The organism is Hydrogenispora ethanolica (assembly GCF_004340685.1).
Classification (GTDB): Bacteria; Bacillota; UBA4882; order UBA8346; family UBA8346; genus Hydrogenispora; species Hydrogenispora ethanolica.
The window spans coordinates 1-57,671 of sequence record NZ_SLUN01000023.1; the positions used below are offsets into that span (position 1 = coordinate 1).

The window sequence follows — 57,671 nt, forward strand, 5'->3', positions numbered from 1 at the left end:
ACAGCGCTACTTTGCTGAGTTTTGCTATCGTTTTAACCGTAGGTTTTGTGAAGAACGGATCTTTGATAAATTGCTCAGAGCTTGCGTTTCTCATGTCCCGATTACCTATGCGGATCTAACTTTATAATCATTACTCAAGCCATTCCCGTCCCAGCCGGAAGCTATTCCCGGCACCCACTCGCTAAAATGGGATATTTCCGCTTCAAGTGTCCCGGCTATTTTATCGAACCTTTGATTTTCGGCTAATTCCAGCCGTTTCTCCTCTCGGTTGATATAATAAAAGCTTTACGTTTTCTACAGAATTGCCTTGGTGTAAAGAAGCAGGATTAATTTTGAGGCTAATCCGAAGATTCTTATTACTTTGAAATTTCAAACCATATGGGCTGAAATTATAGGGTTTCGAAATCGGATAAAAACCGAAAGGAACTTTTATGTCGCTCAGATCAGGGTCTCCCCAACTCACCGATAGTTCTTTATCGGTGGCTCCGGCGGGGATTGACAAGTCCATATCCGCAAATTTAAAAGTGGTAAGACTCTCTTTACTGGCTCTGAAAGTAAGTCCTTCAGCAAATGTTTTGGTAGTCCATAGAGCTGTTAGTAGGACCGACTGACAAGTAGCACAAACCCTTTTCTAGACATATTCGTTCCCTCCCTCACCGATAGTCTATTTACGAATAAATCTAGATTCGATTTAATATGGAAAATTCCCCCATTTTTTTATTGCGTTATGTATCAGTTTTTACAAATAATTACAATAACTAAATCTAGCTGGAAACGCCACTGCACTCATGCGGCAACCAGGACCAAAAGCATGAGCTTTCTTTACCAAAAACTTGCATGTCGTTTCAAAAAGTTTGTTCTCAGTCAGTCAAGCCCTTTCTTCATTTCCCCGACCGATTCGTTCACTTCCCGCGATTCTTTCTCGAATTCCTCCCAACGCTCCCCCGAATGCTCCGGACTTTCATTCCGTTACCGAAGATGCCCTTTCTCTTTCGAAAAGTATTCATTTGTCAATCAAAATTGCATGCACAGTTACTGTGCATGTTCTCTTTGCAACTGCGTATACTTGCCCGGTAACCGTGCATGCTTGCACAGTTGCCGGACCAGCTCGCGCAGTGACTGTACAAGTCTACTCAGTTGCTGAGCATGGCTGCGCAGATGCCGGGCATACCTGCACAGCATCTGCGCATGCTCACCCGGTTACCGGATCAGATCGCGCGGTTCCTGAGGTAGGTCGTACAGTTGCCGCGCGTGCTCTCCCAGTTGCTAAATATGCTCTTTTGAGCGCCGGTAATCCTCATCCTTCCTTCCACACCCCCTTCACCCATTCCGTCTCATCCGTCCATACAGCCAAAAAGAGGCTCTGCGGCCTCTTTATGATGGATAGCGGTAAAAAGTTGAATTTTAACCCCTTCATTTTTCCATCATGTCCGGCTATCGGGCCATGATGGATATGAAGAATTGAATTCAATTATATATGTTGCAGCAAGTTTTTGTACATTCAAAATCATTGCAACATATTTCCTTGATTCATAGGTTGAAATAAATACCGTGATTTTCCCTTTTCCAGCCATGCTTCACGGATGGAAAAGCTTTCTCCAATTTTCATTTCAACCTATATATCTCTTCCGTGAATGAAAAGAGATAAGCCCGGCACTCATAGGGTCTTAGCGAGAATCGCGCCATCGGCCCGTCAGTAACGGTATAGTTTCCGATCAACAACTGACCGGCCGAATACCGGATATGCTCCGGCAGCTCAAACAGGGGGGTTTGAGCGGTAAAGTTGCATACCACCAAGAGTCCCTGTTTATCCAGGGCCCTGATGTAGGCGTAAATCTCCTCGCTGTCCGCCAAGATCAGATCGTAGCTTCCGTAGAGGATAACCTCATTTTCTTTCCGCGTTTTGATTAACCGTCGGTAATAATGAAGGATGGATTCCCGATCCGTCATTTGCGCACTGACATTGATCCGCCGGTAGTTCGGATTGACTTTGATCCAGGGCGTCCCCCCGCTAAAACCGGCGTTCGCGCTGTCATCCCATTGCATGGGGGTGCGGGCGTTATCTCTGGAAAAATGGCGCTGATAGCGCAGAAACTCCTGGCAGTCCCGCCCTTTTTGCACCACCTCTTCCTGATAGGCATGGAGCACGCCGATGTCGCGATAGTCGGCGATGGTTTCGAAAGCCATGTTGGTCATGCCGATCTCTTCGCCTTGATAGATGTACGGGGTGCCCCGCTGCAGATATAAACAGGTAGCCAGCATTTTGGCTGATTTTTCCCAGTATTCTTGATCATTCCCGAACCTGGACACCACCCGCGGCTGATCGTGATTGTTCCAGTAAAGACTGTTCCAGCCGTCATCTCCCAAATCCTTTTGCCAGGTGGAGAGGATCCGCTTCAGCTCGGTCAGGCGAAACGGTTTTTGGGCCAGCCGCTCCCGGTCCTTGTCCAGATCCATATGTTCAAAATGAAAGAGCATGTTCAATTCCGCCCGGTTTTCCGCGACATAATCCCGGGCAATCGCCGGGGTGACTCCGCCGGTTTCGCCGACCGTCATGATATCGTACTTGGATAAGACGTTTTGATGCAACTCCCTCAGATACTCGTGGACCCGCGGGCCATTTAAGGCCAGGGAGCAATCGGCATAAAGCTTTCCCGGAGCAACGGGGCCATCGGGAAAGCGGGGATCCTTCGAAATCAGATTGATGACATCCATGCGGAAGCCGTCGACGCCTTTATCCAGCCACCAGCGGACAATATCCTGGACTTCCCGCCTCACCGCCGGGTTATCCCAGTTCAAGTCGGGCTGCTTCTTCGAGAAGCAATGCAAATAATACATAGCCGTGGCCGGATCATACTGCCAGGCCGAGCCGCCAAAGGCCGACCCCCAGTTGTTGGGCTCTTGGCCGTTCTTCCCCTCTTTCCAGATGTAAAAATCCCGATAAGGGTTATCCCTGGATTTCCGGCTTTCGACAAACCAAGCGTGCTCATCGGAGGAATGGTTGACCACCAGGTCCAACAGTATCTTGAGTCCTCTTCGGTGCGCCTGCGCCAATAACTCGTCGAAATCGGCCATCGTCCCGAATTCAGCCATGATCGCCCGGTAGTCGCTGATGTCATAGCCATTATCATCGTTCGGCGATTGAAAGATCGGACAGAGCCATAGCACATCGACGCCCAACCATTGGAGATAATCCAATTTCGCCGCGATCCCCCGCAGATCGCCGCTGCCGTCTCCATTGCCGTCTTTAAAACTGCGGGGATAAATCTGATATACCACACTCTCTTTCCACCAGGTTTTCTTCATCGCCGCTCCTCTCCTTGACCAATGGTTCGCGTTACAATATCCCATTTCCGCAATGACCGGACGGTGCAGGGACCCTTGGAAAAAAGCTTCACCCGGGTGGCCCGCCGGCCCGGATAGATCCGGGCCGTCATAACCTTGACGCCTTCCCCAATAAATACTTCCACCGAACATCGATCTACAAAAATGCGCAGTTCCAGCCGGTTATCGGCCAGATCCGCCGCGCTCCGGCGTTCCCCTTTCGGACCGCGGCCCGAACGATCGCGGTTCAGCCGGAACATTTTTTGAGCCCTGTCATAGGCCAGAACCGTCTCCTCCGTTTCGTTCGCGCGGAGCTTCAAGCCGAATTCCACGGCCGTCCCGGCCTCAAAGGTGACTTGAAGCTCATAGCTATCGCCCCCGGTTTCAAGCTCGATCTCCCCGTCCAGCCCGACATCGTGCCATGCCGACGGGTTGCGGCGGTACTTCTCAATCTCCCGAATCGGCTTAAAGCATAACCGGCCATCCTTCAGGATCATTTCCCGGGGTAAGGTCATGGCGCCGGCCCAATGGTGCCCCCATGTCCGGGTCGGCTCGGCGCTTTCCCACATATCCATCCAGGCGACGACCAGCCTTCGGCCTTTATCGTCCAGCGTGGTTTGGGGGGCGTAAAAATCAAAACCGTCATCCAGCGCCTGAAAATCGTCGGTTTCAAAGACGCCTTTCGCCAGATCGGCCTTGCCGGTCAGCGCCACCGCGGAGTGCAGGTTATGGAGAGCATCCCCCCCGACATGCTGCGCGGAAACCAGCAAGACGTCCCGTCCCCCCAGCCGGAAGAGGTCCGGGCATTCCCAGTTGCTGCCGAGGCGGCCCTCCCCTTTCGCCAAGACATTGACAAACTCCCAATTCAACAAGTCCGGGGACCGGTAAAGCAAGACCTGGCCGTCCCGGCGGCAGTCATTGGAACCGATGACCAGGTAATAATGGGCGCCGCTTTGAAACACCTTGGGGTCGCGAAAATCTTGCTTGCTGGCATTGGGGGGGATTTGAGCGATGTCGATGACCGGATTGACGGGCAACTTCGCAAAAACGAAACCTTCATCCGAGCAGGCGACGTTTTGAGTCTGCCGGTACTCGTCCGGACCGGATCCGGTCAAAACATGTCCGGTATAAAGCAGATAGAGCCGGCCGTCCTTCTCAATGGCGCTCCCGGAAAAACAACCGTCTTGATCGTACGCTCGGTCCGGCGCCAGCGCCACCGGCAGATAGCTCCAGGTAACCAAATCTTCGCTGACCGCGTGGCCCCAATGCATCGGCCCCCAAACCGGCCCGTAAGGATAATGCTGATAGAAAAGGTGATACCTGCCCCGATACTGGATAAAACCGTTGGGATCATTGATCCAGCCGTACTCTCCCATGAAATGATATTGCAAGCGGTATTGATCATTCAGCCGATGCTTATTTTGGCGGATATAGCGGTTGGCGGCTTCAGTTTTAGCGCCGATAGGAATTCACGCCCCTCATGAAATTGAAATAAAAAGCTGCTGAACCTTCTGCTCGGAAAATGGATAGGCATCGCTCGGATGATTACTTTATCGAGCCTTCCATAATTCCTTTGATGATGTGTTTCTGCAGAAACAGGTAGACAATGATGATCGGAATGATCGTCATCAGCAATCCGGCCATTAAGTAACCGTACTCCACCGTATACGTGCCGAAGAAATAGAAGGTCGACAATTGCAACGTCCTTTGATCGGGAACCAGCAAAACCAGGCTGGGCAAGAGAAAGTCGTTCCAGATCCATAGCAGATCCAAAATGACAATGGTTATGGTGGTCGATTTCAACAGCGGGAATACGATTTTAAAAAAGATCTGAAGTTTGGAGCACCCGTCGATCATCGCCGATTCTTCCAGCTCCAAAGGAATACTCTTGATAAATCCGTGGTAAATAAAGACCGCCAGCGACGAGCCAAAGCCGATATACATGTAGATCAAAGCCCATTTGCTGTTGAGCATTCCAAGAGATCCGTAAATCTTTACCAACGGTATCATAATCGCCTGGAACGGGATGATCATTGCCGCGATCATCAGCAAAAAAATGAACCGGTTGATCCTCCAGTTGTTCCGGACAAAAAAGTGGGCGGTCATCGCCGAAAAAAGCGGGATCAAAATAACACTGCCAGCCGTGATGATCAGCGTATTGAAAAAGGCATACAGGTAACGCATTTTTTCAAAGGAGTGACGGAAATTATCAATGTTAAAATTCGCCGGCCAGGAAACCGGGTTGGCCAAAAATTCCGGGGTCGTTTTGAATGCGTTCACTATCACCAAAAAAAACGGGATCAAATAGCCGGTTAAGACCAAGCTCATAACGATTCCCTTGACAATGTGCAGAACTCTTTTCCCGGTCGGCCGTTGATTTCTAAACCCTAGCAAACTTGAGGGCTCCGCTTTCCAAGCCGCCGTTTTCATGCCTCTACCTCCAGCTTTTTGCCAAAATAAACCTGGGCCAGCGATATCCCGGCAATTATCAGAAAGAGAAAGAATGCTTCCGCTTGCCCGGTGCCGTATTGTTGCGACAGAAATGCCTTGCGGTAAACATGCATCGCGATGAGTCGTGTGCTGTCAAAGGGTTCGCCCTGGGTCAACGCCAGGTTGATGTCGTAGACCATAAATCCTCTGGACAAAGATAAGAAAATGCAGATAATAAAGGAGGGGATCATCAGCGGCAGCACAATGCTTTTCAACCTCATCCAACCATTCGCCCCGTCGATGCTTGCCGCCTCCAGCAGCTCCTTGGGCAGATTCATAAAACCGGCGATATAGATCACCATCATATATCCGGAAGACTGCCAGACCACTCCGATGATCATCGTCCATAAGGCTCGGTCGGGATCTCCCAGCCATGAGGTTGACAAAAAGGGAATTCCCAGTTTCTCCCCGACAAACACCAATCCGGTGGTAAATATGACATATCGCCAGATAAATCCCAAAATGATTCCCCCAATCAGATTGGGGGCGAAAAAGCCGGCGCGAAAAAAGCTCTGGCCTTTCATGCCGCTGGTCAACCAAAAGGCCAATAAAAAAGCGATTCCATTCACTAAAATCACTGAAAAAAACACATATTTCGCGGTCAGCCTGAAGGAGGTCCAAAACTCCGCGTCGGCGAGGGCGGCGCGATAATTGCCCAAGCCGACGAAGGAATGACTTGAGGCGAGTCCGTCCCAATTGGTGAAAGTCAAGTAGATGCCATATAAAAACGGCAGGATGACCACGGCCAGAAAAATAAAAGTGGTGGGTCCGGCAAAAATTAGAAAGTTTTTGAAATTGGCGAGAAGACGGTTTTCTTTCGTCATGTCAGCACCCCTCTTGAAGAGTTGCGATATTACCCTAACGGCATTTCCAGCAAATAAATAGCGGATCGGGATAACCCGACCCGTTATTCATCGCGATTCACACCATGTCGCCGATTAACCCTCAATTATCGTAGACTTTTCCAATAATCTTCGATTCCTTTTAGTAAAGAGGTCCGGTCCGATTTGCCGGCCAAATATTTTTGCATCAGCGCGCCGACCTTGGCCCAATGGTCCGGCGGCATTACTGTCATAAACGGCATCGTCTTCTGATTCGCCAGATATTGCTTGATTGACCGGGCCAACGGGTCGGGAGGAGTCAAGGTGATGTTCTTAAAGGCGGGGATAATATTGCACTGATTGACCAAGGCATCTTGACCGGATTTATTATATACCAGCCAATTCAGGAAATTTTTTGCCGCGGTTTGTTGCTCCTTTGAGTTTTGCGTGACATCCAGGGCCACGAATTTGGTGGGACCGGCCACTATCTGAGTATTGCCGTAGTCGGCCGCATTGTTGCTGCTCGGCACCGGAATAAAGCCATAGGCGCCATTTGCCGTGTCAAAGCTCTTAATCTGCGGCCAGGCCCAGTTGCCCATGAACCAGAAACCGACCTGGCCCCCGCCCAAATATTGCGGACCCCTTTCGTAAGTGGCAGCCAACGGATCGGCCTTTGCCTGGTTGTATTTTTTCATCAAATCAAAGGTATCCAACAGCCCGTTGAAAATCTTATTGTTAACCAAAATCCACTTTGCCTTTTTTAAGGTTTTCCAAGAATTGTTCGACTGCCGCCGGGCGATTCGACTGTTCCCGATAGGCAATACATAAGAAATGCGCCGCCAGCGACCAATCCATCGGCGAAATAATCAGCGGCGCCACGCCGGAAGCTTCCACTTTTTTAAAGGCATTTTCCAGGCCCTGAATTGTTTTTATGGCAGCAGGATCAAATTTTCCGCCAAAAGCTTTATCCAATACGACCTTATTGTAAATTAACCCATAGCCCTCAACGGTAAACGGAAAAGCGATAACCTTTTTGTTGATGGTGCAATCGTCTAAAGTGTTCGCCGCCGCGTCCTTGACCCATTTTTCCCGGGATAGATTGGCGAGTTTATCCTTCAAATTGGGAAGATCGCCCCCATCCAGCATCAGCAGGGTCGGAGCGGAACCCGCGGCATACAGAGCGGACACTCTTTCAAAAGGGGACTGCCCGACCGGGCACGGGACAATTTCCAGGTTTACACCAGGATTCTCTTTCCCAAATCGTTTTGCGGCATCTTCCAGTTGAGACTGGATCTCTCCCTTGGAGTTAATGAAAGTAATTTTAACCGTTTTGGATTCTTTGGCCATACCGACAGCGGCGAACAGCGGCACTGTCAGCATCGCCAAAATCAACAAACCCGCCCACTTCATCTTGCTTTTCATTTCATTTCATCACTCCTTCAATTAATTATTGTATCAATCATGTTTCTTTTCTGTTAATTTCATTATACAATCGGCAGTCCTGTATGTCAACCGTTTGACATTAATTCCAAATCCACTTTTTGCAATTCCCGGAAATCGTCCGACGCCGGGATTAATTCACAGTATATCCAATTCACAATACTTTCCGGATTCGCTATCAAAATACGTTATCCGGTATTCATGAGTCTGCAGATCGGCCGTTAGCAACGTCTCATACTTCTCTTTCCGCCAAGAAATCTCCAGCGAATGTTCGTCTCCCGTATCCAAAAGCTGAAAAATGCCGTCAAAAGCGGGATAGGAGTTCCTGAACCTCATCAAGGCGAATAGCTTTTGCAAAACCGGTCTTTTTAAATTCGCGGCAATCTCCTCTTTGGTATAATAATGGCGGTTGATATTCCGGCCGATCTTGGTCTCCTCCAGCAGCTTAATATCGTTTTCCCCGGCCAGCAAGCCGACATAGTAGACCTGAGGTATTCCCGGCGCGAAAAATTGAATGGCCCGGGCCAACAGGTAAGCGTCGTCATTATTGCCCAATGCCGAATAATAGGTGCAGTTTATCTGGTACACGTCCAGATTGTTATAAGCGATGGTATTATATATTTTTTTGACATTGGCGCCCCGTGAAAAAAGGTACTCCTGGGTTTGGGCTATTTCTTCGTCGCTTAACAGGCCGGCCACGTCAACCACTCCGATCCCGTCATGGGTGTCCAGCGTGGTAAATTGTTTTCGGGGACAGATTTGGAGCCAGTGAATCAGCCTTTGATTTGAACCGCTGTATAGCGAATATAACAGCAGCATCGGCAGGGCGAAATCATATACCCAGTAGCCTTTTTCCGCCAGTTTCAGCTGCATCGAGTAATGCTCATGGATCTCAGGAAGGATTGCCACGCCATAAGGACTCAGAACCGACCGGGTAAAATCCAAGAGCTCCCAAACCTCCGGTTCAACAAAGAAACAACTGGTACCCGGCTTCTTGACGGCATAGGCGAAGGCATCCAACCGGATAATCGCCGCTCCTTTCCTGGACAATCCCCGCAAATTCTCGGCGACGAATTGCCGGGTGGTCTCCGTGCTGAGATTCAAGTCAATCTGTTCTTCAGCAAAGGTACACCATATTTTTTCCCTGGTGCCGTCCGCGAATTTCGCTTCGACGTAGGGAGCGCGCGGTTTCCGCTTGTAAATCCGCTCGATATCACCCGGACCGGGTTCCCCGCCCGGCCAAAAGTCCCGGTAACGAATGAAAAGATCCGCGTATGCCGAATTATCCCCGCGCTTTAAAAAATCCTGATAGTACTTTGAATTCCGGGAGATATGATTGACCATGAAGTCAAACATCAAATAGCAATCTTTGCTCAATTCCGCGATGTCCCGCCAGGTTCCGAAATCTTCGTCCACTGTGTCATAGGCCAGAGGGGCAAAGCCCCGGTCGGCGGAAGACGGGAAGAATGGCAAAATATGAACCCCGCCGATAATCCCTTGAAAGTCCCTTCGTAATATCTCCCGCAACTCCGGCAGATTTCTCCCCAGGCTATCGGCATATGTAATCAGCATAATCTCGTTTCTTATCGGCATTGAACGACTCCTGTCCATTTTGATTGATTTAATCAAATTATATATTTTCTCTCAAAATATATCAACCGGTTGACATTATCTTTATAAAAAAATTCCTTTTCAGCTTGGCTCAAAAGGAATTGCCGCTTTCGTATCAAAACGCCGCCCGCATTAGGTGGTGTTTCTCTCCACCAGACGGACTGGGAAGATGTTCTCCATGAGAACTTCTTTCCCGTTTATCTGTTTGATAAGCAATTCGACCGCCCGTTTGCTCATCTCCGCCATCGGCTGCCGGATGGTGGTCAGCTGGGGTACAATCAAAGAGGCCAGTTGAATGTCGTCATAACCGATAATTTTGATATCCTCCGGAATTCTCTTGTTTAATCGGCTGCAAGCTTGAATCACCTGCACCGCCGTGATATCGCTGGTAAATACGCCGTCAATATCCGGATATTCTTTAAACATGTTATAAATCAAGCGCTCATTTTGCGGAATATCAAACACATCGACCTCGGTTTGAACGGTGATGTGCTCCACCCGGTTGGCGACCACTTCAATGATGAACGCTTCATATCTTTTGTTGGACAGCATGTTCAAGCTCAAATTGCCGGAGATGTGGGCTATTTTCCGGCAGCCTTTTTGAATCAACAGATTGGCGGCCAATCTGCCGCCTTCGAAATTATCCGATGAAACAAACGGGATCGAATTGGTAATCTGCCGGTCAAAGGTGACGATGGGCAGATTTAGGTTGAGATACTCATCGATCTCCAAGGTATGGCTGCCCATGAGAATCCCATCGACTTTATGCCGTTTTAACATCTCGACGTATTCTTTTTCTTTCTTCCGATTCAAGTGAGAATTGCAGAGCAATATCTTATAACCGCATTCATAGGCATAATATTCAATATGGCTCGCCAACTCTCCAAAAAAGGAGTGCGCCACTGTCGGTATGATCAAGCCGATGATATTTGACTTCTGGCGGTACAAAGAACGGGCGATCTCATTGGGTTGGTACTGCAATTCTTTCATCGCTTCGGCTACTTTATTGCGGGTCTTTTCACTAATATAGCCCCGGTTGTTTAAAACCCGGGAAACGGTGGTCACAGTTACTCCCGCCATTTTCGCGACATCCTTTATAGTGGCCATGTCTTCCCTCTTTGATAGAATTGGCAATCCATCGCTTAACGGGCACAATCCAGTTGGTCCGTTTATTTTGTCTCTATTATAGCCTTGTTATCATGGTTTGTAAATTATTTAGCCATTTGGAGTATGAAACCGTTCCAGCCCCAATCCTCGGAATTTATCATATTTTACGATGTTCCCCGGCCGAAGCGCCAGCGAGACTCCTTTCGTCGCCCGGCCGCCTCATAAAAAAAGAGGCCGTGCGGCCTCTTTTCGGATAGGATTCGTATGTTAATTTTATTTCAGATATTCGCCGTTGACCAGGTTCAAGATCTTGCCGGTCTCTAGGAACTTCTTGACCAGCACCGCGGCGGTGCTGCGGCAGTCGTGGAACGCCTCCTTCGAATAAAACGCGGCGTGCGGGGTCAGGAGAATCTGCTCCATCCCCACCAGCTCCGGGTCCTGCGGCGGTTCGGTCGCCAAAACGTCCAGGCCGGCTCCGGCCACCTTGCCGCTCTTCACTGCGTCCTTCAAGGCCGTCTGGTCGATGGTGCCGCCCCGGGCGGTGTTGACGATGAAGACTCCCGGTTTCATCTGAGCGAACTGTTCGGCGCCGATCATTCCCCGGGTCTCCTGATTCAGCGGGCAGTGCAAGCTGATGACATCCGCCTGGCTCAGGAGCTCCGGCAGAGTCTCGACCCGCTCGATCCCCAGCGCCTTCTCCACGCCCATCGAAAGGTACGGATCGTAAAACAAGACTTTGAAGCCGAAGGCCTTGGCGCGCAACGCCGCGGCCGTCCCGATCCGGCCCAATCCGATAATGCCGAAGACCTGCTTCCGGAAACGGCGCAGCGTCTGTTCGCCGCTCTTCCAGTCCCAGACCCCGTCCCGGATCTGTTTGACATAGGGAAAGAGGTTGCGCAGTTGTGCCAGGGCCAGCGCGATGGCATGGTCGGCCACTTCCTCGGTGCCGTAATCGGTCACGTTGCAGACCGCGATGCCCATCTCCCCGGCGGCCTGGATGTCGACATTGTCAAATCCCACGCCGTTGCGGACGATGATCCGGCATTTTTTCAACCGGCCCAGCGCGGCCCGGCTCAGTTTCACCTGGTGCCAGATGATCACCGCGTCCAGCTCGTCGAAGGCGGCCGGCAGTTCCGATTCGTGGGCCACTTCCATGCGGATCACTTCGGCCACGCCGTCCAGCACCTGGGCTTCGACCTTGACTTCGGCAGCGTTGGAATTCACCGAATCCAGCACTCCCACCTTGAATAACGTACTCATTGACTGTTCCTCCATCTCATTGTTGTATATCGATATCCCTTGCAGAATATTGAATCCATTCATCGGACGCGTTTCATCCGCGGCGTCACCGCAATCCGCCCGGGGCGGGGACGCTCAGAACCGTTTGGGAACGATCGCTTCCCGGGTCCGCCGGATGTTCTTGACCACCTGGTCGAAGTTGCGCAACGAAATTCCGATAAATAAAGTGTCGATGATTGACAGCTGGGCCACGCGCGACGAGAGCCCCTCGATCCGGTAATGGGTCTCGTTGGAACAGGTCGCCAGCTTGATGTCGAGCACCCGGTCCAGCGGCGTGCGGGCGTAATGGGTAATGCCGATGGTGGTCGCCCCGCTGTCCTTGGCCCACCCAACCGCCTCCACAATGTCCTTGCTGCTGCCGGAGTGGGAGATGCCGATGACCACGTCTCCCGGCCCCAGCAAGCTGGCGGCCATCGCCTGCATGTGGGTGTCCTGGAAAGCGGTGACCGGGATCCCGGTCTTCATCAGCTTGTGAGCGGCATCGGCCGCCACCGACCACGAACCGGCCACCCCGTATATTTGAATTTGTTTGGCCCCGGCCAGCGCCTCGACGGCGCGTTCCAGTTCCCGGACGGAAAGCACATTCAGGGTGGAGTCCATCGCCTGTTTATTGTAGGCGAAGATCTTCTTGGCGATGGTCTCCATATCGTCCTCGGCCTGAACCTCCTCGTTCAAGATCTGCATCGGCTGCACGATGTCCAGGGCCAAGGTGATCTTCAGCTCCTGAAACCCCCTGAAGCCGAGCTTCTTGCACATCCGGACGATCGTGGCCTCGCTGACCCCGATCTGTTCGGCGAGCTCGGTGATGGGAAGGTTGATCGCCTCCTGAAAATGAGTCAGCAAATGCTCGGCGACGCGCTGCTCCGAATCGCGCAGCGCGGAGCGGCCTTCCCTGATTCTTTCCAAACCGGAAACTGCCATGGGAACCACCTCATTCTGTTAATCCATTAAAAATCCGCCGTTGACGTCGATAATCTCGCCGGTTATGAAGCCCGCCCCCTCGGAGAGCAGGAACATCACCGCCGCCGCCACTTCCTCGGGCTTGCCGAGGCGTTTCAGCGGGATGGCGGCCACGATCTGCCCGCGGCGCTCCTCGGACCACTGGGCGCTCATCTCGGTGGCGATGGCGTGGGGCGCGACCCCGTTGACGGTGATGCCGTACTCCGCCAGCTCCCGGGCGAAGGTCTTGGTCAGGCAATCCAGCGCCGCCTTGGATGGGCCGTAGCCCGGCGCCGAAGTAATGTCGCCCAGCTTGCCGGCGATCGATGAAATATTAACGATCCTGCCTCCGCCCTGCTCCTTCAAGCAATCAGCCACTTCCCGGCAGAACAGGAAGGCGCCCCGGGTATTGACCGCGAAGACCTCGTCCCAGTCCGAAACCTTGATCTCCGCCCCGGCGCGCCGCCGGATGATCCCGGCGTTGTTGACCAGGCAGTCGATGCACCCGTATTCCCGGCGCGCCGCCGCCACGGCGGCGGCGACTTGGGCCTCGTCCGCCACATTGCACGGGATGAAGCGGATCGCCGCTCCCCGCCCGGCCAGTTCCTGCTCGACCAGCGCTCCCCGGACCGTGTCGGCGTCGCACAAGGCCACGCTGTATCCTTCCCGGACCATGGCCTCGACCACGGCCCGGCCGATCCCGGTCACGCCGCCCGTTACCAAAGCTACTTTATTCCCCATTCGCTCCCTCGACTCCTCTCCCAGTTGAGAGAATTGCATAATTTGTGAAATAATCTTTTGTCCACAATATATCGTTAGGTATATCCGGGTCTTGCACTATAATATTGTGGCCACAGGGCTTGTTAAGGTAATGATGCAATTCTCTGAGCTCCAAAAGTTCAAATCTTTATAACGTGGCTCCTCCGTCGATCACCACCACGCTGCCATTCATATAGGAAGCCTCGTCGCAACAGGCAAACAGAATGGCCTGGGCGATCTCCTCGTCCTTGCCCAGGCGGCCCATGGGCTGCCTGGCGATGAAGGCGGCCCGCGCCGCCTCGGGATCCGCCTGGGCCTGCATCCGTTCTTCCAAGGCCGGCGTATAGGTGGTGCCGGGACAGACGCAGTTGACCCGGATATTCTCCTTGATGTAATCGGCGGCCATCGCCTTGGTCAGCGAGACCAACGCGCCCTTGGAGGCGGAGTAAGCGCTGCGGTCGACGATCCCTTTCAATGCCGCCACCGAGGCGTTATTGACGATGACTCCACCGCCCGTCTTCCTCATCTCCTGGACCACGTACTTGGATACCAGGAACGGCCCTTTAACATTGATGCGCATGGTCCGGTCGAAATCCTCCTCGGCCATGTCATCGACCCGGCCCGGCAGGATAATCCCGGCGTTGTTGACCAGAATGTCGATGCGGCCGAAGGCCTGGACCGCATCATTCACCATCTTGGCGGCGGCGGCCGCGTCGGCCACATCCGCCGGGACGGCCAGACCGGTCCCGCCCGCATTGCGCACCAGGTCCACGGTTTTGGCGGCCCTTTCGGGAAAAAGGTCATTCACGGCGACCCGCGCCCCGGCCTTGGCGAACTGGATGGCGGTCGCCTGCCCGATCCCCGACCCCGCGCCGGTAATCAATACAACCTTGTTGGAAAAACGCATGGCAATCCCTCTCTCTTGGAAAATCGCTGTCAGTCATCCATCCTGTGCCAGCGGTATAAAACCGCGCCGGGCTCCGAATTCCTGGCACTGCGAACGCCCGACGCCTGAAAACCCGATAACCCGGCTCACCCCTTGCCGAAGATCATATTGGGAATGAACAGCGCCAAGTCCGGGAAGAAGATAATCGCTAAAATAACCGCCACGGTAGCGATCAACAGCAACCGGGACTCCTTGAAAAACTCGCCGATCGAGCATTCAAAGATAGAGCAGACGATGTACATGACCACCCCGACCGGCGGAGTCAACAACCCGATGGTCAGCGTCATCACCATCACGATCCCGAAATGGACCGGGTCAATGCCCACTTGCTTGGCGACCGGCAGCAGAATGGAAGTCAGGAGCAAAATGAGCACCGTCGAATCCATAAACATCCCGGCCACCAGCAGAAAGGCGATGATAATCAGCATGATGACCCAGGGAGTGCTGGAGATGCCCAGCATGAATTGGGCCAACTGCTGCGGCAGCTGTTCCCAGGTGATCCCGTAGGCGAAGATCGCCGACAACGCGATCAGCAGCATGATCATGCCGATATCGAGCACCGTGTCCTGCAGGGTCTTGAGAAAACGCTCCCAGGTGAATTCCTTGTAAACCAAGGCGCCGATGACGATCGCATAGACCACCGCGAAGGCGCCGGCCTCCGACGGCGTGAAAAACCCCAGGCGCAAGCCGACAATGAGCAGGATCGGAAAGAGAAACGCCCAGATACAATCGATAAACGTCGTGGCGATCTCCTTCGGCGAGGCCGGCTTGGCCCGTTCAGGCTGATAGCCCTTGATCCGCCCGGTGATCGCGATCGAGCCCATCATAAAGATCGCCATCAACAATCCGGGGAGGATCCCCGCGGCGAAAAGCCGTCCGATCGAGACCTCGCCGATACTGCCGTACAGCACCAGCCCGATGCCGGGCGGGATCATCGTGACGATCAGCGAGGCGAAACCGATGATGCCGGCGGAGAAGCCTTTGGAATAGCCTTTCTCCGTCATGCCGGGCCCCAATACCCGGGCCTGCATCGAGGCGTCGGCGATCGCCGAGCCGGTGATGCCGCCGATCAGCGTGGCGAGAACCACATTGACCTGGGCCAGTCCGGCGCGGAGGTGGCCGGCCAGCACCGAAGCCAGCTTCATCAGCCGCTGGGTGATGCCCGTCTCGTTGAGCAGGTTGCCGGCGAAGACAAACAACGGGATCGCCAGCAAGGTAAAGCTTTGGGTCTGCGTCAGCACCAATTGGACCGGTATGGTAAACGGCAGCGACGACTGCTGCAGGAAGAATACGGATCCCGAAATGCCGATGGCGAAGGCGACCGGCATCCCCAGCATCATAAAGAGAAAAAACAGGCTTATGACCAATACCATGTATGCAATCCTCCTTACTATATATGTCGCACTAAATATTCCGAACAAAAACTTGGCGACATATTTTCCTTGCTGGATAAGATGAAATAAATTCCACTCTTTACCCTTTTCCAGCCATGCTTTAAGGCTGGAAAAGCTGGTTCGGATTATTTATTTCATCTTATATATCAATAACAGGTTACCGCCCTATCCGGCGGTCGGGGACAATGAGACTTTGAAGGCGGAACGCTGAGCCGTCCGCAACTTGCCGGACCGCGGCTAGAGAAATTCTTTGGCGGATCCCGGGCTTTGCAGGCGTTGATAGCCCCGCTTCAATTGTTCCCTGACTTTCAGGATCGTCGTAACCAGCATCAACAGCGACCCCACCGGCACGCTCAAGGTAACCCAGGTATAGCTGAAAGTCGGCATCCCTTGGAACGTCCGCAGCCGGGTCGTATAGGAGAGCCAAAATCCGAAACCGATCAACGCCGCCAAAAACAGCATGATGACCAACTGGTTGAAAAGCTTGATGTAAAACTGCGCTTTCTGCGGTAACCGGGTGACCACCAGATCGATGCTGACCAGTTTGTCCCGGCGGATGGCCACATCGCCACTGAGAAAGACGCACCAGGCAAAGAGGAAGGTCGCCATATCCACCGCCCAAACGATGGGATGATGGAGCGTCCTGGCGATGGCCGAGCCAAACACCAGCGCCGTAAGGGCCGCCAAGGCAACCTTGGCGATGAAGACCTCCGCCTTGCCGATAAACTCATAGAATTCTTTCACGGTATAACACCCCTGCTCTCTACGATCTTTCATGAATTGCGGCCGGTCGGAAAACCGGTCCGCCGATTCCGGCCCGCACATTCCGGCGGACGGATGGTTTTCCAGCCCTGTCACTCACGGCAGGGCTGGAAACGCTTTTGAAATATCCCGGCGCCGCGCCCCGGCATGTCCGGAGCGAAACGCGCGTCCGGAACGGCTCAGTTCTTCTTGCCCATTTCTTTATAAACCTGATCGCGCACCTTGGTGAGGTTCAGCGCCTTGTAGGCGGCCTCGCCCGCTTTCTTGAAGGCCGCCACGTCGACATCCTCGACGATGGTCATGCCGCGTTTGGCGAGGTCCTTCTTGATCTCGACGACTTCTTTCTCCATCACCCGGGAGGTCTCCAAGCCCGCCTTGGAGCATTCCTGGACCAGGATCTTCTGGTAACTGGCGGGGAGGCTGTCAAAGAAGCGTTTGCCGACGACTTCGAAGTTGATCAACAAGATGTGCTTGGTCTCGCTCATGTATTTGGCGGCCTCGTAGAGCTTGGCCCCGGTCACATTGCGGTAGACCAGGTCCGCGCCGTCGACGGCGCCCTGTTGCATTCCGACGTAGACTTCGCCGAAGGGCATCGCCACCGGAGCGGCGCCCAGCGAACGGATGGATTCCTGCCAGATCGGCGCGCCCGGGGTCCGGATGCGGAGGCCTTTCAAGTCGCCAGGGGTGCGGATCGGCTTGTTGGTCACCATGTGCCGCAGGCCCTGGACCCAGTTGAAGGAGAGAATCTTGATCCCGTGTTTGTCTGCTAGTTCTTTCTCCCATTTCTTGATCGAGGGCAGGTTGTTGAGCTTCATGACAGCTTCGATGCTGTCCACAAAATAGGGGGCGTTCATTACCGCGATCTCCGGAACGTACATGCCGAGACGGGCCGAGTCGGTATTCTGACCCACATTGGCGCCCATCTTCAGCTGTTCGATGATATCCTCTTCCACGCCGAGCTGGGCGCTGTGGAACACCTGGATCTCCAGGCCGCCCTTGGTCCGCTGGTTCACCCGCTTGGCCCAGTTCAAAAAGCCTTGGTGGAACGGTTCGGACTCCGCCAGCACGTGGTTGAACTTCAAGACATACTTTTTGGGCGCGGCGAAACTGCTAAAGGCCGCCGTGAATACAAACACCGCCGCCAACGCCATTAAGCCCATTCTTCGGAAATTTTTCATCAATTCTACCTCCCGTTATGATTTGGTTTTTGGGTCCTGCGCTTCAACTCGAAACCGGATCGTCGAAAACTCCTGGTCTGACTGCAGTTAATCATGTCTGACCTTTTTCCCCGCAGCCGGTCCCATTGGCCGTTTTCACCCCTTTCCGCCTGGATTTGAAAAACTGCCCGTTCTTGAAAGAATGGGTATCGCAAAGATAAGGGCAGTGGATTGCAACAAGTTTCTGGTGAAATTATTCTTTTGAAATAGAATCCATTTCAAAACGTAAATAAACTTACCTGCTATGAAAATTATTTTCTCGTTTAAATCCTGTAATATCATATACTATAACATTAAAGGATCTCCTTCCTTCTTTTTGAAAAAATTTTTTTCAAAATTATCATTCTGTTTCAAACCGCCTTATTTCCGGCATCATGATTTTCCAATGCAATATTCAACCGAAATCGATAACAAAAACAAAACCCCTTCGTTCGCAAACGAAAGGGTTTTGTTCCGCCAAGCTGCTTTTTTCAAGAGTCCGGTCCGCCAGGCATTGCACAATCAGTGGTCATGGCTTCCGGGGAACGGTCTTGAAAAAATTTTTCTCAGTCAAACCGTCAGAAAAAACGTTTCAACGGCTCACGGGATCCGGTGACCGGCTCGCCAAAAGAGGCGCGCGAATTATTTTTCCGTTTTGATCATTCTAAATCCATTTCCAACATTGCCGTACGAGAATGAAATTGTTGTGGTTATCTCATTTCTCCCATCCGCTCCGGCGGGTGGGACTTTTTTTATTTGGAGGATGTTGGCGGGAACTTCATCCCGGCGCTCCCAAAGGCGATAAAGTCCTGCCATTGTGAACCCGGCCCGCCACCGGGCAGCGGTTTGCTCTTGCACACGGAGGAAGCAAATTTACCGGACGGCCCCACCTTCGCGCTGCTTTCTCGTGCGGCGCTTACCCGTCAAACTCCATTCGCAACCGGTCGGCTTCATCATACCAATACCTGGCGCTGAATGGCGGCGCGTCCGCCGGCCTCCCCAACGCCTTCGCAAGGAGCAACGGCAGATCGGCGACCATCGTCCGCGCCTCGGGCAAGCGGTCCGCCGGCCACCATTCGAGCGCGCCTTCGCCGCTCGCCACGACTGTGCGAGTTTCGCTCCGGGCCGTGAAGACGAACATCAGGATCCCGCGGGCCGCTCCGGCGTCAATATGGACGATCCCCCGCATCCGGAGATCGGTTACGGTAAGCCCGGTCTCCTCGCGGATCTCCCGCCGCGCCGCGCCGAATACGTCCTCACCGGCCTCCACGTGGCCGCCGACTCCGTTATACAGGTTCGGCCAGATCTTCTTGTCCGGCGCCCCTTTGAGTAGCAGCACCTCCCGGCCGGAGCCCGCAACCCCCTCAAAAGTAATCAATGCTAAAACGCGCGGGATCGCACTGTAGCGTCCCGCGCTGTTTTCAATTCCCTGCTCCGTCCGGCCCACGGCTTAAAACTCCGCCGTCCGCACCGTCCGGGGATAGGCGATGACATCCCGGATATTGGCCATTCCGGTCAGATACATGATCAGCCGCTCAAAGCCCAGTCCATACCCGGCATGCTTCGTCCCGCCGTATTTGCGGAGGTCCATGTACCACCAATAATCCGCTTTATGCAAGCCCAACTCATCCAGGCGCCGTTCCAATACATCGTAGCGTTCTTCGCGCTGGCTGCCGCCGATGATCTCGCCGACCCCCGGCACCAGCAGGTCCATAGCGGCCACGGTCTTATCATCGTCGTTCAGGCGCATATAAAAGGCTTTGATCTCCTTGGGATAATCGGTGACGAAAACCGGCTTCTTGAAGATCTGCTCCGTCAGGTACCGCTCATGTTCGGTCTGAAGGTCGCTTCCCCAGTCCACCGGATACTCGAATTGGTCCTTATTCTTTTGCAGAATCTCAATGGCCTCGGTGTAGGTCACGTGGGCGAACTCCGAACTGACCACGTTATGGAGGCGTTGGAAGAGATCCTTATCGATCATGTTGTTGAAGAACTCCATCTCCTCGGGGGCGTTCTCCAGGCAATAGTTGATGACGTACTTGATCATCGCCTCGGCCAGATCCATGTTATCGCGCAGTTCGGCGAAGGCGATCTCCGGCTCGATCATCCAGAACTCCGCCGCGTGACGCGCGGTGTTGGAATTTTCCGCCCGGAAGGTCGGGCCGAAGGTATAAATGTTCCGGAAGGCCATGCAGTAGGTCTCGCCGTTCAATTGGCCGCTGACCGTCAGATTGGTCTCCTTGCCGAAGAAATCCTGGGAGTAGTCGACCTCTCCCCGCTCATTGCGGGGCGGATTCGCCGGATCCAGCGTGGTTACGCGAAACATCTCACCGGCCCCTTCACAATCGCTGCCGGTGATGAGCGGCGTATGGACATAGACGAAATTCCGTTCCTGAAAGAATTGGTGAATGGCATAAGCGGCCAGCGAGCGGATGCGGAAGACCGCCGCGAAGGTGTTGGTGCGCGGCCGCAGGTGGGCGATGGTCCGCAGGAACTCGAAGGAGTGCCGCTTCTTCTGCAACGGATAGTCGGGGGCCGAGACGCCCTCCACCGTGATCCGCGTCGCTTTCAGCTCGAAAGGCTGTTTGGCGCCGGGGCTCTCCACCAGATTGCCCTCGACTGTCAGCGCCGAACCCACTCCCAGCTTGGCGACTTCGGCGAAATTCGGCAGACTGTCGTCGAAGACGATCTGCAGGTTGCGAAAGAACGAGCCGTCGTTCAACTCGATAAAGCCGAAACTCTTGGAGTCCCGGATGGTCCGCGCCCAGCCCGAGACCAGAATCGCCTGGTTCAGAAACTGCGGCGTCTCGCGGAACAACTGTTTGATTAGAATGTTAGCCATGGGTCCGCTCCTTTATCTCGAAAATTGTTTTTCATAAAGAAACAAATAAAAGCCGTTTCCGGCATCGGGTTCGGTCTCCCCGACCTTCATATAACCCAGCTTCTCATAGAAATGGTGGTTGCGAACGTTCCGGTACGGAGTATCCAGCGTCCACTTCCGGGCGTCCGGAAACCGTTCTTCGAGCGCCCGGAGCGCCGCAGCGCCGATCCCCAGATTCTGATGGGACGGGGCGATAAAGATCCGGCCGAGATGATAATGCCCGTTTTCGCGGCTGAAAATCACGACTCCGCCGACAATTTTCGCCTGATACAATATTTTAAAGTATAAGCTCTGCTTTTCAATGAGATTCAAGTGCCATTCCAGCGCGTCATGGCCCTCGGGCCCACAGCCGTATTGGGCGACATCCGCCGCAAAGGCCGCCGCCTGAATGTCCCGCAATTCCGCCGCGTCGCCGCTTTCGGCTCGAGCTAATGTAATCATCGCCATTCCTCTTCAGGGTCGCTCCGCCTTACCGGAAACGATCCGTTTGGATTCTTTTTCGTTACCCAGGATACAGTATACCAAATTGTCGGGTTCCGTCCAAGTCCCTGGAAGACTTATTGGAGCATATTGGATAAAATTATCACTTGAGACCCCTTCCGCACCCTCGCCGGTTCATGATATAATATTTGATTGTTGTAGTACATGATGGACTGGGTCCATCGCGATTGGATGTTTGGAGGTTTATGATGCCGGATACAGAGCCGCTCTTACAGGAAGAGATTCAAAAGCGCCGGACCTTTGCGATCATCTCGCATCCGGACGCCGGAAAGACCACCCTCACCGAAAAACTGCTGCTTTACGGCGGCGCCATTCATCTGGCCGGCTCGGTCAAGGCCCGCAAGGCGCAACGCCACGCCGTCTCCGACTGGATGGAGATTGAGAAGCAGCGGGGGATCTCGGTCACTTCCAGCGTCCTGCAGTTCGATTACGAAGGGTTCCGCATCAATATTCTGGATACCCCGGGCCACCAGGATTTCAGCGAGGACACCTACCGCACCCTGATGGCGGCCGACTGCGCGGTGATGCTGATCGACGTCGCCAAGGGCGTGGAGGCCCAGACAATCAAGCTTTTCAAGGTCTGCAAACAACGGGGGATCCCCATCTTCACCTTTGTCAATAAGTTGGACCGGGTCGGCAAGAACCCGTTCGAATTGATGGAAGAGATCGAAAAGGTGCTCGGCATCCGTTCCTACCCGATGAATTGGCCGGTGGGAATCCATGGTGAATACCAGGGCGTCTATAACCGCCGCAAGGCCCAGATCGAGCTTTTCGATACCGAGGGCGGCCACGGCCAGTACATCGTGCCGTCGACGGTCGGCAGCGTCGAAGACCCCTCTTTCGCCGAGCTGTTGGGCGAGGCGGTCCACCAGAATCTGAAGAGTGAGATCGAACTGCTCGACCTGGCCGGAGACGATTTCGATCTGGCCAAAGTGCGCCGCGGCGAGCTGACGCCGATGTTCTTCGGCAGCGCCATGACCAATTTTGGCGTCCGGCCGTTCCTGGAGGAGTTTCTGCGGCTGGCGCCGCCGCCCGCGCCGCGCCGCACCGACGCCGGGGAGATTGCCCCGGATGACGGACGCTTCTCGGCCTTCGTCTTTAAGATCCAGGCCAATATGAACCCGGCCCACCGCGACCGGATCGCCTTCGCCCGGATCTGCTCCGGCAAGTTCGTCCGGGGCATGGAGGTTTACCACCTGCAGACCGGCAAGCCGTTGAAGCTGGCCCAGCCGCAGCAGTTCATGGCCCAGGACCGGGCGATCATCGAGGAGGCCTATCCCGGCGACATCGTCGGCCTGTTCGATCCCGGGGTCTTCGGCATCGGCGATACCCTTTGCCCCATGGGCGATAAGTTCCGCTTCGAGGACTTCCCGGTCTTCCCGCCGGAGCAGTTCGCCCGGGTCCAGCCCAAGGATTCGATGCGCCGCAAGCAGTTCATCAAGGGAATTACCCAGCTGACCCAGGAGGGCGCGGTGCAGCTCTTCCGCCAGCCGGACTACGGCGTGGAGTCCTTCGTGGTCGGCGTGGTCGGCAGCCTCCAGTTCGACGTGCTCCAATACCGGCTGCAGGGCGAATACGGCGTGGATATCTATATCCAACACCTGCCCTACGTGATGGCCCGCTGGATCGCCGGCAAAAACACCCAATCGGTCAATCTCAGCGGCGATCTGCTGGTGCTGGACAGAAACGAAAAACCGGTGGCCCTCTTCCGCAGCGAATGGTCCTTCCAGAACACCGCCCAGAAACATCCGGAGCTGGAGTTCCTGGTGGTGCCGCGGCGCGGGCCGGAGGAATAAACCTGCCTGAGCGCAAAATTCAGATACAAAATCAAAATAATGTAGGACTGATTCGCAGTACGGATCAGTCCTTTTCACAGGTTTTTTTTATAATTCCTTCATGTATCGCTGAATCATCTTCAGCAACCACTCCGTTTCCCCGGGTACCTGCTCGCACAGCCGGGCGGCGGCCACCGGCAGCAGCCACACCGCGACCGCTTCGAACCCGATCCTGGCCAACCGCAGATACTCCTGCAAATAGACCGCTCTTAATAAACGCTTGACCGCTTTTAGCAGCACCTGGGTAGCCTTGGGGATATGCGGCGGCAGGTATGGCGAATCGAGAATCAGTACGGTCCGGGCCACATCGGCGCAGGGATTCCCGGCAGTGGCATTGCTCCAGTCGATCGCCACCCATTTCCGCTCTACGCCTAGGATGTTGTCGGGATGAAAATCGCCGTGGCAAACGCTGGAACCCTCCGGCAGCCGCCGCAGATGTGCTATAATCGGTGCTTGGTTCGCGCCCAGGCCGAATAGGGCGACGGAATCACGGATCGCGGACTCCATACGCTCCTTCTGCCCGGGCAAACCCGCGCCATTCGCCGCATGGATTTGCCGGTGAAACTTAGCCATCTGCCGGGCGTAATGCATGATCCGCCACGGCTTGGCTTCGATCCGGCCCAGCAGCGAAGGGCCGTCAAGGCGCTGATACAACAAGCCTTTCCGCCCATCGACATCGAACAGGCCGTAAACCGCCGGAGCGGGCACGCCGGCCGCGTGCACCGCCGCTCCTATCTCGGCCTCAGCCTCGATCCAAGCCGCGGGAACCCAATCATAAAAGATTTTCAGGACCCGCTCGTTTTCTAAGCGGTATACTTCAGCGGTCCTGCCCTTGCCGATCAAGATACCTTCCGGCATGGTTACCTCTTTTTTTCTCATTAAAGATTTCGAGCAGGAGTCTCCGGCGCTCTACGCCAATATCCGTCTCAGCCAGGGAATCCGCCGGGCCCAATAACTGACCCCGAAACAAAGCGGCACTACGACCAGTCCCGCCAGCACCGTTTTGAGCAACGGCATCATCGTAATCTTCCGCAACAACAGGGTTATCCCCACCAAAACGGGCGCATGCAAAACATAAACCCCGAAGGCGTTTTGCGAAAGGAAAGCGGCGATTCTTCCCTGGCGGTTCCATTTCTCGCGGAATAACACCAGTAAACCCAGACAGACTCCGCCGCAGAAGAACGACTCCCAAACCGCATAAGCCGCCGCCTGCCAATAAAAGCCGCCAAAGTAAGGCCGCATATCCCTAAACGCATCTCCCAATAACAAAATCGCGATCCAAAGCGGAATCCCCAATCCCAAAGCGGCTTTGAACCAAGCCGTTCCCAACCGGTACGGGATGTTCAGCAAACCATTGCGGCGGTATAAAATGATCCCCAGGCTAAAAAGGATAATATATTGCGGAAAAAAACAGAGCTGCATGTTGTAAACATCCGTCCCGATGGGCTGGACCAGCCGGACCAGAAAAGTCAGCGCGGCCATGATCAAAATGACGCAGCCAACTCGACCGTGGCTTGCCTTCAAAGGCTCTGAGCAATCCGTTGACGAAACGTTCTTGGCGACGCCAACGATTCGCAAAGCCGCATAACCGATGGAGAAGATGAGTAAAGCCCATGCAAACCACAGCGGCCCCGAGGAGCCGAGGAAGCGTTGCGAAAATAGATAGTTAAGGTATACGGAGAGCAGGTGCGCCGGAGTGTGATGGTCAAAATGCCAAATGATCAGCATTGTCAACGGATAGAGCACGCCCATGAACAGCAGGGCCGGAACGCCCAAGCGGATCGCGCGGTCCCCGAGGAACCGGGCGGCGCCTTTACGGTCATAAGAAGCCGGGACGAAATAACCGGCAATCAAAAAGAGCAGTCCCATAAAGTAGGCCTGCGAAAAGGAGACCGCCATCGTCAATACGATCCTGGAGACCGGGTCCACCGGATGGCTCTCGATGTAATACCAGCCGCCCACCTGGCCATAAGTATTGTTGAGATGGTGCAGGACGACCAAGACGATCATGACCCAACGGATGTTATCGATGAAAACCAGCCGTTCCACGGGCTGCACCGGCTGCCCGGCCATATCCGGGATTCGGCGTTGCAAGCCGGCTGCTTTACCGGGCGGTTTTTGAGTCGCCATGTCCATGCCCCCTATTCACTGGCAATTTGGTACCGTTTCAGCAGTTGTCCAATACCGTTACATGTCTTGCCCTATCCCCTTTTGACAATTTCATTCTAAAATCCCGCCATTTTTAATGATCATATTGGCTCAACATTCCAAGTGTCATCCCCCAGCGCATAATCCAACGCCGCCTCGGCATGCAGCGTCAAGGTGTCCAGGACCGGAACCGGGCAATCGGCCGGGGTGATGAGCAGCGGCAGCTCGGTGCAGCCGAGGATCACGCCATCGACGTCATAGGCGGCGATCATCTCCAACATGCGCCGTTTGGCGGCGGCTGTAAAGTTGTTGATGACCAGCTCGCCGAAGATGATTGCATCGATCTCCGCTTGATGCGGCGCGCTGGGAACGATGACTTCGAGCCCGTGCTCTTGAAAGACTTTCGGGTAAAAATCCGCTTGCATCGTATAGCGGATTCCGGTCAGCAACAATTTTTTCAAATGCAATTGGCGCGCCTTTTAGGCCGCCGTCCGGACGATGCTGAGCAACGGCAGCCGCACCCTGCGAGCCACCTCGTCGAAGACCGAATGGGGCGAGTTGGCGGCCATGATCGCAAAATCGGCGCCGGCTTTCTCCAGCGAAACAAGGCCCCGCACAATATAATCGATGTACTCTTCCGTTTTATGCTCGTTCTCCAAATCGGTGAAATACTGAAAATCAAGGCTCCGAATGATGATCTCCGGGTAGTAATAGTCCCGGTGCCGCTCATAATACAGCTCCGTTAGCTTCCGGTAATACTGAATGGTCGATGCCGAGCTGATGCCGCCCAAAATACCGATGACTTTTTTCATATTCTCCTCCGACTCCTTCGCAGTGATTTAACCACGGAAATTGTTTTTTGGGTTTCTATCCTCTCATTCAATTTCGATCCAATACCGCTGAATGAGCTTCCCGCTGTCATTGTCGAAAACCTCATTCTCCAAAACCCCGCCGTTTTTGAGGATTATTCGGGCCGATGCGACATTCTCGCGGTAACACCCGAGTAAAACCCTTTTCAGATTAAGGTTTTTGCACTCTGCGAGCGCCAATTTCAGGATGGTGGTCGCATATCCTTTTCTTCTCGCGCCCGGTCGGACGCCATAGCCGATGTTCCCGAAAGCCTCCAGAAGCAGATCATTCAGAGAATGCCGGATGTTGACGGCGCCTACGATCTGGTCCGTTTCATTGTCATAAGCCCAAAATGTTGTACTGGGAACGAAACCTTCCGGAACGTTTATCCCTCGGGAAAGACCCTCCAACTTTTCCACCAGCGCCTGAAAATCCGTGCAATCTTTTTGCAACACCCAAGGCTTCGGCTCCTCGCCGGAGGCCCGCCAATCGTCCAGCATTTCGCGGTATTGCGTTTGATACTGGATATCCGGTTTTACTAATTTTAACATATTGCTGTCCTCGACCAGATTATTTTTATGTGAAGGGTTCCGCCATAAAAAGCAATAAAACCAGCGCCGCCTGGACGTATCGTAATGCGCTTCCTTTTACCGAATGATATCCCTATAATTCCTTAACCCTTTCCATTTCCTTCCTCGAATTGCATGATTTATTCGATAAACGATTCCGCGTTTCCTTTCGTATAGTGTGAAAATCGGTTGAAACCTACCGCCTCCCCTTTTGAAAATGCCGTTCTCCATGAACCGTAGCCATGATTGCCGCGGTTCACCGCGTAACCAAACCAACTACGGCAGTGCTGTCAGGGTTCACTTCCATCCAAGATAAACTACGGCAGTCATCGCCATCCTTTTTTCATTACGGAATCAAAACGATTGTCCAGTCAGTCAAGCTCAGCTATTTCTCAGCGAATTGCGAATATAACCAATCCGGCGTAAGTTGATAGCGCTTGCCAAACCAAGGGAAATGAGATATAAAAAAACGCGACCACCGGCTGGTGCCGGGTGATGGTCGCGTCGGAAATGGGGTGACTTCCATGACCCGTCTCGTTCTTCTGCGCGATGGATCATGACACGATGATTGTCTGACGAAGGATTCCCATTACCTTAACAGTCGCATATTTCCGGTCAAGCGGTTGATCTGCGGCTCCGGCCCGAATAGGCAGATCCCGAGATATTGAAGGTCGCCGCCGCCGCTTCCCGCGAGCGACCGGGTATAATCCTCGTAACTTTTGGAACGTTGCGCCACGGAGCTGAAATCGATCACGCCGACAGCGGCATGCTCCGGGTCATATAAACTCTCCCGCAGCGCCTGAATCTCGGCGCGCGTGGCGCTCAATATGGGAATGCTCACCCCGGTGATTCCGGCATGCTCCCTCCCGTCGGCATCGGGAATGGCCGGTCCGATCACCGGCTCGATTTGATTGCCGAGGCTCAGACCCAGTACCGCGGCGGTGTTGGCGATCAAGCCGAGCGGCAATTGGGGATCGATCAGCATCACAATTTTCATCGTTTCATCCTCCATGAAATTGGTTTTCAGTGCGAAGGCGGGCTCCAGCCGGGGCTTTACGTCGCATCCGGGCCGTACCCGGTCCGATTCCGGCGGGGCAGCCACCGGCTTCCCGTCAAGAGACGGTTTCTCCGCTCCGCCACGAAGATCTCGCCCAGGATTAGCCCGGCGCCGAGCAGCACCAGGCCGTTACATTTCGTTCAATACCAGGCCCGAAGTGACAGCGGCACCCGATAAATATCGCTGCTGGTCTTCACCACCCCGATGGCTGGCACCGCCCGGTTCCACATCACGAAGCAAAGCAGGGAGGCAGCCAGCGCCAACCCGGCGAAATGCAACTCTTCCCGGAGCGCAAGGCGCGAGGCCGCAGGAATAACAGGCACAATAAAGCGATGGCAAAGCGCGCATAAAAGATGGCGACCGGAGATAACTCCCGGAGAATCATTTTGGTGGAGATAAAGGTGGTACCCCAGATCAGGATGGTGAGCACGGCCAGCAGATGGCCGAGGCAGGCGTGATTGCGCATGGTCCTTCCTTCCGCGACGGTTTTCCATTATCATAACGGTTGCGGAAGCAAGGGCCTAGTAAAAAATTGCGCGATTTTAGTTGAATTCGACTGGTTACCGCTGGACCCGAGAACCCATCGCGCGGCGGTAGCCGATGGGCGTGGTCCCGGAATATTGCTTGAAAGCCTTGACGAAATGGCTCTGGTCATAAAACCCGGCCTCCTGGGCAATGGCGGTGATCGAAGCGGCCCGGCGCCGCCGCAGTTCCTCCTTGGCGAAGTTGATCCGGAGCATCGTCTGATAGGCGTGGGGCGAGGTCTGCAACGTCTTCTCAAACAGCCGCACCAGGTGATACTTGCTCAAGCCGGCCTCCGCCGCCAGCTGATCCAGGCTGATCTTTTCCCGGAAATTGGCCCGTAAATACTCCTCGGCCCGCCGCACGGTCCGAAGCTCCCCGCAGGACTGGGAAGGCGGGATCTGAAAATAGCTTTCGAAGTCGAAGAAATAGCCGAGCTCCACGATGAGGCGGGTCTCCTTCTCCAGCGCCGGGAGATCCGTTTCCAGCGCGGCGATGAACTGCCGCGCCCGCTGGTAGTCGGAGAGCGCCAATGTTTTCACGGCGATACCGAGGTCGCTTTCGGCCTCGTCCAGCAGCGAAACGACCCACTCCCGCTTCAGATAGAGCATGTTGAAACGCCAGTGATCCGGATCTTCCGGGTTGCAGTCATGGATGGTCCGGGGCGGAATCAGGATGAAACTGCCCGGCCCGACCCGGTACTCCCGGCCGGCGCCGCCGACCCGGCTCGCGCCGTGGACCACCAGGCCCACCGAGAATTCTTCGTGGGCATGGCGCCGCGAGGAATGGATTCCCCCGTCGCAACTCTTGATCTCCAGGAACGGCAAGTTTTCGTCCCGGTAAAACCGCACCGCCATCGCCTGCCAACCCGCTTTCGTTTTGTCTTCCGCCCCAAAAGGAACCCCGGCGCCGTCCTTCCCCAACGGGTCACTGACGGGGCGTCCGTATTTTTGGAATCATTGTAACACAGATCCGCCGCCGTTTCGTTTACCTTCTCCTGAACAATTGCTCCTGTCCCGGCCGGTACCGCCAATCACCAAGCTGCGCATGGAGATCGACTTGTTCTGGAAGCTTTGATGCCATACCCGCAGCGGCTCGCCGGCCCCGGTCATTCCCAGGGCATAAAGCAGCGGCAGGTAATGTTCGTTGGTGGGAACCGCCTTGGAAACAGCCGCCCGCTCGACCAGCGCCGCATCGTCCCTCTGCTCCAAGAGCCGTTCCGTCTCCCGGTCAAAATCGGCCGCCCAGTCATACGGTTCCGCCTCCATATTGGCGAAGTCGGCCATCCGCAAATTATGGACAATATTGCCGCTGCCGATGACCAGAATTCCTTCCCGGCGCAAATGGCCCAGGCGCTTGCCCAGCTCCCAATGATAGGCGGGCGGCTGCCGGTAATCGAGGCTCAATTCGGCCGCCGGCCGGTCGGCCCGGGGATAGATATGTTTCAGGATGGCCCAAGCCGCGTGATCCAGGCCGCGCCGCGGGTCGCTTTGCACTCCGGAGTCCTTCAAAAGTCCGGCCAGTTCCGGGGCGCCCGGACAATCATAGCGTTCACGGTATAATACTTCCGGAAAACCGTAAAAATCATAGAGCTGATCCGGACGGGGCGCGCTCGTGAGGCGGGTCCCCTCGGTCAGCCAATGCGCGGAGATCACTAAAATCGCCCGGGGTTCAGGCAGTTCCTCCCCCAGCCCTTTCAGGCTGGCGGTGAAACCATTCTCCAGCACAATATTTAACGGGGAACCATGACCGATAAAGACCACCGGCATTAAATCGGGCACGAGGATCACCTACCCTTTTTATGATTGCTGATCCATTTCGGTCTGAATTCTTTTTTTCCTACCTAAAACCCCGTCCCGGAGCGCCGAGCGTCCAATTTTATGATCGTTTTTGTCATGCGCATGAGTTTCCATCCCTTGCCCCACTTGATCTTTTCGCGATTTAAAGCTATGATAAAAGCATCCCCCCATTAGAAGCGTTGTGATAAACCCTGTCCGAAGGCCAGGGTGAACACAAAAGCTCAGAAAAGCAAGTGATAAAGTCGTTTTAAATCTTTTTGCAAGCTGACTTCCGCTTCGAGAGACTTTATCACATGGCTTTTAGAAGCGTTGTGATAAACCCTGCCCGAAAGTCAGGGTGAACACAAAAGCTCAGAAAAGCAAGTGATAAAGTCGTTTTAAATCTTTTTGCAAGCTGACTTCCGCTTCGAGAGACTTTATCACATGGCTTTTAGGACAGTTGAATATAGAGGAGGCTTGCTTGACCATGGCTTATCAAGTACTCAACCAGCGGTTGCTCGAAAATGCTTCATTCTGGCAAGGAAAAAAGGTTGAGCTTCCCCAGTACGACCGGAAGAAACTCCCGGTGCGGTCGGTCTGTTTCTCGGCCGGAAAAATGGCCTACGGCCATACCGGGGACATCATGCAGGATCTGTTGAACGAAGACCCCTCCATCGGCGTCATGACGGGCGTGGAGACCTTCTCCCCCAAATATGTCACTGATCTGGCCGCCGCCGATTTCTTAATGACGCAGCTGATCTTCGAGAATGAAAAGGGCCGGGTGGTTCCCAAGGTCCAAGGGGCCATCGACACCATCCTCTTTCTCGACAGTTCCGCCACCAGCCTGGCCTGGGCCAGACTGCTCGAATTGGCGCACGACCCGCGGCTGCAATTTGCGACGCTCAACGCCCCGGAGGGCGCTTACGGCGTCACCTACCACGGCGGGGAATTCGCCGAGCCCATCAATCCGGTTCTCGTCAAGGATATGGAGGAAGGCACCGTGAACTCCGACGCCGCGAAATGGACTACTTTCGCCCTGGAGCGGTTCAAAGCCGGTTTGAAACTGGCCATGGTCAGCTGCACCAACTTCTCGGGCAACGGCCATTATACCGCCGCCACCTTGCGCACCGTGGCCCGGGCCTGGGAGGAGAAGGGTTTCGCCCCGGCCGGTTTTGTGAAGTATCTCTCCGATCCGGCGCAATTCTCCTTTCCGAACTGCATGATCGACCGGATCGCGGTGAATCCCGACGAGACCACCGGCGCAGTCATGGCCGGTCTGGGCGTCAAATCGAACCTGGTGGTGACGGAGCGCGCCCGCTATTGGGCGGTCGAAGATATCTTCCCCGCCGGACGGCCGCGCTTCGAAAAGGCCGCCGGCGTCTTCATGGAGACCAGCTATGAAGGGGTCAAACGCTACGAAGACATGAAGCTGCGCATCCTCAACATGAGCCATTCGGTCTTCGCCGGCCTGGGGGTGCTCCTGGGCTACCGCGGCACCTATAGCATCTATCGGGCGATGCAGGATCAGGATCTGACCGATCTGATCGGGCGGATCATCGAGATCGTGATCCAGACCATCGAGCGGCCGCAACAGATGGACCCGCGGGAGTTCGCCAAAGCCGCCTGGGAGCGGTTGAACAATCCCAACATCCCCGACGATCCGATGCGGATCGCCTTCAACGCCTCGGCCAAGATGTTGCCGCGCTTCATGGACACCTATTATGCCGGCCTCCACAAAGGTCTGTCCCGGGAACAGCTGGACCTGGTGCTGCTCCCGGTGGCCGGCTTCATCCGGTACGCCATGGGCCTGGACGATGAGGGCCAGCCCTACCGCCTGGAAGACGATCCCCGCAAAGATCTGCTGGCGGCGTGCGGTTCCCGGGCCAAATTGGGCGATCCCGCCTCGGTCGCCGCGTTTCAGGAGATCATCGCCAACCGGGGCATCATGGGCGAAGATCTTTATCAATTCGGCGACACCGGCAACCGGATGGCGGCCATGGTCCAAAAGATGCTGGCCGGCCCCGGCGCCGTCCGCCAGGTGGTACGGGAGTATTTGGGGAAATAATCCTTTCCGAATCAAGTTTTTCGGACGCAAAAGAGCCGGGGCCTAAAAACCCCGACTCTTTTTTCTGTTATTCCCCGCTCCGTCAGGCGGGCTGACATCATCCATGCGCCGCCCTTCCGGCAAAAAAATCCCTTAAAATACGCTATCGGGATTATAGTACCGCGCGGCGTTGGAACGGATGATCCGCGGCGAATCGACCACGGTCTTTTTTGGCGCCCTGCAGCCCGCCAAAATCGCCATTAACCGGTTGAAGCCCGCTCTGCCGATGATATCGGAATTATTCATGCCGGTGCATTCGAAATTAGTGCCGTCGATGATGGCTTTAATGGCTTCCTTCTGCCCGTCGACGCCGACGATGAAGATATCCTTTTCCCGTTTAGCATTCTTGATCGCGATCATCGCGCCCAAACCCATCGAATCATTCTCGCAAAGCACGGCGTCGATGTCTTTATGCGCCGCCAGGATATCCTCCATGACCTTGATAGCCTTTTCGGTATTCCATTCGCCCCAGCCGGTGGCCACCACTTTGATATCGGAATATTTCTTCAAAACGCTCAAAGCGCCGTTGGTGCGGGCCAATCCGATAGAGTTATCGGCCGGGCCGCCTTTGAGCAGCACCAAGTTGCCTTTACCATTCAACCGTTTTGCGATATACTCGCCGTTATTGACGCCGATCTGGTAATTGTCCGGACCGACCCAGCTGGTGTACTCGCCGCCTTTTAATTCCCGGTCGACCAGGACCACCGGGATCTTGGCCTTTTTCAGCGCGTTCAGAGCCGGAACATGCGATTCCAGGACGGCGCCGGAGATGATCACGCCCTTGACCCCTTTGCTGATCATATCTTCGATATCCGCCATCAACTTATCGGCCCGGCTTTGGGCATCGGTCACAAACAGCTGGATGTTGGGATAAACTGCCGCTTCTTCCTGAACCGCCTTGGACATTCCGGAGAAATACGGCGCGCCCAGCGTAAAATTGGCCATTCCAATCCTCAGCCTGTTACTGGCGGTAGCGGCGGAGATCGGATTGGACAGGGTTCCCGTGACCAACACCAGCACGCAAAGCAGGACAAAGAACAACTGATTCCGTTTCATCGAAGATTACCTCCCTTTTATTTTTGTTTACCCTTGCAGACAGCGAAAAACTTCCCTCTGTATCACCTCCGTTGTTCATCCTTCGAAGACCGGGTCTTTCGAGCGCGTCAGCGTTTCTCCTCGCGGCGGGCCACGATGGCGGCAATGATGATCAAGCCTTTGATGACTTGCTGCGGATAGGACTGGATATTCAATAAATTCATGATGTTGTTGATCAATCCCAGCGTAACGACACCGATCAATGTTCCGGGCACATTGCCGATCCCGCCGTTGAAGCTGGCGCCCCCGATGACGCAGGCCGCAATGGCATCCAGCTCAAAACCGGAACCGGCCATCGGCTCGGCAATATAGAGCCGCGAGGTCAAGACGATTCCGGCCAGCGCGGAGAGCGCGGCGCAGATCGTATAGGTCAACAGTTTAATCCGGTTCACCGGGATCCCGGCCAGGCGCGCCGCTTCTTCATTGTTCCCGACCGCGATGACCTCCCGGCCGAAAGTGGTCCGCTTCACGATGAAATGAATGATGAGCGCCACTCCCAGCATGATCAGCACCGGATAGGGAATGATCCCCAGGGTTCCCCCGCCGAGCTCGGTAAACCGCTCATTGGATACCTGAATGGGGGTTCCGTTGCTATAGATGAATCCCATCCCCCTGGCGATGGTCATCATCGCCAGGGTCATGATGAACGGCGCCATCTTGGTCTTGGTAATAAAGAAACCGCTGATGAGGCCGGGCAAGGCTCCCGCGATCAGCGCCAGGGAGACCGCCTGATACAACGGGAGTTTCAGTTGCAATCCCGCAACCAGGGCCCCCGTCAGCGCCAAAACCGAGCCCACGGAAAGATCGATCCCGCCGATGATAATCACCAGTAACATCCCCATGCTGATGATGCCGTTGACTGAGACTTGCTTTAAGACATTGATCAAGTTGTTTTGGGTAAAAAAGGCGTCAGAGATCAAGGCCGAGATCACGACAATGATGCCGAAGATGATATACATGCTGTAACGGTTCCAAACCTCCAGGCACTGCTGTCCGAATGGGATGCCTTGATTTTCCGAGGCAATGGTCGTTGTCTTAGTATTCATTCGCTCACCCCCATGGCGTGTGCCAAAATTTTTTCTTCGGTGGCTTCCGGCCGGTCGAATTCGGCGACGGTTGCGCCTTCGCGCATTACGATGATCCGATCGCTCAAGCCCAGGATCTCCGGGAGGACGCTGGAGATCAGCATCACCGCTTTGCCGCGCGCCGCCAGTTCCGCCACGAAATGATAGATCTCGACCATCGTGCCCACATCCACTCCCCAGGTCGGCTGATCGAGGATGATCACCTTGGACTCGGTCAATAGCCACTTGGCTAGAGCTACTTTTTGCTGGTTGCCGCCGCTGAGCTGTTTTACCAGTTTCCGCGGCTCATTCGGTTTTACGGCCAACTTTTGAATCACCCGGTTCACCGCCGCCGCTTCCCTGGACTCCGATAGAACCGCCAATTTGCTGAACTGCGACAGACTGGCGGCGCTGACGTTATGTTCGATGCTCACATCCGGAAAGAGTCCGTCTTTCTTGCGATCTTCCGTGAGGAAAGCGAGTCCGGCGGCAATAGCTTCGCGGGGCGAGCGAAATGAGACCGGTTTGCCGTCGAGCATCATGCTTCCGGCGCTTGTCCGGTCCGCTCCGAAGACGCAGCGGGCCACTTCGGTCCGGCCGCTTCCCACCAGCCCGGCGAATCCCAGGATCTCGCCTTCATGCAACGTGAAATTGACGTGGTGGATCCGATTCTCCCCCGCCAAATCCCGCACTTCCAGGATGGGCCGGCCTCTTTGGCGAATGCGCTTCGGATAGAGATCTCCCAACTCCCTTCCCACCATCAATTGAATCAGCTCATCCTTGGTGGTGGACGCCGTCGGACGGGTATCGACCACTTGCCCGTCCTTTAGGATTGTGACCCGGTCGGCCAGGGTAAAAATCTCCTCCAGATGATGCGAGATGAAGATAATTCCGGTTCCGGACTGCCGTAACCTCCGGACCACCCCAAAAAGACGTTGCGTCTCTTCCTCCTCCAGCACCGCGGTGGGTTCGTCCAGGATCAGGAGCCGTGGTTGCTCGGCCACCGCCTTGGCGATCTCCAGCATCTGTTTTTCGGCGACTCCCAGGCTATTGAGGGGCTTCCGGACATCCAACTGAAACCCGATCCCTTGCAACAGCTCTTCCGCCCTGCGGTAGCACGCCTTCCAATCCACCAGGCCCGGCAGTCTCGAATGCCAGCGGCCCACCAACAGATTCTCCCCTACCGTAATGTTGGGGAATAGACTGAAATCTTGGTACACCACCCGGATTCCCAGCCGCTGGGCAGCCGCCGGCTCCTGCAGTTCAATTTTTTTGCCGTCCAGACGAATTTCGCCGCTGTCCTTGCGCACCGCGCCCGCCAGGATCTTGATGAGCGTCGATTTTCCGGCGCCGTTCTCCCCGACCAGCGCATGAATCTCGCCGGCGTGGACCTGAAAATCCACATTCCGCAAGGCGATGGTGGCGCCGTAACGCTTGGTGATTTGATGGGTGGCCAGGACCGGTAGGACCGGAGTTTCTTGCACGGCTGTTTCCATTCTCAAAACCTCCTATGCACTGGGGAAAACATTATGAAAGATCACGCTTTTCAGCTCGGTCATTTCTTCGATGGTATGATGGATCCCCTCCCGCCCTTTGCCGCTCAGCTTGACGCCGCCGAAGGGCAGGTTGGCGGCGCGCAAGGCGCCGGTCCAGTTGACCACCACTCCCCCCGCTTGGAGTCTCATGGCAAAATCGATGGCGCGCGAGATATCCCGGGTGAAGATTCCCGCCTGCAACCCATAAGCGCTGTCATTAGCGAGTTGCAACGCTTCCGCCTCGGTCCGGAAACCGATCAGCGGCACCACCGGCCCGAATACTTCTTCTCGAAACACGGCCATCTCCCGCGTGACAGCGCTCAGAACGGTCGGACTGTAAAAATTGCCGTTGCGGCTGGCGCCGAGCAATACCCGGGCGCCTTGGGCGATCGTCCGGTTTACAATCTCCTCGACTTCCTTCGCGGCGGTCTCATGAATCAGCGGTCCGACATCCGTCGCCGGATCCAGCGCGTCGCCGACTGTCAACTGCGATGCCCGCCGGAGCAACAATTGGGTGAACTGCTCGCGAACCTCCTCTTGGATCAGAACCCGCTTGACCGCGCAGCAGATCTGACCGTTGCCCCGGGCCAGTCTCCCCAGGACAACCGCTTCGGCTGCTTTCTCCAGATCGGCGTCGGCGAAGACCACGCTGACGTCGTTTCCTCCCAGTTCCATCGTGACCCGCTTAATGGTCTGGGCCGCCAGTTCACTGACGCGCTGTCCGGTACGGGTACTGGCGGTGATGGTAATCAGATCCACCACCGGGCTGCTGGCCAGGGCTTCCCCGACCACCGAGCCGGGCCCGGTAATCATTTGAAAACCATCGGCCGGCACTCCCGCTGCGAGCATGAGTTCGGCGATGCGCAGCAACGTCAACGGGCACGCCTCCGGAGGCTTGACGATCAGCGCATTGCCGGCGGCCAGCGCCGGAGCGGCTTTATGCGCGAATAACTCCACCGGATAATTGAAAGGGACGATCGCCGCCACCACCCCAATGGGCTGGCGGACAGTATATGAAAAATGGCGCTCGTTGCCGGGCTGCGCGTCCATGGGGATCACTTCGCCGATGATCCGTTTCGCTTCTTCGGCGAAACCTTCGAAGATGTAGGCCGTGCATTGAATCTCTTCGCTGGTCTGCCGCAACGGTTTGCCGTTCTCCCTCGCCAGCAAGGCGGCCAGTTCCGTCTGGTTCTCCCATATCAACTCCGAAGACCTCTTTAGCATTTGATACCGCTGATATGAGGAGAGTCCTCTCATAACCGTTTTTCCGGCATCGGCCGCTTTTAATGAATTCTCTACATCCTCCGCTGTCGCCAGCGGAACGGAATCAATGGCTTCGCCCGTCGAGGGATTGATCACATTCCGGCGTCTTCCGTCCGAAGCCTCGCACCATTTGCCTCCCATCAGTATCTTCATCAACCGAACCTCCTATTGTATACGTATACATTACAATATATGTATTCGCTTGACCGAATTTTTTTCCTGCTAATTCTAAAAAATTATGAAAATTTTGTAATAATTTTGGGACATTACGGACTTGATATTCTGAAAAAACGGGCGGAATTATGTTTTAATGGGGAAAAACCGAATCAATTATAATTTCAATTTTGAGGGTCAGTCTTTGATAAAATCAGAACTACCTTAGTCTTGCACCTCCGGATAGATAATGCCGCAAAGCGTCTGTATACGATTACATTGATGGCGAATGCTTGGGCTGAGCGCAAGATGAACGGATTTGAAGCGCCGTTGGCAAGACCACCTGCCGGACCGGTCGCTCCGAATTTCCGGTCAGGCGCTCGAATAACATTTCCGCGGCGCTCCTCCCCATCTCCGAGGTAGGGCGGTTAATCAAGGTGATCGGCGGCGAAAGATATCCGGCCAGTGAAAAATCGTCAAATCCCAGCAAAGAAACGTCTTTGGGAATCGCCATTCTGGCATCGGCCAATGCTTTATAAGCCCCCATCGTCATTAGGTTGTTCGCCGCAAAAATCGCAGTCGGCGGGGCGGGGAGCCGCATCAGTTCCTGGGCGCCCAAATATCCGCCTTCTTCGATGGCATTGCCGTTCACGATATATTCCTCGAGGACTTCCAGACCCGCTTCCTGCATGGCCAGGCGATAGCCGTTCAAGCGTTCTTCGCCCAGTGAAATATCGGTCGGCACATGGATAATGGCGATCCTGGCGTGCCCGAGCCGTTTTAGATACTCAATTCCTTGGGCGACCCCTCCGGCGTTGTCAATGGTCACACTGTCGTATTCCCCGCCGGTCGTCAAACGGTCGATCAGAACCACCGGAATGTTCATCGCTTGAAACTTGGCCAGTTGCTCGCTGTCCCGGGTGACCAAGATAGCCAACAATCCATCGACCCGTTGTTTGAGGAGCGTTTCCAGGGCGGCTTCCTCCCGCAACCGGTCCTCACTGGTGTTTTGGATGATCATGTTATACCTGTATTTGGCGCAAACCGCTTCGATGCCCGAGAGTACCGCCGGAAAGAACGGGTTGGAGATATCCGGCACTAAAAAGCCGATGGTCTTCGTATTGGCCATTTTAAGGCTCCGGGCGATGACATTCTGTACATAACCATGCTTGGCGATGACTTCGTTCACCCGTGCCGCCGTCTCCGGGGACACACTGGGATCATGGTTGATCACTCTGGAAACCGTCGCCGATGAAACACCCGCCAGTTTTGCAATCTCGCGCTGATTCAAATGATTACGCTCCCATTCAAGGATTATCGCTCAATCCAACAATCTATTGCAAAATCATATCACATATTCAAACGACTATCAATTTTCCTTTGGGCAGCTGAAGCAACTTCCTTGGCTTATCCAGGCCGCGCACGGCTAAGCGTTGTTGAAATGAGTCTTCGGAAAGTTTGGGAAGCTCCCGGCCGGCCAGCGTTTTTCAGTTGCGAACCGGGTCTCCAATTACTTTCTATTATTTTCCTCCTTTTCCTGCCGAGAACCCCAAATCAGAAGCGGCGCTCCGATTTTTCCGGCGTCACGGAGCCGATCCCGCATTTCCGGGAACCTTCCCCAAGCGCTTATAAAAAAACCTGCACTCATCCGGCAGGTTCGATCCATTACGAAACGATTAAAATGAAAAGTGTATCGAAAACAATTTTGGTCCATCCCGCGAGAGGATTTGAAATAAGGAACCTCGCGGCGATACTTCCCTATTCCTCTTCCCGCCAGGCCCGGAGGATCGCCCGGACCGAGCGGTTCATCTCCAGCATGAAACCGGCGTTGAACTTGCGGACGTACATGTGCTGGCCGATATTGGCCGTATCGCCGATGAAAGGCTGATTGTGGAACTCCCGCTCCGCGGTCTCCCGGAACATCGCCGCGAAATCGTCTCCGTTCAGCCTGCGGTAGCCGTCCCGGTACACGACGGCCTCCATGGGGAAACGGGGAGGCTGGCGCCGCGCCCGTTGCTGTTCGGTCGGATATCCGAAACACACCATCGTAATGGGGAAGACGTATTGCGGCAGTTGCAACAGCTCGCGGTGGATCTCGTAGTTCTCCATAATATCCCCGATATAACAGGAGCCGAGCCCATGGGACTCGGCGGCCACCACCGCCGTCTGGGCCGCAATCAACGCGTCGCAACAGGCCAGAAAGAGATCGCCCTCCGCCGGCCGGCGCATGGCTTGGCCCTTGGCCGCGCAGTATTCGGGGACCCCGCAATGCTCAAAATAATCGAACCAGCGTTGGTAATCGGCCAGAAAAAGCAGCACCCACGGCGCCGCGGCGATAAAAGGCTGATGATCGCAGGTCTCCGCCAAACGCTCCTTGAGCGGCTGCGCCGCGATCTCGATCACCGAATACAACATCATGTTCCCCGCGGTGGGCGCGCGAAGCACCGCCCGGAGGATCTCCTCCCGCACCGCGGCGGGGATCGGCCGTTCCTGATACGCCCGGACCGAACGCCGGTCGAGCAACGTCGTCATCATGGGATTCACCGCTGATCGCTTCCTTTCCTACAGCCTCTCCCAAGGCCGTTCTCGTGCTACGCCTTCGTAAAGCCGGACCCGGCCGGATTAACCGGCATCGCCCAGATAAACCGGACCCAACAGCACCCCGTCCTCCATGAGCAGTTTCTTCAGGGCTTGCGGATAGAGCCGGACTTTGCCGAATTCGTTCAGGGCCAGCCAGGCGATGCCGGTCTGATAGCTGTCGGGCACTGCCCCGTTTTGCGGCATCGCGCCCGGCCGCAAGGCGCATTCGTACATGAACTCGATCTGGTGCAGATCGCCGTCCCACTCCGCGAACTCATGGTTCTTGCCGATATACTCCCGGATGTAGCGCAGATCGCCGATCTCGATCTCGGCCCCGATCTCTTCCCGGCATTCGCGGCGCAGGGCTTCGTGCAAGGTTTCGAACGGCTCCTGGCCACCGCCGGGCAGCAAATAAAAATCGCCCCACGCGTCCCGATTCTTGGTGCACAGCAGTTTGCCGTCTTGAATAATGATGGCCTTGGCAGAATTGCGAAGTCCACGCATGATGATCACTCTCCCTTTCCGTCGCCGCCTCTTCTCGAATCGCGGCGTTGCTTGCCGGATTACGGCAACTCCAGGGCGGACCGGCCGGGAATCCCCGCCAGCGAATCGGCGGCCCGCACCGCCCGTAGCACCGCCTGCTCCATGGCCTGGGCCGCCAACAATCCGACCACGCTGATATCGGCTTCGAGCATGCCGGTACCGATGGCAAAAACCGTATCGCCATCATACAGGGTGTGCGCCGGCCGGATGGTCCGGCCGTACCCGTTGTGGGCCATCCCGGCGACCTTAGCGGCTTGCGCCTTGTTCAGGATGGCATTGGTGGCCACCACCCCGATGGTGGTGTTGCCGCAGAAAGGATTGGGTTTCCGCTCATACTGGCCGATCATCACCTGTTCCGTCCCGATGAAACTCCGCCTGTCGTCGGCCAGCGCCCCGGCAACGATCCGGCCGCTCGCCGGATCGACCACGTCGCCCAGGCAGTTCACGGCCACCAGGGCCCCCACCATGAGCTCGCCGGCCCGGTAGGCCACGCTGCCGACGCCGCCTTTCATGGCGAAATTCATGCCCCGGATCTTGCCCACCGTAGCGCCGGTTCCCGCTCCGACGCTGCCCTGCGGACAATCGTCGGCGCTCGCCTGCAGGCAGGCCTGATAACCCATGGCCGCGTCCGGCCGGACCCGGAAATCGCCGCAGGCCAGATCGAACAGGACCGCGCCGGCCACGATCGGCACCCGGGTCACCTGGACATCGAAGCCGATCCCCCGCTCCTCCAGATAACGCATGATCCCTCCGGCCGCATCGAGGCCGAAGGCGCTGCCGCCGGTCAGGAGCACCGCATGAACCCGGTCGACCAGATTCAAGGGATTTAACAGATCCGTCTCCCGCGTCCCGGGCGCTCCGCCCCGCACGTCGACGCCGGCCACGGCTCCCGCCTCGCAGAGTACTACCGTACAGCCGGTGGCGGCCTTCCGATCCTGCGCATGCCCGACCTTGATACCGGGGATCGCGGTAAACTGGATGGTTTCCATGAAATCTTTCACTCCGTTACAGTTCCGATTTTTCGCAGTTTATCCCACTTGCAGCCACAACATGAGAAAGGCGACTCCCACTCCGGAGGCCACCGCCGGGATCAGACCTCCCCCCAGCCAGGCGCAGAGCCCGGACGCGGCCAGCCCGAGCGATGCCGCCAGCGGATGGCCGGGAATGGCCTGAAAGGCGCCGGGGATGATTAGGGCTCCCAACGCGGTATATGGAATATATAACAAAAAGCGGCGGACGAAGGGCGGCAGCTTCCGGTCCGAAAGCGACAGCAACGGTATCAGGCGGGGTAGATAGGTGACTGCCGTCATCCCCGCCACCAGTAAGAAAAGCTTCACGCCCGTTCCTCCTCCATTTCATCCTCTTTTCGGAAAGCGGCTCCCAGGCACGCCGCGATCAGCATGGCCGCCACCAGATTCCAGCCGCCGGACAGCAGATTCGCCATGCCCAACAGGGCGTTGATGAGTCCCGCTCCCAACGCTAGGGCGGCGATGGACCGGGCTTTTTTACACTGGGGAATCAACAACGCCACAAACATCGCATACAAGCCAATTCCCAAACTGGCTTGGACCAACGGCGGCAGGATCCCCCCGATCAGATAGCCGACCGCGGTGCCGCTGACCCAACCGCTGTACGCGGTTACCTCCAAGGCCAGCAAGTATGGGATGGTCAGGCCACCCTCCTGGGTGGCGGCCACCGCGAAGGTTTCGTCCGTGACTCCGAAAGCCACCAGCGGCAAGAAACGGCGGTTTCTTCCCTCTAACCGGGCAGCCAGCGAAGCGCTCATTAACAAGTGCCTGAAGTTCAGCAGCAACGTGGCGATGATGATCTCCCCTATCGCCACCCCGGTCTTCAACAGGTTCAATGCCATGAACTGGCTGGCTCCGGCAAAAACAAAGACCGAAAAGGAGAGGCTCCCGCCGAAGGTCAGCGTGGCGGATTTGGCCAGCAGTCCGAAGGCTATTGCAATTGGAAAGTACCCGACCAGGATCGGAAAGCCGGTCCGGAACCCGTCCCCGGCGTGAAGTCCGGGGGCTGATGATTCTTTGCTCACCAATGTCCTCCTTGCATTCAAAAAGTCGAAGCGCTCCCGAACCGGGGCTGCCGTACGCCGGCAGGAGCGGCTGGCTTTGACCGGCCTGGATCATGTCTAACATGATTTATCATAGCAAACCGGTTTGGGTTTTACAACCGGAACCGGGAGTATCTCGTCATTGTAACATTTTTGTAGGGATTGGCCACGATTTTTTCGGCTCATCTTTACGGAAGGTCGAAATTTGTTTGCCTTTCAGCACAAAATCTATTGTCGTTCGGGTAATTTCTGTTTAAAATAAAACCAGCTCTTTTAAAAGCCATGTGATAAAGTCCTCAAATTCGGAAATCATCCTTTCAATGGACTAAAAAACGACTTTATCACTTGCTTTTCTGAGCTTTTGTGTTCACCCTGACCTTCGGACAGGGTTTTTCACAACGCTTTTAAAAGCCATGGGGTAAAGTCTTTCGAAACGGAAGTCAGCTTGAAAAAAGATTTAAAACGACTTTATCACTTGCTTTTCTGAGCTTTTGTGTTCACCCTGACCTTCGGGCAGGGTTTATCACAACGCTTTAAAAGCCATGGGATGAAGTCTTGGGAACCGGAAATCAGCTTGCTAAAGGGATAAAACGATTATCCCTTGCTTCCCTGAGCTTTTGTGCTCACCCTGGCCTTCGGACAGGGTTTATCACAACGCTATTAATGAACGAGGTGCATGAATGAATCCGACCGACTACGGCTTTTATATGCCGCCCGAATGGGCGCCCCACAGCCGGACGATCATGGAGTGGCCCACCCCGGACGCGGGCTGGCCCGAACCCTTCCCGGCGATCCTGCCCGCTTATACGGAAGTGGTCCGAACCATCGCCCAATTTGAGCCGGTGACGCTGATCGCCAATCCGGAGCTTCTGGCCGAGGCGCGAGTGCATTGCGGGGAGTTCGCCGCCGTTTTGCCGCTAGAGCACAATGATTCCTGGGCTCGCGACAACGGCCCAACCTTTGTGGTGAACGGACAAGGCCAAATTGCCGGGATTAACTGGATTTTTAACGCCTGGGGCGGCAAGTTCCCGTTCGAAAAAGACAACCGGATCGCGCCGCGGCTGTTGGCCCACTTCGGCGTGGCTTGTTTCGACGCGCCGCTGGTAATGGAAGGCGGCTCGCTGCACGTGGACGGGGAAGGAACCTTGCTGACCACCGAGGAATGCCTGCTCAATCCGAACCGCAATCCCCAGCTGACCCGCTCCCAAATCGAAGACTACCTGGGGAAATATCTCGGCGTCGGGCGGGTGATCTGGCTGAAAAACGGCTGGGTCGGCGACGATACCGACGGCCACGTCGACAATGTGGCCTGCTTTGCCGCACCCGGCAAGGTGATTGCCCAAGTCTGCTCCGATCCCGGTGATCCCAACTTCGCCGTCTCCCAGGAAAACCTGGCGCGCTTGCGGGCGGCAACCGACGCCCGGGGCCGCTCCCTGGAGATCGTCACCATTGAACAACCGCCGGCCACCGTTTATGACGGCGTCCGTTTGACCTTGAGTTACTTGAATTTTTACTTCGTGAACGGCGGAATCGTCCTGCCGGTCTTCGCTTCCCCCCGGACCGACCGGGCGGCCATCGCTACCTTGACTCGGCTCTTCCCGGAACGGCGGATCGCCAACGTGGACGGACTGGTGGTCGCCAGAGGCGGCGGAAACGTCCATTGCCTGACGCAACAGATGCCGCTGGGCCAGCCGGCCCGGTTGGATATTCGCAAATCGCTTTGATGGGGGTAAACCAATGCGCAACATTGTCGTCGCAGCGACGCAGATGAGCTGCTCCTGGAACATTGAGGAAAATATCGCCAAAGCCGAGCGGATGGTCAGAGAGGCCGCCGGTTCCGGAGGCCAGGTCATCTTGCTGCAGGAGCTTTTTGAAACTCCTTACTTCTGTCAGGAGAAACTGCCCCAGTATTACCAATACGCCCTGCCGGCCGCCGAGAACAAGGCCCTTGACCACTTCCGGCGGATCGCCCGGGAACTCCGGGTGGTGCTGCCAATCAGCTTTTATGAGCGGGACGGAGCCTCCCGCTACAATTCCCTGGCGATGATCGACGCCGACGGCAGCGTCCTCGGCATTTACCGCAAAACCCACATTCCCTGCGGTCCCGGGTATGAGGAGCGGTTTTACTTCGAGCCGGGCGACAGCGGTTTCAAAGTCTGGCAGACGCGTTTCGGCAGGATCGGGGTCGGCATCTGCTGGGACCAATGGTTTACCGAGGCCGCCCGCTGCATGGCTTTGCAAGGCGCGGAGCTTTTGATGTACCCGACTGCCATCGGTTCGGAACCGGACCGGCCGGAAGTCGATTCCAAGACTCATTGGCAGATGGTGATGCGCGGCCATGCCGCCGCCAACATCATGCCGGTGGTGGCTTCCAACCGGATCGGCAGCGAAACGGTGGGGGGGTCGACCGTTACCTTTTACGGTTCCTCCTTCATCGCCAATGAAATCGGGGTAAAAGTGGCCGAAGCCGGCCGGAACGAGGAGACGGTGCTGCTCGCGGAGTTTGATCTGGATCAGCTGGCGCAATACCGCGACTACTGGGGGATCTTCAAGGACCGCCGGCCGGAGATGTACCGGCTGATTAGCGATAATGAATGAATATCCCGGCATCCTTAACGGATGCCGGCCAAAAACTGCTGAATGCTTTCCCAGTAATCCGCGCTATCAAAAAGGTCATTATGCCCTTTGCCTTTGATCGTTGCAAGCTGCTTTGGCCCGCGCCATTCTTCAATGAGCCGCATGGAATGGGACGGCGTGACCATGCGATCTCGCTCGGCGATGATCGCCAATAAGGGGGTTTCGATATGCGGCGCAGATAATATGGCTTCATATCGATCCCTCAGGATCTTTTCCACCGGAATGAACGGGAATTTCCCCTTGGCTACACTCAGGATGCTGTCATACGGTGATACCAGAATGACTCCCTTGGCCCATCTCCGTCGGGCTAAAAAGGTGGCCACACCCGTTCCCAAACTTCTTCCCATCAGCACAATCCATTCCTGATCGATATCTTCCCGGCTGGCGATAGAGTCGTATATCCGCAGGGAGTCACCCAAGATCTTTTTTTCACTGGGTCTTCCCTGACTGAATCCATAACCGCGATAGTTGATCAACAAAAACGACCAACCCTCCATGTTGGCCGCTTCCTCCACCACCGCCGACAGCTCGTCGCCCTGTCCCCCAAAATAGATCACCAGCGGCGCCTTTGGTAACGGCGAGTTTTTTACCAGCCATCCATGAAGCTTTGTTTGGTCATCGGTTAAAATTTCGATGCTCTCCACCCGAGGACCCAAGGCTTCGATCCTTTTCAAATGGGTCTTGGATGCCCGTTTCCTGGTATACAAGATCTGCTCTTGAAACAGGAACAATAGTCCAATGGCGAGACCCCAGACGATCAGAATGCCGATCAATAGTTTTACGATAAGCATTATTTTGCTTCCTTTGCTTTCAGCCTTCAACCTGGTTTCCGCAGATTCGCTTTATTGATCCGCCAAAAGACGGGCCCTATCAAAGAACTGTTTTAGAAGCGTTGTGATAAACCCTGTTCGAAGGACAGGGTGAACACAAAAGCTCAGAAAAGCAAGTGATAAAGTCGTTTTTTAGTCCACTGAAAGGATGATTTCCGAATGGACGACTTTATCACATGGCTTTTAGAAAGACAATTCCATTTGAATATCCGCCTCAAGGTATTTGTTCTGTTTCATTGGAATCTCCTGAAAACCAAATTTTCGGTACAGGATAAGCGCCGCGTTTAACCGGTGGTTGGTGTAAAGGATAATTTTCTTGACCTGCTGTTCCTTCGCCACGGCCAAACACTTTTCCATCAGCTGTCTCCCGATTTTGAGTCCTTGGTATTTTTCGGTTACCGCCAGTTTTGCAAGTTCAAAAGTACTTTCATCGATTTTTAGCAGCGAGACGGTTCCCACGATCTCCTCTTGGTATTTGGCGAAAAAAATATAACCCCTTTTTTGCCTTTAAAAGCCGCAGATTGCGCTGGAATTGATGGGGCGGCAGGCCATAGCATTCCCGAAACGCCCGGATCAGGTAATAAGGGCTTAACCGGGCAAACTCCGCTAACTCCGCTAAAGATATCTCCTCATGGCACCGCGCTTCGATATAGACGCGCACCCGCTTGAGAGTAGCGGTTTCCCTGCCTACGGGCCTGATCGTGCGGGCCTCGCCATATTTCCGCGTCAAGGCCGTAATGATCTGGAGCCATAACGAATCCCGTTCCAATCCGGCGGCGGATTCGGCCAAAAGATGGAATAGCTGTTGAAGTTGGCTATGTAGATCGCGGTCTTCAACCACGGCAACCCGAAAAAGCGGCAAGTGCCGTCCACGCCAGTCAATCGCATCGGCCAATCCTTGCATGAATGACTCGCTAATACAGATATTGCGGTATGCCCATCCCTCCGCTGTATCGACCTGCCCGGTATGGATCTCGCCAGGATTTAAAAGATCGATCGTCCCCGGATATACCCGCTTTGTTTCACCCCGGTACTGAAATGAACCCCGCCCGAAATCGTTAAAGCCGATGACATACGTTTCATGCATATGAGGCGGAAAGGCATGCCGGACTAGCTTCGCGCGGCACAGTTCAATTCCAGGACTGAGTGACGGCCGCCACATCGCCACACGTTCCTGCTCCATATCGCCGACCCGCATCGTTTCACCCCCTTCCACCATCTGGATCCAAGTTAAATCTTATTATATCGCAAATTCATGGATTGCCAAGCTTTTTCACGGAAACAATGAAAAACCTCCGGGCATTTTGACCGGAGGTTTTTTCGCGCGAAGCATGATTATTTATTATTGAAAGAGCTTCCGATAGATCGTGTTTGTCAAGGTGAACTGCTTGTCGTCGCCGTCGATCTCCCACACCATCACCCCGCCGAGGCCGTTGGCATTGACGTAATCGCATTTTTCAGCGATTGAGATCTCATCGTCATAGGTGTACATCTCCCCTTTTTGCGGGCTGTACAACCAGGGGACTCTGGCGCACTCGTCCCGGTATTTCTGATAGCCTTTGGCCTTCTCCAACTCCCTCAGCTTAAAATAGGGTTGCACGCCCCCCGGCGCTTTGGGATTATCCCAACTGCCGGTGGAAGGGCCGTCAGCGGCGGCGAACAGCCCGTCAGTCCCGCTGCCCTCCTTCACCCCTTTCCAGCCATGGGAGTAGTAGGGAACTCCCAGATTGATCTTTGCCCCGGGAATGCCGCATTCTCCGGTGAGGTACTTAATGATGGCGTCACAGTTATACCGGTTCTTGACATCGACCGGCTCCGTCTCCGAGGGATCGTCGGGGTTACTGTAAAGCGCCGCGTGATGGTTGGTCACGTTGCCGCCGTTATGAAAATCATAGGTCATCACGTTCATGAAATCGATGTAGCGGATGAATTCTCCCGTTTCCAAGAGAGCGATCTTGTCATAACCGGCCGGAGCCGCGATCGTCAGCAGTTTTTCTGCCATGCCGTTCCCGTCGAACGTCTCGCGCAAGGTCTTTAAGAGCAGGGTGAAATCATGCCCGCCCTCCGGGCCGCCGGGGCAGCCCCGGTCATTCTCGTCCCGCGGATCCCGGTCGCGGTCGACCCCCGGATACTCCCAGTCGATGTCAACCCCGTCGATATAGGGATGGCGCTTCAGAAAATCCAGGCAGCTCCGGGCGAAAGTCTCCCGGCCAGTCTCGGTTGCGGCCATGGCGTGAAAGTTTTCCCCCCGGGTCCAGCCCCCGACCGAAATCAACACTTTAACGTCGGGATATTTTTTCTTGTAATATTCGTAATTCGCCAAATGCCCCGACAAACCGTTAAACTGCATCTTGGTGTCGGCCCAATCGTCGGTATAGGCCAATCGAAAATCCTTGCCCACCGTCATAAAGGCATGATTGATATGGGTGACTTTATCCCAAGGGATCTTGCCGACCTCAAATTTTTGGTGAACCGCGCTATAACCGGACCAATTGGTGAAATAGACGACGAATCGTTTTTGCGGCGCCCCTTCGGCGCCCAAGGCTCCGGAACCGGCGGCAAATACCGACAACAGAGAAAGCCCCCATACGATGCTGGAAAAATTTTTCAACACGACATCCCTCCCTTTGGAATTTCGGACAGTAAATTTCTTATTGACCAAAAGATTTTCGTAGTGGTATAGTCCACTATGGAAGTATAGTTCAACCTCATCTGCGAATTTCCTTCAATACTATGAAAAATTTTTGCGTACTATGAGAGTTATTGAGAAATAAAATTTATCCGTTTTATTCATATTGATTTAAAGTGGCAATAAAAACGCCACCCGCGGAATCTCCGGAGTGGCGCGTTAGGAAACCGAATAAACTTATTTCACCAGGTCCGCTGCAAACTTCGGCAATTTGAAGGCGCCGAAATGGACATCGGGCGTATAGTACTTCGTCTCCATGGCTTGAAACGTCGCCGGATCGGCCTGCAAGGGATCCCATTTCTTACTGGCCAACGTGAAACTCCACAACCCCGACGGATAGGTCGGAATGCTGGCCAGATACAGATGTTTGATGGGAAAAACCCCTTGCAGATTGGTATGAATCATCCGGATCACGTCCTGGTTGACGAACGGCGATTCGCTCTGAGCGACCATGATTCCATCCGGCGTCAGGGCCTCATAGACATCTTGATAGAACTCCCGGCTGAAGAGTCCCACGGCCGGACCGATGGGCTCGGTGGAGTCCACCAAAATGACATCATACTTTCCCTTGCTCTGCCGGACATGTTCCACGCCATCGCCGATGGCCAGCGTCACCCGGGCGTCGGTCAAGGCCCCCGCGATACTCGGCAGATACTCTTGGCTGACCTCGACCACCCGGCGGTCGATCTCGCCCAATACCGCCTCTTTGACGGAAGTATGTTTAATGATCTCCCGGATCGCGCCCCCGTCTCCGCCGCCGACCACTAGGACCCGTTCCGGGCGGGGATGCGTATTCAGCGCCACGTGGGTGATCATTTCATGATAGACAAACTCGTCGACCTCGGTCGTCATCACCATGCCGTCCAATACCAGCATCCTGCCGTACTGGATCGTATCGATGACCGCCAGATCCTGATATTCCGTCTTTTCCACATGCAATGTCCGGTTGATCTTGCACGACAATCCCAGATTGGGGGTTTGCTGTTCCGTATACCAAAGTTCCATCGGCTTTTCCTCCTTAAGTCCCGGGGCGAGTCCAAGAAAGGTTCGAATGTATCGTGAAATCGTATTGGTCCCGTCCCAATCGAAGATACGAAAAAGATTATATCAAAATCATTTTCGAAAATAAACCTTTTTATCCGCCATGATCCGTTTTTCACCGGACGTGATCACCATTCTTCGGAACCCAAAGGCTTTTGGGCCCCGGAACCCGGTGGTTCCCCAGCCCGGTTCGGGCAATGTCATCAAGCTATCGTGGAAACTTTAGCTGACGGGTTGAACGCCGACCCGGGCGATAAATCACCCGGCTACAAGGCGAAAGGACCTTGAAAGGCCCTAAAAAACGGGATAAAAATATTCTGCTTAAAATTAGCCACGGAAGGGGCTGCGCGTAATGCCATCCCTGGCCGCTCGCCTTTAGCCGTCCTGGCTTGGACTTCCATCTTGTAGCCGGGGCATTCATGCCCCGCGGACATCAACCGTCAGGGCCGGGGGTTAGGACCCGCGACGGCATGACTTATCCTTCAATCTCTTCCGTGAGTGAGCGGAGCGAACTTGGTCCTCGGGAGTAGCGTCATTTTATGACAGATGACCGGGTTGAGACGCTGAATGAGCTCATTTTGCGAATCACGGATCTCTTTTGGTGACAAAAAGAACTCTTTCAGTCGCTCAATGAGCTCTTTTTGGGGAAAAAGAGTTCTTTCAATCGTCGAGCGAGCTCTTTTTGTGAATAAAAGAGCTCTTTTTGTGAATAAAAGAGCTCGTTTTGTAATGAATGAGCTCTTTTTGTGGATAAATGAGCTCTTTTTGTGAATAAAAGAGCTCGTTTTGTGAATGAATGAGCTCTTTTTGTGGATAAATGAGCTCATTTTGTGACTGAAAGAGCTCTTTTTCGGAAGAATGAGCTCTTTCAGTCGTCGGGCAAGCTCTTTTTGTGAATAAAAGAGTTCTTTTTGTGAATCAGTAAGCTATTTCTGTGGATAAACGGGAACATTGAATAGGGTCAATGAATCTTGGCTGTGGATAAGTCGGGAAAGCGCAGCTAAAAACCGTTTAATGTCAGGGGGGTAAAAAGTCGATGGTTTCGCTTGGATGTCAACGAAGCGATTCCTGACCCGAACCCCGGGACCGAGGGGTCTGGTCGCGCTTTTTTCGATTATTTCATATTTTCATATAAAAAGGCTGGCCCTGGATTGCTTCGGGGCCAGCCTCTGAACTTAATATCCTGTCCCGTCCGCCATCACTCAATTCTTCGCGCCGGGTACCGGCTGGACCATGAGGCGGGTATCCTCGCCGTTGAAACGGTAGCGGATATAAACGAACTGCACTCCGGGTTGCACAACGGGCCGCCAGACTAGCGGCTCATCTCCCTGACGCCACGCCGACCAGATCCGCAGATCATTGCTGACCGACCAAGCGAATTCCGGCTCTCCGTCAGTAGGACGAATTTTGATGAAGCCCGCCGGACCGTCTTCAATCTCAAAGCGCACCGGAAGGTTCCGGCTCAACCGTTCGTTCAAGCCCGCTGGCGTGTAGAGAACGCGGTTGCCGGCCCGATCCTTCAAGAGCAAGCGGCAGTAGACGACAGCGGTCGGGTCCAGTTCCACGCGGTAGTCATTTTCCTGCCATGGTCCCACCGCCAGCTCCTGCCAATCGCCGTGCGGATGAAAGAGGTGCAATTCGGCAGTAACCGGTTCATCGGTCTGCCATGATAGCGCCAGTCGCTCCGGCTCGCCGGTCTCGAAGGTGAACTGCGCCACCCGGGGCGGCTGGGTATCCGCTTCCACCACCGTCGAAGTCTCCACGACCGTGCCGGAGCGGTCGCGAACCCGCAGCACAATCGTTTTGGGCCCATCGCCGTCCGAAAGAACAATCTCCGCTTGGGGCCGGTAGGGCAGCCACGCGGGATCGGCCGCCCCCGCCTCGCTGAGGCTCATTTCCAATCCGGCTGTTGGCGGGGTTTGGAGCATCACCCGGCAACGAATCCGGCGGTCGGCAGTGAACGGTTGCGCCTCGAGCGCGATGGACACCGGAAGCTGCGGAGGGCTCTCCGGGGCTTGCAATGTGAGATAAGCCCGCCGCCAAATGCCGGACGCCCCCTGATACCAGAGGCGCAAGTCCTGGTGACCCGGTTGGAAGAAAGCTAATGGAATCGCGAATGCCTGAGCCGCTTCCTCCCCGACCCACGCTCCGCCGGAGGAGAGATTCTCCACGATGAGCCGCACCGGTTCCGAGAAAGAGAGGCGGACGGCCGTAGGACTGATCTCCGGCGGGCCCGGCGTAACCGCCGGAGCAGCCGCCTTCGTCTTTTGCAAGTAGAGCGCTTCCCCTGAGAGTCCATTGCCGGCCGGGAGCACCCATAAGGCGTCGGGATTGTTCTTGAGGACCAGCGGTCCGCCCCACCAAAACTCCCACTGCCAGTGGCTCCCGTCGGGGCTGAACCAGAAGCCGAGGAGATCCTTGGTGGCGCCGCTGAGGATCAATAAGCCCTTCCCTTCGTGATTGACCGTTAACGTTCCGTTCAGCAAGGCGCTTTTGGCCGAGGCCAGAGCCTTGGTTGCCGCTTTCTGATCTTTCTCCGCCTTGGCCGGTTCTTTCAGTTTTCGGTACACTTCGGCCCGTTGCCGGAGCAAAGGCGCAAAGTTTGAATTGACCGCCAGTCCCTGGACGAACAGGTCGAGGGCGGCCGAATCATTTCCTTTCTTGAATTGCTGGTTGCCGGCTTCCAAAAAGCCGAGCAATGCGCGGTGATCCAATTGAACCGCCGCCAGAAAGTTCTGGCGGGCGCGGGCCGCATCGTCCTTCCGGGCATCCTCATATCCCGCCCATAGCTTGGCTAGCGAGCGCAGGTCGCTGTCACGCCAATGCTGACCGCCGGACCCGGGAGCGGAACCGGTGCCTTGGTGGTAGGCCAGCCAGTTGAGATAGGGATCCCAAAAGCGGTAATCGGGGAAGAGGGCTTTGCCGTCGGCCCAAGCTTGGCGCGCCGCGTCCGGCGCCCCGGCCAACCACCCCACCCAGCCTTTGAGTTCCTGGAATAAGACCCGGGGCAGCAGCTCATCGCCTGAAGTTCCACGACTCACCGCCGCCGCGGCCGCCGGATCCCCCACCGCCAGATATGCCTGAGCCAGCATTTTTTCCCGGGTGGCCTGATACTCAAGGGGCAAGGGATGGGCTTGAACGAGATATCCCAGGGCCATATGGTATTGGCCTTTCTGCCAGAATGCCGCGCCCCGGCGCAACGCCGCCAGGGGTTCCTGGCGGTCGGCCAGCGCCGCCAAGGCCCGCTCCGGCTGCCATTCAAATAAATAATAATCGGCCAAGGCCAGCCGGGCCTCCAGGGAGTCGGGGGCATTCGCCAGCGCGCGCTGGTAATACCAGAGAGCGGTCTGTTTTTGGGAATAAAAAGAATGATAATCTCCGGCCAGCAACAGTCCGGCAGGGTCGTCGGGGCGGATCGTAAACAGCCGTTGCAGTTGTTCCCGGAGCGACCGGCTCCGTTCCGCTTCGACCTTTGGCAGCAGCGGCTGCAAATCGCCGCGGCGCTTGGCCGACTCCGTCCAAAGGAGCGTCCGCATTGAAAAATAGCGGGCCAATCCGGCGGACTGATAATACGTCCGGGCCAGCTCCAAGCGGGCCGCCCCATCCCAGGGGGCGGCCGTCAAACGTTCCACGAGCGCCGCGGCCTCGGGAGGGGCGGCGGTATCCGGGGCCGCCGTCGCCAGGGGCGTCAGCAAAAAGATGGCCATGAGCGCAAGGGGCCCAATCGTTGTTAGTTTCCGCATCAGCGGCTCCTTTCTTTCGAAAATAACGCCTTTCAGCGCCGGATAAAACAAACCCTTCCCGGGTCGATAAGGAAGGGACGGTGATTAAAAGTTTTCCCGCAGGATGTTCAGCAGATCTTCCGGCCTGGCCTCCCGGGGGTTCGCCTTCAATGAACCCGAGGGCAGGCTCTCCGCCACGATTGCCGGCAGGTCCGCCTCGGCGAGGCCGAGGCTCCGGATATGGGGCGGGATCCCCAATTTCTTCTCCAGCCCCATTAAGGTTTTGATGCCCATGGCGGCGGCGTCGATCGGGTCCATTCCGCCGACCGGATGGCCCAGCGCTTTGGCGATGGAGGCGTATTTTTCATAACTGACCGCCATGTTAAAGCGCATCACCGGCACCAGCAGCACCGCGCAAACCAGTCCGTGCGGCTTGCCGGTGCGGATCCCGATGGGATGCGCCAGGCCGTGGACCGCCCCCAACCGGGCGTTGCTCAAGGCGACTCCGGCCATCAGGCTGCCCAGCGCCATCTGGGAACGGGCCTCCGCGTCATGACCGTTTTGATAAGCCCGCAGCAGGTGAGCGCCGATCCGTTCGACGGCCGACCAGGCGTAGATGTCCGTCAACGGGCTGGCGCCGCGGGAAGTGAAGGCCTCAATTCCTTGAACCAGAGCATCCAGTCCCGAATAAGCGGTCGCCTCCGGCGGCAGGGAAAAAGTCAGGCCCGGATCGACCACCGCCACGGTTGGCGTCAGTTGCGGTCCGCGGATCGACTGTTTGATTTGGCGCTCGGCATCCGAGAGCACCGCGTTGAAGGTCACTTCCGCCCCCGATCCGGCGGTGGTCGGAACCGTCACGATCGGCAGGCCGGGAGACTCAATCGGCCCGCCGTCAAAATAGTAGCCGATCCCTTGGCCGGTCCGGTAAAGCGCGGCAATGGCCTTGGCGGTGTCCATGGCGCTGCCGCCGCCCAGGCCCAGCACCCACTCGACTTGTTCGCTCCGGGCCAGTTCCAGGCCCTTGGCCAGCGTCCCCAGGGACGGTTCCGGCTCCACTTCGGCGAAACGGAACGGGGTCAGCCCGGCCTCGGCCAGCAAGCTTTCAATTCGCGCCAATACGCCGTTATGGACGGTGGAATGCCGGCCGGTGACCACCAGGACCTTGGTTCCGAAGGGCTTTCCAACCGCCGGAAGTTCCCGGACGGCATCCATTCCGAAGACGATCCGGGTATTCAACGCAAAAAATTGTGTGGCAGACGGCATCACAGGCTACCCCCGTTGGAAACAGAATCACAATCGATAAATGATTCGCCGTCGGCCCGGGATCTCCTGCGTTCATCGGCCCGATAAAAAATGGGCGTATCATTCGCCCATTCGGAAACGCGTTGAAACCATCGGATTCTTTTGCGGTTTTACCGGCGGGCAGCCGGTTACGCGTCTTGGAGCGCGCGCCAGGCTTCGGCGACCACCCGGTCCGGTTCCAGATCGGGGGCGGCGGGATGTTCGGCCGCCAAGCGCCAGTGCCCGAGATACTCGATATTTCCCTCCGGTCCCCGGATCGGGGAAAAGGTCAAGCCCATCAGCTTCCAGCCCAAACCGGGTCCGTTCCGGATCAAGCGTTGCAGGACTTCACAGTGGACCCCGCTATCCCGGACCACCCCTTTCTTGCCCACTTTCTCCTTGCCGGCTTCGAATTGCGGTTTGATCAGGGTGATCAGCTCGCCGCCGGGCCGGATCAAGTCGCGAAACTTCGGTAAGACCAGTTCCAGCGAGATAAAGGAAAGGTCGGCAGTGATCAGGTCCGGCGGCTCCGGCAAGCGGGAGGAATCGAAATAACGGATGTTCTCCCGTTCGAACACCGTCACCCTGGGATCCTGGCGCAGTTTCCAGGCGAGCTGGCCATATCCGACATCCACGGCGTAAACCCCGGCCGCTCCCGACTGCAGCAGCAAATCGGTAAAACCGCCGGTCGAGGCCCCGGCATCCAGGCAGATCCGGCCGGCCACCGCGATGCCGAACCCGGTCAGGGCCTTGGCCAGTTTATGGGCGCCCCGGCTGACATATTGCGGCCCGCCGGTCGTGACGGTCACCGGTTGAGACCCGGGGTCCACCGTTTGGCCGGGCTTCTCGATCCGTTTGCCGCCGATGCTCACCTCGCCGGCCATGATCGCCCGTTGCGCTTTCTCGCGGCTTTCAAAGTATCCCTGCTCCACAAGCCAAGTATCGATCCGTTGTTTCATGGTCCACCTTCAAAAGATCGGAATGAAGATATCGGCCGTATAAACCACCGTCAGTAAAATGATGGCGCCGACCGTGATATAGGAAAGGATATTAAAGAACGGTTTGTTGGTATGTTCCCCCATCACCTTGGGGTCGTTGGTCAACTTCAGCATAAAGATCAGGATGATCGGGACCAGGATGCCGTTGATCACCTGCGAGACCAGCATGATCGAGAATAACTGGCGCACCGGAATGAAGATAACGCAAGCGCCGATAGCAATCAATAAAGTATAGAGGGTGAAAAAGATCGGCGCTTCCTTGAACTTCCGGTTGATGCTGCTCTCCCAGCCAAAGGCTTCGCAGATCGCATAGGAGGTCGAGAGCGGCACGATCCCCGCCCCCAGGGTGGACGCGCCGAACAATCCCAGTGCAAACAGGTACTTGGCGTTGGCGCCGGCGAGCGGCCCCAACGCCCGGGCCGCATCCTCGGCCGTACTGACCACGACGCCCGTCTTGTAAAGGGTGGCGGCGGTGGAAACGATGATGAAAAAGGCAATAAAATCCGTGATAAACGCGCCGATCAGCACATCGGCCCGTTCATAAGCGTAATGTTCGATGGCGATCTCCTTATCCACCACCGAGGATTGCAGAAAAAACTGCATCCAGGGAGTGATGGTCGTGCCGATCATCCCGATAAAGAGCAGGATAAACTGGCCGTCCCACACAAACTGGGGATGAACCGATGCCTTGAGCACCTCATGCCAGTCCGGCTTGGCCAGTACCCCCGAGACAACGTAGGAGAGGAAAACCAGCGATAAGATTAAGAAAGCCTTCTCGGCCAAGGCATAGGAGCCCTTTACCACCAGAAGCCAGATGAGCAGCGCCACCACCGGAACGCTGATGATGCTGGGGACGCCGAAGATATCCAGGCTGGCGGCGATCCCCGCGAACTCGGCGATCACCGTCCCGATATTCGCCAAAAACAACGTGACCATCGCAAAGAGGGTCAACCGCACCCCAAATTGCTCCCGGATCAGATCGGAGAGCCCTTTGCCGGTGACCACGCCCATCCGGGCGCTCATCTCCTGGATGATCGCCAGGCTGAAGGTGATCAGCAGCAGCCCCCATAGCATTTTATAGCCGTACTTGGCGCCAATGGTGGCGTAAGTGGCGATGCCGCCCGCATCATTGTCGGCGTTGGCGGTGATCAAGCCCGGCCCGACAATGGTCAGAAAGAGCAAAAACGAACGCCACTTGCGTTTCCAAAAATCCCGCATCTGTTCCTCCACATCCGGGGACTCATCCCGCCCCGGATCCCCAATCGTTTACCGCCCCGCTGTCAAAAATTTTCAGGCTGTCCGGCGCCAAACCATCTCACCGGTTTGATCATGTTGCCGACGGACCTGATGCCATGGGTTCAAAGCCGTTTTTTCTTGGGCCGCAACAATTCGTAGACCACGTCATCGATGATGACCACGCCCAGCATGACGGCATCTTTATCGACCACCGGCACGGCCAGCAGACTGTATTTGGAGATGATCTCCACCAGCGAGTTGATGGGGTCGTCATCCCGGACATAGATCACCTTGCGGTTCATGATCTGTTCCAGGCGGACCTCGGGCTGGGACACCACCAGATCGCGGAGCGACAGGATCGCGCTGAGCCGGTTCTCATCATCGACCACGTACAGATAGTAAATGGTGTCGGATTCCGGCTTGAGCCGCCGCAGTTCGGCCAGGGTCTCCTCCACCGTCATCGTCTCCTGGAATGAAATATAATCGGTGGACATCAGGCTGCCGACGGTATTCTCCGGGTACTCCATCAGTTCCCGGACCTCTTCCGAAGTTTCCTGGTCCATCTCGCTCAATAGCTGTTCGGCTTTGTCTTCATGCAGTT

47 protein-coding genes and 3 pseudogenes (1 of these 50 running past the window's edge) are annotated in these 57,671 nt (G+C 55.6%); 5 read left to right on the forward strand and 45 right to left on the reverse strand.

The window, feature by feature from the left end; all coding sequences use genetic code 11:
- Positions 1 to 127, forward strand: a pseudogene (locus EDC14_RS27825) (IS1595 family transposase); the annotation flags it as partial.
- Positions 128 to 1,605: 1,478 nt separating this feature from the next.
- On the opposite strand, the gene EDC14_RS17070 reads toward EDC14_RS27825, so the two are convergent.
- From EDC14_RS17070 to EDC14_RS17150, 17 genes and pseudogenes are all read right to left on the reverse strand, one after another.
- Entirely contained in the window at positions 1,606 to 3,306 is a 1,701-nt protein-coding gene (locus EDC14_RS17070; RefSeq protein WP_132015523.1) for a glycoside hydrolase family 13 protein, read from the reverse strand.
- Positions 3,303 to 4,787, reverse strand: coding sequence for a glycoside hydrolase family 32 protein (locus EDC14_RS17075; protein WP_279388779.1), 1,485 nt, complete (start codon positions 4,785 to 4,787; stop codon positions 3,303 to 3,305). The genes EDC14_RS17070 and EDC14_RS17075 overlap by 4 nt, the downstream gene beginning before the upstream one ends.
- 82 nt (positions 4,788 to 4,869) lie before the next feature.
- Positions 4,870 to 5,652, reverse strand: coding sequence for a carbohydrate ABC transporter permease (locus EDC14_RS17080; RefSeq protein ID WP_243662983.1), 783 nt, complete (start codon positions 5,650 to 5,652; stop codon positions 4,870 to 4,872).
- A gap of 98 nt (positions 5,653 to 5,750) precedes the next feature.
- Positions 5,751 to 6,638, reverse strand: a complete 888-nt coding sequence (locus EDC14_RS17085) for a carbohydrate ABC transporter permease (protein ID WP_132015525.1) — start codon at positions 6,636 to 6,638, stop codon at positions 5,751 to 5,753.
- 125 nt (positions 6,639 to 6,763) lie between these two features.
- Positions 6,764 to 8,015 (reverse strand): annotated as a pseudogene (locus EDC14_RS27670) (ABC transporter substrate-binding protein).
- 198 nt (positions 8,016 to 8,213) lie between these two features.
- Positions 8,214 to 9,668 carry a sucrose phosphorylase gene (gene gtfA, locus EDC14_RS17095; RefSeq protein WP_132015526.1) on the reverse strand — a complete coding sequence of 485 codons (1,455 nt, stop codon included), beginning with the start codon at positions 9,666 to 9,668 and terminating at the stop codon, positions 8,214 to 8,216.
- 150 nt (positions 9,669 to 9,818) lie between these two features.
- The gene (locus EDC14_RS17100; protein ID WP_132015527.1) at positions 9,819 to 10,793 is read right to left on the reverse strand and encodes a LacI family DNA-binding transcriptional regulator; all 975 of its coding nucleotides are present in this window, start codon (positions 10,791 to 10,793) and stop codon (positions 9,819 to 9,821) included.
- Positions 10,794 to 11,066: 273 nt separating this feature from the next.
- Positions 11,067 to 12,053 carry a C-terminal binding protein gene (locus EDC14_RS17105; protein WP_165908090.1) on the reverse strand — a complete coding sequence of 329 codons (987 nt, stop codon included), beginning with the start codon at positions 12,051 to 12,053 and terminating at the stop codon, positions 11,067 to 11,069.
- 114 nt (positions 12,054 to 12,167) lie between these two features.
- Positions 12,168 to 13,013, reverse strand: coding sequence for a MurR/RpiR family transcriptional regulator (locus tag EDC14_RS17110; RefSeq protein WP_132015529.1), 846 nt, complete (start codon positions 13,011 to 13,013; stop codon positions 12,168 to 12,170).
- Between the two features lie 18 nt (positions 13,014 to 13,031).
- The gene (locus EDC14_RS17115; protein WP_132015530.1) at positions 13,032 to 13,772 is read right to left on the reverse strand and encodes an SDR family NAD(P)-dependent oxidoreductase; all 741 of its coding nucleotides are present in this window, start codon (positions 13,770 to 13,772) and stop codon (positions 13,032 to 13,034) included.
- A gap of 166 nt (positions 13,773 to 13,938) precedes the next feature.
- On the reverse strand, positions 13,939 to 14,697 hold the full coding sequence (locus tag EDC14_RS17120) for an SDR family NAD(P)-dependent oxidoreductase (protein ID WP_132015531.1): 759 nt from the start codon (positions 14,695 to 14,697) through the stop codon (positions 13,939 to 13,941).
- A 125-nt stretch (positions 14,698 to 14,822) separates the two neighbouring features.
- Positions 14,823 to 16,109, reverse strand: a complete 1,287-nt coding sequence (locus EDC14_RS17125; protein ID WP_132015532.1) for a TRAP transporter large permease — start codon at positions 16,107 to 16,109, stop codon at positions 14,823 to 14,825.
- 258 nt (positions 16,110 to 16,367) lie between these two features.
- Positions 16,368 to 16,874 carry a TRAP transporter small permease gene (locus tag EDC14_RS17130; protein ID WP_243662986.1) on the reverse strand — a complete coding sequence of 169 codons (507 nt, stop codon included), beginning with the start codon at positions 16,872 to 16,874 and terminating at the stop codon, positions 16,368 to 16,370.
- Between the two features lie 197 nt (positions 16,875 to 17,071).
- Positions 17,072 to 18,070 (reverse strand): C4-dicarboxylate TRAP transporter substrate-binding protein, encoded by a 999-nt coding sequence (locus EDC14_RS17135; RefSeq protein WP_132015534.1) that lies wholly within the window; start codon positions 18,068 to 18,070, stop codon positions 17,072 to 17,074.
- 934 nt (positions 18,071 to 19,004) lie between these two features.
- Positions 19,005 to 19,535, reverse strand: a complete 531-nt coding sequence (locus tag EDC14_RS17140; protein ID WP_132015535.1) for an NUDIX hydrolase — start codon at positions 19,533 to 19,535, stop codon at positions 19,005 to 19,007.
- Between the two features lie 3 nt (positions 19,536 to 19,538).
- Positions 19,539 to 20,930: an asparagine--tRNA ligase gene (gene asnS / locus EDC14_RS17145; protein WP_132015536.1), complete on the reverse strand. Its 1,392-nt coding sequence runs from the start codon at positions 20,928 to 20,930 to the stop codon at positions 19,539 to 19,541.
- A 12-nt stretch (positions 20,931 to 20,942) separates the two neighbouring features.
- Positions 20,943 to 21,410 (reverse strand): GNAT family N-acetyltransferase, encoded by a 468-nt coding sequence (locus EDC14_RS17150; RefSeq protein WP_165908091.1) that lies wholly within the window; start codon positions 21,408 to 21,410, stop codon positions 20,943 to 20,945.
- Positions 21,411 to 21,658: 248 nt separating this feature from the next.
- Between EDC14_RS17150 and EDC14_RS17155 the strand changes: the two genes are divergently transcribed.
- On the forward strand, positions 21,659 to 23,266 hold the full coding sequence (locus tag EDC14_RS17155) for a peptide chain release factor 3 (RefSeq protein WP_132015538.1): 1,608 nt from the start codon (positions 21,659 to 21,661) through the stop codon (positions 23,264 to 23,266).
- An 87-nt stretch (positions 23,267 to 23,353) separates the two neighbouring features.
- Here EDC14_RS17155 and EDC14_RS17160 read toward each other — a convergent pair whose 3' ends face one another.
- The 8 genes and pseudogenes from EDC14_RS17160 to ygiD form a co-directional block, all read right to left on the reverse strand.
- Positions 23,354 to 24,163: a phosphotransferase family protein gene (locus EDC14_RS17160; RefSeq protein WP_165908092.1), complete on the reverse strand. Its 810-nt coding sequence runs from the start codon at positions 24,161 to 24,163 to the stop codon at positions 23,354 to 23,356.
- A gap of 51 nt (positions 24,164 to 24,214) precedes the next feature.
- Positions 24,215 to 25,435, reverse strand: coding sequence for an acyltransferase family protein (locus tag EDC14_RS17165; protein ID WP_165908093.1), 1,221 nt, complete (start codon positions 25,433 to 25,435; stop codon positions 24,215 to 24,217).
- Between the two features lie 119 nt (positions 25,436 to 25,554).
- Positions 25,555 to 26,265, reverse strand: a pseudogene (locus EDC14_RS17170) (aspartate/glutamate racemase family protein).
- Between the two features lie 63 nt (positions 26,266 to 26,328).
- Complete coding sequence (locus EDC14_RS17175; protein ID WP_132015541.1) at positions 26,329 to 26,853, reverse strand: GNAT family N-acetyltransferase; 525 nt, start codon at positions 26,851 to 26,853, stop codon at positions 26,329 to 26,331.
- A gap of 607 nt (positions 26,854 to 27,460) precedes the next feature.
- On the reverse strand, positions 27,461 to 27,868 hold the full coding sequence (locus EDC14_RS17180) for a DUF2000 domain-containing protein (RefSeq protein WP_132015542.1): 408 nt from the start codon (positions 27,866 to 27,868) through the stop codon (positions 27,461 to 27,463).
- A gap of 289 nt (positions 27,869 to 28,157) precedes the next feature.
- Entirely contained in the window at positions 28,158 to 28,394 is a 237-nt protein-coding gene (locus EDC14_RS17185) for an EamA family transporter (RefSeq protein WP_132015543.1), read from the reverse strand.
- A 94-nt stretch (positions 28,395 to 28,488) separates the two neighbouring features.
- Positions 28,489 to 29,307: an AraC family transcriptional regulator gene (locus EDC14_RS17190; protein WP_132015544.1), complete on the reverse strand. Its 819-nt coding sequence runs from the start codon at positions 29,305 to 29,307 to the stop codon at positions 28,489 to 28,491.
- 99 nt (positions 29,308 to 29,406) lie between these two features.
- Positions 29,407 to 30,231 carry a 4,5-DOPA-extradiol-dioxygenase gene (gene ygiD, locus EDC14_RS17195; RefSeq protein WP_243662987.1) on the reverse strand — a complete coding sequence of 275 codons (825 nt, stop codon included), beginning with the start codon at positions 30,229 to 30,231 and terminating at the stop codon, positions 29,407 to 29,409.
- A 484-nt stretch (positions 30,232 to 30,715) separates the two neighbouring features.
- On the opposite strand from ygiD, the gene EDC14_RS17200 reads away from it, so the two are divergent.
- Positions 30,716 to 32,293: a mannitol dehydrogenase family protein gene (locus tag EDC14_RS17200; RefSeq protein ID WP_132015545.1), complete on the forward strand. Its 1,578-nt coding sequence runs from the start codon at positions 30,716 to 30,718 to the stop codon at positions 32,291 to 32,293.
- A gap of 132 nt (positions 32,294 to 32,425) precedes the next feature.
- Here EDC14_RS17200 and EDC14_RS17205 read toward each other — a convergent pair whose 3' ends face one another.
- The 10 genes from EDC14_RS17205 to EDC14_RS17250 all read right to left on the reverse strand — a co-directional run bounded on the left by EDC14_RS17205 (position 32,426) and on the right by EDC14_RS17250 (position 42,618).
- The gene (locus EDC14_RS17205) at positions 32,426 to 33,388 is read right to left on the reverse strand and encodes a substrate-binding domain-containing protein (RefSeq protein ID WP_132015546.1); all 963 of its coding nucleotides are present in this window, start codon (positions 33,386 to 33,388) and stop codon (positions 32,426 to 32,428) included.
- Positions 33,389 to 33,495: 107 nt separating this feature from the next.
- Positions 33,496 to 34,473, reverse strand: a complete 978-nt coding sequence (locus tag EDC14_RS17210; protein ID WP_132015547.1) for an ABC transporter permease — start codon at positions 34,471 to 34,473, stop codon at positions 33,496 to 33,498.
- On the reverse strand, positions 34,470 to 35,987 hold the full coding sequence (locus EDC14_RS17215; protein WP_132015548.1) for a sugar ABC transporter ATP-binding protein: 1,518 nt from the start codon (positions 35,985 to 35,987) through the stop codon (positions 34,470 to 34,472). Before EDC14_RS17215 ends, EDC14_RS17210 begins: the two co-directional genes overlap by 4 nt.
- Positions 35,988 to 35,999: 12 nt before the next feature.
- The gene (locus EDC14_RS17220) at positions 36,000 to 37,442 is read right to left on the reverse strand and encodes an aldehyde dehydrogenase family protein (RefSeq protein ID WP_243662988.1); all 1,443 of its coding nucleotides are present in this window, start codon (positions 37,440 to 37,442) and stop codon (positions 36,000 to 36,002) included.
- A 274-nt stretch (positions 37,443 to 37,716) separates the two neighbouring features.
- Positions 37,717 to 38,733, reverse strand: coding sequence for a LacI family DNA-binding transcriptional regulator (locus EDC14_RS17225; protein WP_132015549.1), 1,017 nt, complete (start codon positions 38,731 to 38,733; stop codon positions 37,717 to 37,719).
- A gap of 467 nt (positions 38,734 to 39,200) precedes the next feature.
- The gene (locus EDC14_RS17230; protein ID WP_341540168.1) at positions 39,201 to 39,977 is read right to left on the reverse strand and encodes a nitroreductase family protein; all 777 of its coding nucleotides are present in this window, start codon (positions 39,975 to 39,977) and stop codon (positions 39,201 to 39,203) included.
- Positions 39,978 to 40,064: 87 nt separating this feature from the next.
- Positions 40,065 to 40,526, reverse strand: coding sequence for an NUDIX domain-containing protein (locus EDC14_RS17235; protein ID WP_132015551.1), 462 nt, complete (start codon positions 40,524 to 40,526; stop codon positions 40,065 to 40,067).
- A 59-nt stretch (positions 40,527 to 40,585) separates the two neighbouring features.
- Complete coding sequence (locus EDC14_RS17240) at positions 40,586 to 41,554, reverse strand: P1 family peptidase (protein WP_132015552.1); 969 nt, start codon at positions 41,552 to 41,554, stop codon at positions 40,586 to 40,588.
- 39 nt (positions 41,555 to 41,593) lie between these two features.
- On the reverse strand, positions 41,594 to 41,902 hold the full coding sequence (locus tag EDC14_RS17245; RefSeq protein ID WP_132015553.1) for an AzlD domain-containing protein: 309 nt from the start codon (positions 41,900 to 41,902) through the stop codon (positions 41,594 to 41,596).
- Positions 41,899 to 42,618 (reverse strand): AzlC family ABC transporter permease, encoded by a 720-nt coding sequence (locus EDC14_RS17250; RefSeq protein ID WP_165908094.1) that lies wholly within the window; start codon positions 42,616 to 42,618, stop codon positions 41,899 to 41,901. Before EDC14_RS17250 ends, EDC14_RS17245 begins: the two co-directional genes overlap by 4 nt.
- A 698-nt stretch (positions 42,619 to 43,316) precedes the next feature.
- Here EDC14_RS17250 and EDC14_RS17255 point away from each other — a divergent pair.
- Together EDC14_RS17255 and aguB are read left to right on the forward strand one after the other, a co-directional pair.
- Positions 43,317 to 44,360: an agmatine deiminase family protein gene (locus EDC14_RS17255; protein WP_132015555.1), complete on the forward strand. Its 1,044-nt coding sequence runs from the start codon at positions 43,317 to 43,319 to the stop codon at positions 44,358 to 44,360.
- Between the two features lie 13 nt (positions 44,361 to 44,373).
- Positions 44,374 to 45,234: an N-carbamoylputrescine amidase gene (gene aguB / locus EDC14_RS17260; RefSeq protein WP_132015556.1), complete on the forward strand. Its 861-nt coding sequence runs from the start codon at positions 44,374 to 44,376 to the stop codon at positions 45,232 to 45,234.
- A 14-nt stretch (positions 45,235 to 45,248) separates the two neighbouring features.
- Here aguB and EDC14_RS17265 read toward each other — a convergent pair whose 3' ends face one another.
- From EDC14_RS17265 to EDC14_RS17310, 10 genes are all read right to left on the reverse strand, one after another.
- Entirely contained in the window at positions 45,249 to 46,064 is an 816-nt protein-coding gene (locus tag EDC14_RS17265; protein WP_132015557.1) for an alpha/beta hydrolase, read from the reverse strand.
- A 222-nt stretch (positions 46,065 to 46,286) separates the two neighbouring features.
- Positions 46,287 to 46,562 (reverse strand): GNAT family N-acetyltransferase, encoded by a 276-nt coding sequence (locus tag EDC14_RS17270; RefSeq protein ID WP_243662989.1) that lies wholly within the window; start codon positions 46,560 to 46,562, stop codon positions 46,287 to 46,289.
- Entirely contained in the window at positions 46,531 to 47,301 is a 771-nt protein-coding gene (locus EDC14_RS17275) for an AraC family transcriptional regulator (protein ID WP_165908095.1), read from the reverse strand. Before EDC14_RS17275 ends, EDC14_RS17270 begins: the two co-directional genes overlap by 32 nt.
- A 144-nt stretch (positions 47,302 to 47,445) precedes the next feature.
- Positions 47,446 to 48,717 (reverse strand): glycoside hydrolase family 18 protein, encoded by a 1,272-nt coding sequence (locus EDC14_RS17280; RefSeq protein WP_165908096.1) that lies wholly within the window; start codon positions 48,715 to 48,717, stop codon positions 47,446 to 47,448.
- 252 nt (positions 48,718 to 48,969) lie between these two features.
- A complete protein-coding gene (speE, locus tag EDC14_RS17285; RefSeq protein ID WP_132015561.1) occupies positions 48,970 to 49,797 on the reverse strand; it encodes a polyamine aminopropyltransferase in 828 nt (275 codons plus the stop codon).
- Positions 49,798 to 51,035: 1,238 nt separating this feature from the next.
- On the reverse strand, positions 51,036 to 53,576 hold the full coding sequence (locus EDC14_RS17290) for a tetratricopeptide repeat protein (protein WP_132015562.1): 2,541 nt from the start codon (positions 53,574 to 53,576) through the stop codon (positions 51,036 to 51,038).
- An 84-nt stretch (positions 53,577 to 53,660) separates the two neighbouring features.
- On the reverse strand, positions 53,661 to 54,818 hold the full coding sequence (locus EDC14_RS17295; RefSeq protein WP_132015563.1) for an iron-containing alcohol dehydrogenase family protein: 1,158 nt from the start codon (positions 54,816 to 54,818) through the stop codon (positions 53,661 to 53,663).
- Positions 54,819 to 54,985: 167 nt separating this feature from the next.
- Entirely contained in the window at positions 54,986 to 55,795 is an 810-nt protein-coding gene (locus EDC14_RS17300) for a TlyA family RNA methyltransferase (RefSeq protein ID WP_132015564.1), read from the reverse strand.
- A 9-nt stretch (positions 55,796 to 55,804) separates the two neighbouring features.
- Entirely contained in the window at positions 55,805 to 57,052 is a 1,248-nt protein-coding gene (locus tag EDC14_RS17305; RefSeq protein WP_132015565.1) for an Nramp family divalent metal transporter, read from the reverse strand.
- Positions 57,053 to 57,192: 140 nt separating this feature from the next.
- Positions 57,193 to 57,671 carry the end of a magnesium transporter gene (locus EDC14_RS17310; protein WP_132015566.1) on the reverse strand. 769 nt of this gene lie beyond the right edge of the window, so only the last 479 of its 1,248 coding nucleotides appear in the window; the start codon falls outside the window, past its right edge; it ends in the stop codon at positions 57,193 to 57,195.

Bases quoted from the DNA above. Each gene is read 5' to 3' on its own strand.
- EDC14_RS17230 (WP_341540168.1), bottom strand. From the start codon at position 39,977: ATGATGACGACGTTGCTCGACCGGCGTTCGGTCCGGGCGTATCAGGAA.
- EDC14_RS17265 (WP_132015557.1), bottom strand. From the start codon at position 46,064: ATGCTTATCGTAAAACTATTGATCGGCATTCTGATCGTCTGGGGTCTC.
- EDC14_RS17210 (WP_132015547.1), bottom strand. From the start codon at position 34,473: ATGAATACTAAGACAACGACCATTGCCTCGGAAAATCAAGGCATCCCA.
- EDC14_RS17200 (WP_132015545.1), top strand. From the start codon at position 30,716: ATGGCTTATCAAGTACTCAACCAGCGGTTGCTCGAAAATGCTTCATTC.
- aguB (WP_132015556.1), top strand. From the start codon at position 44,374: ATGCGCAACATTGTCGTCGCAGCGACGCAGATGAGCTGCTCCTGGAAC.
- asnS (WP_132015536.1), bottom strand. From the start codon at position 20,930: ATGGCTAACATTCTAATCAAACAGTTGTTCCGCGAGACGCCGCAGTTT.
- EDC14_RS17300 (WP_132015564.1), bottom strand. From the start codon at position 55,795: ATGAAACAACGGATCGATACTTGGCTTGTGGAGCAGGGATACTTTGAA.
- EDC14_RS17085 (WP_132015525.1), bottom strand. From the start codon at position 6,638: ATGACGAAAGAAAACCGTCTTCTCGCCAATTTCAAAAACTTTCTAATT.
- EDC14_RS17305 (WP_132015565.1), bottom strand. From the start codon at position 57,052: ATGCGGGATTTTTGGAAACGCAAGTGGCGTTCGTTTTTGCTCTTTCTG.
- EDC14_RS17115 (WP_132015530.1), bottom strand. From the start codon at position 13,772: ATGGGGAATAAAGTAGCTTTGGTAACGGGCGGCGTGACCGGGATCGGC.
- EDC14_RS17165 (WP_165908093.1), bottom strand. From the start codon at position 25,435: ATGGCGACTCAAAAACCGCCCGGTAAAGCAGCCGGCTTGCAACGCCGA.
- EDC14_RS17180 (WP_132015542.1), bottom strand. From the start codon at position 27,868: ATGAAAATTGTGATGCTGATCGATCCCCAATTGCCGCTCGGCTTGATC.
- EDC14_RS17240 (WP_132015552.1), bottom strand. From the start codon at position 41,554: ATGGAAACCATCCAGTTTACCGCGATCCCCGGTATCAAGGTCGGGCAT.
- EDC14_RS17185 (WP_132015543.1), bottom strand. From the start codon at position 28,394: ATGCGCAATCACGCCTGCCTCGGCCATCTGCTGGCCGTGCTCACCATC.
- EDC14_RS17135 (WP_132015534.1), bottom strand. From the start codon at position 18,070: ATGAAAAATTTCCGAAGAATGGGCTTAATGGCGTTGGCGGCGGTGTTT.
- EDC14_RS17275 (WP_165908095.1), bottom strand. From the start codon at position 47,301: ATGCGGGTCGGCGATATGGAGCAGGAACGTGTGGCGATGTGGCGGCCG.
- EDC14_RS17125 (WP_132015532.1), bottom strand. From the start codon at position 16,109: ATGGTATTGGTCATAAGCCTGTTTTTTCTCTTTATGATGCTGGGGATG.
- EDC14_RS17120 (WP_132015531.1), bottom strand. From the start codon at position 14,697: ATGCGTTTTTCCAACAAGGTTGTATTGATTACCGGCGCGGGGTCGGGG.
- EDC14_RS17290 (WP_132015562.1), bottom strand. From the start codon at position 53,576: ATGCGGAAACTAACAACGATTGGGCCCCTTGCGCTCATGGCCATCTTT.
- EDC14_RS17080 (WP_243662983.1), bottom strand. From the start codon at position 5,652: ATGAGCTTGGTCTTAACCGGCTATTTGATCCCGTTTTTTTTGGTGATA.
- EDC14_RS17255 (WP_132015555.1), top strand. From the start codon at position 43,317: ATGAATCCGACCGACTACGGCTTTTATATGCCGCCCGAATGGGCGCCC.
- EDC14_RS17100 (WP_132015527.1), bottom strand. From the start codon at position 10,793: ATGGCCACTATAAAGGATGTCGCGAAAATGGCGGGAGTAACTGTGACC.
- speE (WP_132015561.1), bottom strand. From the start codon at position 49,797: ATGGAACTTTGGTATACGGAACAGCAAACCCCCAATCTGGGATTGTCG.
- EDC14_RS17190 (WP_132015544.1), bottom strand. From the start codon at position 29,307: ATGGCGGTGCGGTTTTACCGGGACGAAAACTTGCCGTTCCTGGAGATC.
- EDC14_RS17155 (WP_132015538.1), top strand. From the start codon at position 21,659: ATGCCGGATACAGAGCCGCTCTTACAGGAAGAGATTCAAAAGCGCCGG.
- EDC14_RS17070 (WP_132015523.1), bottom strand. From the start codon at position 3,306: ATGAAGAAAACCTGGTGGAAAGAGAGTGTGGTATATCAGATTTATCCC.
- EDC14_RS17105 (WP_165908090.1), bottom strand. From the start codon at position 12,053: ATGAGTACGTTATTCAAGGTGGGAGTGCTGGATTCGGTGAATTCCAAC.
- EDC14_RS17295 (WP_132015563.1), bottom strand. From the start codon at position 54,818: ATGCCGTCTGCCACACAATTTTTTGCGTTGAATACCCGGATCGTCTTC.
- EDC14_RS17160 (WP_165908092.1), bottom strand. From the start codon at position 24,163: ATGCCGGAAGGTATCTTGATCGGCAAGGGCAGGACCGCTGAAGTATAC.
- EDC14_RS17235 (WP_132015551.1), bottom strand. From the start codon at position 40,526: ATGCGTGGACTTCGCAATTCTGCCAAGGCCATCATTATTCAAGACGGC.
- EDC14_RS17220 (WP_243662988.1), bottom strand. From the start codon at position 37,442: ATGAAGATACTGATGGGAGGCAAATGGTGCGAGGCTTCGGACGGAAGA.
- EDC14_RS17215 (WP_132015548.1), bottom strand. From the start codon at position 35,987: ATGGAAACAGCCGTGCAAGAAACTCCGGTCCTACCGGTCCTGGCCACC.
- gtfA (WP_132015526.1), bottom strand. From the start codon at position 9,668: ATGCCGATAAGAAACGAGATTATGCTGATTACATATGCCGATAGCCTG.
- EDC14_RS17150 (WP_165908091.1), bottom strand. From the start codon at position 21,410: ATGATTACATTAGCTCGAGCCGAAAGCGGCGACGCGGCGGAATTGCGG.
- EDC14_RS17205 (WP_132015546.1), bottom strand. From the start codon at position 33,388: ATGAAACGGAATCAGTTGTTCTTTGTCCTGCTTTGCGTGCTGGTGTTG.
- EDC14_RS17110 (WP_132015529.1), bottom strand. From the start codon at position 13,013: ATGGCAGTTTCCGGTTTGGAAAGAATCAGGGAAGGCCGCTCCGCGCTG.
- EDC14_RS17175 (WP_132015541.1), bottom strand. From the start codon at position 26,853: ATGTTAAAATTAGTAAAACCGGATATCCAGTATCAAACGCAATACCGC.